This is a genomic window from Flavobacterium cupreum (genome assembly GCF_003996965.1).
GTDB classification, from domain to species: domain Bacteria; phylum Bacteroidota; class Bacteroidia; order Flavobacteriales; family Flavobacteriaceae; genus Flavobacterium; species Flavobacterium cupreum.
Genome location: NZ_QWDM01000004.1, coordinates 1 through 57,671, shown reverse-complemented (window position 1 = coordinate 57,671; position 57,671 = coordinate 1). Strand labels below are relative to the sequence as shown.

Sequence of the window (57,671 nt, the reverse complement as noted above, 5' to 3'; positions counted from 1 at the left end):
AAAATGACCGAAAGACCATTTACCCAAAAGTCAAGTTACGGTCAGGAATCGGTAAACAATACCATTTTTGGTTTTAACGGGAACTATTCAACTGAAGTGCCTTTCTTTACCCGATTAGTAAACAAACTGCCGAATATAGATACCGACGTTCCGTCTAATCTTTCGATTCGCGGTGAAGTTGCTTTTTTAAGACCAGATGCCCCAAAAGCAAGTGATTTTGAAGGAGAAGCTACTATCTATGTGGATGATTTTGAAGGTTCGCAGTCTACTATTGATATGCGTTCGGCTTATTCATGGAGTTTAGCATCGACCCCTTTTGTAAATTCCATAAACGACCTTACTTTTAATGCAAATTCAAATACGCTAGCGTACGGACATAAAAGAGCAAAACTGTCATGGTATACTATAGATCCTGTTTTCTTCTCTTCAAAACCGTCCGGTATTTCAAACGACGACCTGTCTTTAAATACAACGAGAAGGGTTTACAGTAAAGAATTGTATCCAAATACCGATATTGCGCAAGGTCAGATTCAGGTAATCAATACACTTGATTTAAGTTATTATCCATCAGAAAGAGGGCCTTACAATAATAATCCAAATTTTAGTTCAGATCCCGCAGCGTCTAATTTTGGGGGTATAATGCGATCCTTAAACTCAACCAATTTTGAGCAGGGGAACGTTGAGTATGTACAATTCTGGGTATTGGATCCTTATGTAGGCGCAGGCCAGGCACAACAGAATAATACAGGAAAAATCTACTTTAACTTAGGTGAAGTTTCCGAAGATGTCTTAAAAGACGGAAGAAAACAATACGAAAACGGATTAGGTCCGGATCAGGTAGTGGTTAATCCACAACCGCTTTGGGGAGACGTTCCGGCTTCGCAATCTTTGATTTATGCCTTCGACACCAATGCGGATAACCGTAGAAATCAGGATGTCGGTTTAGATGGTTTACCGGATACGAGGGAAGGTTCCATTTATAATAATTATGCCGGAGAAGAAGATCCCGCAGCAGACAATTATAAATATTATTTAAATGCAGAAGGAGGCGTACAGGAACGCTATAAAAGATATAATGGCGTTGAAGGTAACTCTGCCGTTAGTATCGATGATCCGAACAGAGGAGCAACCACTTTACCGGATGTAGAAGATATTAATCGTGATAACACGATGAATACAATTAATGCGTATTATGAATACAGTATTGATATGAGACCTAACATGGATATCGGCCAAAACTACATTACTGATATTCGTAATGTGAGTAATATCGAACTGCCAAACGGAAGCACTACGACCGCAAGATGGATCCAGTTTAAAATCCCGGTTTCTCAGCCTCAGAATACGATTGGGAATATTACCGATTTCAGATCGATCCGGTTCATGCGTATGTTCATGACGGGTTTTAATGAACAGATGACCGTGCGTTTCGGAGCTTTGGATCTGGTAAGAGGAGAGTGGAGAAGATATACGGGAACCCTTGATGCAAATGATACGGATCCTACTAATGACAATACGGATTTTGATGTCCTGGCAGTCAACGTTCAGGAGAATGATACCAAGTTGCCTATCAATTATGTGACTCCTCCCGGAGTACAAAGAGAACAATTGTACAATAATAATACGGTAATCAATCAGAATGAGCAGTCACTTGCCTTACGAATTTCAGGTGGCGGACTGGAATATAAAGATTCAAGAGCTGTTTTTAAAAATGTAAGTGTTGACATGCGTCAGTATAAAAAACTGAAAATGTTTTTGCATGCGGAATCATTACCAAATGATACCGAATTGCAGGATGACGAAATGGCTGCATTTATCCGTTTTGGAAATGACTTTACGCAAAACTATTATCAGATCGAAATTCCTTTAAAAGTAACCAGGCCGGAAGGCACAGGAAGGGTAAGTGCAGATAAGGTGTGGCTTGAGGAAAATGATATCGATCTGGCACTTGACTTATTAACCAAAATGAAAATTAAGGCAATGCCTCTTGATATTAATTCGGATAAAAGAGATATCAACGGTGTTTATTATCCGGATGATGACGCCACCATGGACGGAGGTGACGGAGACAGCAGGTTAAGATTAGGTATAAAAGGAAATCCTAATTTTGGTTTGGTGCGAACCCTGATGATTGGTTTAAAAAGCAGAGAAGAACGCAGGGATATCAAAGGTGAAGTTTGGTTTAATGAACTTCGTATGGCCGATTTGGAAAATAAGGGCGGAATGGCGGCAATATTGAGTGTTGATACCAATATGGCTGACTTTGCAACCGTTTCGGCAACCGGACGTAAAAGCACCATCGGTTTCGGATCACTTGAAGAGGGTGCAAACGAAAGAGACAGAGAAGACATCCAGCAATACAATATTGTGACCAATCTGAATTTAGGGAAATTACTGCCTCCAAAATGGGGAATCAACCTGCCGTTTAATTATGCGATCGGGGAAGAGGTAATTACACCGGAATACGATCCGTTTAATCAGGATATAAAATTAAAACAGCTGCTGAGAGAAACGACTGATGAAAATGAAAAAGAGAATATCAGAACCCGTGCCGTTGATTATACGAAAAGAAAAAGCATCAATTTTATCGGAGTAAGAAAAGACAGGGCTCCCGAGCAAAAACAACATGTATACGATATTGAAAATTTCACATTTTCGCAATCCTACAATCAGGTAGAGCGTCATGATTATGAAGTGGCTGATTATAACGATGAACAATCCAATACAGCAATAAACTACGCCTATACTTTTCAGCCGAAGGAAATAGTTCCTTTTAAGAAAACCAAATTCATGAAAAAAAGTGAATACTGGAAAATGTTAAGCGATTTCAATGTCAATTATTTGCCGTCTAACGTAACCTTCAATACTAATATTTTAAGACAAAGTAATCGTCAGCAATTTAGGGACGTAGATGTTGAAGGAATAGGAATTGATCCGTTGTACAGAAGAAATTTTGCGTTCAATTATCAGTATGGTTTTGGTTATAACCTGACCAAATCATTAAAGCTGAATTACACGGCGGCCTCCAATAATATTGTTAGAAACTTTCTGAACGACGATAACTCACCAAAACAAGATTTCAATATCTGGGATGATTACTGGGATATCGGAACACCAAACCAGCACGTGCAGCAATTGATACTGAATTATGAGATTCCGATCAATAAAATTCCGGTTTTAAGTTTTGTGAAAGCAAATTATTCCTATACGGCAGATTACAGCTGGCAGCGGTCTTCAACAGCTCTTTCGGAGTATGAGGCACCGGATGGTACGCTTTACGATTTAGGGAATACGATTCAGAATGCCAATTCAAATACATTGACATCAACCTTTAATATGGCTATGCTGTACAAATATTTAGGTTTAACTCCGGGAGGTAAAAAACCGGCAAAACCTAAAACAGCAGCACCGCCAAAACCGGGAGAGAAAATTGTAAATACGGCAAAACCGGCGACAGCCAGCAGTCCTTTTTATGATGGCCTGATTGGGGTTTTGAGCAGTGTTAAAAATATTCAGGTAAATTATACGATAAATAACGGAACTGTCTTACCCGGATATACGCCGGGCGTTGGTTTCTTTGGTACATCAAGACCAACCTTGGGATTTGTTTTCGGAAGTCAGGATGATGTGCGTTATGAAGCCGCTAAAAATGGATGGCTGACCAATTATCAGGAGTTCAATCAGAACTTTACGCAGGTAACCAACAAAATTCTGAAAGTAACCGCCAATGTTGATTTGTTTCCTGATTTCAAAATTGATCTTGCTATGGACAGGTCGTATTCTGAAAACAGTTCCGAACAATATTCAGTAAGGGAATCAGATAATCGCTATATGCCTTTGTCTCGTTACACTTATGGAATGTTCTCTATTTCGACGGTATTAGTCGGGACCGCATTTTCTACCAGTAACGAAACGCAATCTGCGGCATTTGATGATTTCAGAAACAATCGTCTTGTAATCGCCAATCGTTTGGCAGAAGAACGTTATGGCGCAATAATTCCGAGATATGATGCTTCAACATTGCCTGCTGAAGATATTACAGCTCCTATAACTGACCTGGCAAATCCGGCCAATAGCGGAAGAAAACAAATTATTTCAAATGATGGTTATCCGATAGGATACGGAAAAAGCAATCAGGCGGTGTTATTGCCTGCATTTTTGGCCGCTTACTCCGGTAAAGATGCTGCAGGTGCCTCAACGGATATTTTCAGAAGTTTCCCGATTCCAAACTGGACTATTAAGTATAGCGGACTAATGCGTTATAAGTATTTCAAAGATAAATTCAAACGTTTCTCCTTACAGCATAATTACAGGGCTTCGTATACGATCAATCAGTTCAGGTCCAATTTTGATTATTTTGAAAAACCGGAAGGTCAGGATGTCAATGGTAATTTCTTCAATAAGACGATCATGTCAAATGTCAATTTGGTAGAGCAGTTCAGTCCGCTTATCCGCGTAGATTTTGAATTGAAAAGTTCTTTAAGAGTGCTTACGGAAATCAAAAAAGACAGGGCACTATCGATGAGTTTTGACAATAATTTATTGACGGAAGTGAAGGGAATGGAATACATAGTAGGTTTGGGATACCGATTTAAAGATGTTATTTTTTCTTCCCGACTTGCCGATAACCCGACAGGAATTATTAAGAGTGATATCAATATCAAAGCAGATTTCTCTTTAAGGAACAACGAAACATTAGTACGCTACTTAGATTATGACAACAATCAGCTTGCTGCGGGACAAAATATCTGGGCGATAAAGCTTACGGCGGATTATGCGTTTAGTAAAAACTTAACGGCCATATTCTATTACGATCACTCGTTCTCGAAGGCCGTAATTTCAACCTCATTTCCATTAACGAATATTCGATCAGGATTTACGCTTCGATATAATTTCGGAAATTAATTTTGAGTTTCTAAAGCAGATTTCATTAGAAGATTATTACATTTGTGGCTTCAATATTCAATTATCAATTTTCAAATACAACTATTATGAGCATACCAGCAAATTTAAAGTACACAAAAGATCACGAATGGGTTAGCATCGAAGGAGACGTTGCAACCGTAGGAATTACTCACTTTGCTCAGAAAGAGTTAGGAGACATCGTGTATGTTGAAGTAGAAACTTTAGATCAGACACTTGATAAAGATGAGGTTTTTGGAACTGTTGAAGCTGTAAAAACAGTTTCTGATTTGTTCTTGCCACTAACAGGAGAAATTATTGCTTTTAATGAAAGTTTAGAAAGTGCGCCTGAAACGGTAAACTCTGATCCTTACGGAGCGGGATGGATGATCAAAATAAAAATTGCTGATGCATCAGAAATTGACTCTCTTTTGTCTGATGAAGCTTATAAAGAATTAATAGGTGCCTAAACAACTATTACTCTGCTGGGCGATCATCTGCTCGGGAGTTATTACCTATTTCTGTCTGACAGATTCGAGTAACATTCCTGCAGTAAGTTTTCCAAGCATAGACAAAATTGTACATTTCTGTTTTCATTTCGGATTTACAATTTCCTGGATTTTGTTTTTCAAAAAAGAATTAAAAGGAAAAGAAGCCGACGATTTTAAAGCGTATCTCGTTGCTTTTATATTTTCGGTTTTTTTCGGAATTACAATAGAAATTCTGCAAAGTGTTTTTACGACCACCAGAGCAGCAGATGTAACAGATATTTTAGCCAATACCATTGGAGGTACAACCGCCATTTTTACGGCAATAGCTTTTAAAAAGCGAATCGATAAAATATAAGAAAATAAAGACCCACTTCGGTGGGTTTTTTGTTGCCTGAAAATCAAGCGCAATAAACAGTATTTTTTTCTGAATTTTAAATGTATTTTTGTCCCTGGTTTCCTGTAATTTCAAAATCATGAATGTTAAGCAATATTTAGATGCCACTTACTTAAAAACTGCTTCACAAGCCGGGCTTTCTGAAGCTGAAAATCTTGTGGTGGTTAAAGATGCGATTGCAGAGGCAATTACAGAAGGTTTTAAGCTGATTATGATTCGCCCCGAATATGTTGCTCTGGCGAAAGACATAATTATGAAGGCCAATTCGACTTTGCTTATTGGTACTGTAATCGATTTTCCGGAAGGCAGATCAAATCTGGAAGCCAAAATAAAAGAAGCGAACGAAGCGATTGAAAATGGAGCCGATGACCTTGATTTTGTCTGCAATTACGAAGCTTTTAAAGATGGTGACATTGCTTTGGTAAAAGAAGAAATTCTGATTGGAACACAAATCGGACTGGCCCATAATAAAACCGTAAAATGGATTATTGAAGTGGCAGCTTTGAGTGATAAGGAAATCATTCAGCTTTCTGCTTTGATAAAAAATGTGGTCATATCAAACTTTAAAGAAGACCATTATAGTGCTGTATTTGTAAAATCATCAACCGGATTTTTTAAGACCAAAGACGATTTGCCAAATGGGGCGACGATTCCCACTATTATTATGATGTTAGAAAACGCATCGCCCCTGTCTGTAAAAGCGGCGGGCGGAGTGCGATCTTACACTGAAGCTATAGAAATGATCCGTTTAGGTGTTAAACGCATCGGAACTTCCGCAGCAAAGGCAATTGCTAACGGAGAAAATACCTCAAATCAATATTAAATGAAAACCCAAACCTCCGTGAATAAGATTTTTTTATCTTTTATTCTTACTTTATCAACCTTATTTGCTTTTTCGCAGGAAAATAATAATTCCTCAATTGCGCCTGGTTTTACCTCAGAACAATTCCCTGTTTTTCCCAATTGTGAAAATTTACAATCCAAAAAACTTGAAAATTGTTTTTATAAAGAAGTTCAGGATTTCGTCTTTCATAATTTTGAAGTTCCTCAGCATCTGAAACAATCCGGTTATACAGGAGAAGTAAAAGTTCTTTTTGAAGTGGATGCAAAAGGAGAATTCAAAGTGCTTTATGTAAATGCAATGGATGAATCGCTGGTAACGGAATCAAAACGTGTTTTTGGTAAATTTCCCAAAATAAAACCATCCACTTATAATGGGAATCCAACGTTTTCCAAATATACGATCACGATAGGTATACCCCTGAAAAGTGCGGATCAGATTGCAGAAGAAGCACTGGCAGCAGCTCAGATTTTAAAGCCGGTAGAGAAACCAATGACAGAACTGGATAGTATTGTGTACAAAAAATACAATAATCCGGAATTCGAAAGTCATTTAAATATTCCGTTTTCTCACAGTTATTATGCCCAGTTTGACGGTGCAATGAATCAGGTAGGCAGTAATAATCATACCGCTTCGAAGCCTTATACATATGAGGAAGTTTCAAAATACTACGATTTAAAAGCAGTAAATGAATCCCTCCAGAAAAAGACATCAGGCTGGCTGGGAAGGAAATTCTGGAATGAAAATCTGGTTCAGATTCAGGGCGAAGATTATTGGCTGGCGTTAAACCCTATTCTTGATTTGCAAGTGGGTAAGGCATCCGATATTGACCCTTCGACTTATGTAAATACGCGTGCATTGAATTTCAGGGGAGGTTTAGGCAAGCAGATTAATTTTACCACTACAATCTTTGAAAGCCAGGGACGCTTTGCGGGTTATTTTAATGATTATGCAGAATCCATAAAGCCATCAGGAGGAAATCCTGCCATTATTCCGGGTGTCGGAATTGGTAAACGATTTAAAACGGATGCTTACGATTTTCCTTTAGCGGAAGCTAATATTACTTACGCTCCAAGCAAGTTTTTTGATTTGCAGTTAGGATATGGGCGAAATTTTATAGGAGACGGATACCGTTCACTAATTGAAGGAGACGGAGCAAGTCCGTATCCGTATTTTAAAATCAATACGAAATTCTGGAAAATTAAATATACCAACACCTATATGTGGCTTAAAGATGTCCGCCCTGACGTAACAGTGGAGAAAACCTATGCCACAAAGTTTATGGCTAATCATTATTTGAGCTGGAATGTTTCGAATAAACTGAATTTAGGATTTTTTGAATCCGTTGTCTGGACAGATACAAACAATAGGGGTTTTGATGTCAATTTCATCAATCCGATTATTTTTTATCGTACCGTTGAATTTACTTCTTCTTCCAAAAGTGGTAATGCGCTCTTAGCAATTACTTCAAAATACAAGTGGAACAATAAGGTTAATTTATACGGCCAGCTGTTAATTGACGAGTTTTCATTCGGAGATATAAAAGCAGGCGATAACAGCTGGAGAAATAAAATCGGATATCAGATTGGCGCCAAATACTTTAATGCTTTTAAAGTGAAAGATTTATTGTTACAGGTTGAATACAATCATGTGCGTCCATACGTGTATTCGCATAGTGCAGTCATTACCAATTATGCGCATAATAATCAGAGCATGGGACATCAGTGGGGCGGAAATTTTGAAGAGCTTGTGGCGATCGGACGTTATCATAAAGGGCGTTATTATGCAGATGCAAAATTTACAGTGGGTACCAGAGGTCTTGATTTTGATACCACAGAAGACAGCTTTAATTACGGAGGTAATATTTATAAAAGTTACGATGAAAACCGTCCTTATGATAAAGGCGTAAAAGTAGGCCAGGGGAATAAAACCAGTATTTTTATTGCCGATATCCAGGGAGGTTATGTTATTAATCCAATGACTAATCTGAAATTATTCGGAAGTTTTATTTACAGGAATTTTGATCCCACACAGGAAACCGCGGCTACTTTTAAACAAAGCACTACCTGGTTTACGATAGGAGTCCGTTCTGATATTTTTAATATGTATTTTGATTACTAGGATATTTAATAAGATTTTTCGAAATGATTGTGTTAAAAATCTGCAAGTCCTTATTTTGTAAAGGTTTTATTGAAAAAAATCTAATTTTATAGGTTCTGTTTCTATAATCAATTTGTACATTTGCACCACTCAAAAAAAATATTCAAACAATTACCATATTGAGCGCTACTAAAAATACAATTTCATTAAAATCAATATTTCTGGATTTCAAGGAAATCACTAAAGCGGGTTTAGCCATTAGTGTTTTGTTTTCGTCTATTGCAGGATATTTGTTAGGCGTAAATGCAGATCATCCCTTTAGCTGGAGTGTTCTGGCAGTGCTGTCAATTGGTGGGTATTGTATGGTTGGTGCGTCAAATGCTTTCAATCAGGTAATTGAAAAAGATATAGATTCCTTAATGGATCGTACCAAAAACCGTCCGGTTCCTTCGGGGCGTATGTCTTCGGGAATGGCTTTAGTTGTAGCGAGTCTGCTTACCATAATCGGGATATCCTTACTTTATACAATTAATGCAAAATCGGCAATGTTTGCCGCGATTTCAATTTTTTTATATACAAGCATTTATACACCTTTAAAAACGGTAACTTCGTTATCAGTTTTTGTAGGGGCTTTTCCGGGTGCCATTCCTTTTATGTTAGGATGGGTTGCCGCGACGGGGGAGTTTGGCATAGAAGCAGGTACCTTATTTTTGATTCAGTTTTTCTGGCAATTCCCGCATTTTTGGGCAATCGGCTGGTTTTTATATGAAGATTATGAGAAAGCAGGTATCTTTATGCTGCCCACAGGAAAAAAAGATAAAGGAACCGCTTTGCAGGTTATGTTATATACCATTTGGCTGATAATTGCTTCCTTATTGCCGGTTTTAGGGTATACCGGACAATTATTTCTTACGCCAATTGCTGCGGTTTTAGTGTTTTTGCTGGGATTGTGGATGTTGTTTTATGCGGTGCGTCTGTATCAGCTTCGAACGGCAAAAGCGGCGAGAACACTGATGTTGGTTAGTGTGTCGTATATTTCATTATTGCAAATTGTATATATAGTAGATAAATTTTTAAGATAGTTATGGAAATGACAATGAAAATAAGCGAAGAACAGGCAACGAAAGCAAAATCGGCAAAACTGATTTTGTTATTCGCAATGGTAAGTATGACCATGATGTTTGCGGGGCTTACAAGTGCGTTTGTGGTTAGTAAGTCAAGAGCAGACTGGTTGAAGAATTTTGAGCTGCCGTCAGCATTTTATTACAGTACAGCAGTTATTATTGCGTGCAGTGTGACTTTTTACCTGGCTAAAAAAGCCATTCAGAAAGATAACAGAAGTGCCACTACAGCATTACTTTTAGGAACATTGGCTTTAGGGATTTTATTTGTAGTTTTACAATTCGTCGGGTTTGGGCAAATTGTAAAAAGCGGTTATTATTTTACAGGAGAAGGTAGTTCTATTACTACAACATTTCTTTACGTGGTAACGGTTACGCACTTATTACACCTGGCCGGAGGGTTGATTTCACTTTTAATTATAATTTATAATCATTTTAAACAAAAATACAATTCGACTCAAACTCTTGGTATAGAACTAGGTGCGATGTATTGGCACTTTTTGGATTTATTATGGGTATATTTATTTTTATTTTTATATTTCTTTAAATAAGAAAAAAACGTAAATTTGGGAACTTTTTAACGAATATCTTTTATGGAAGCGACAGTTACTACTGCAAATAACGAAGAAAAAACTTGGGGAGGCGGAGATATCCAGCCATTAGGAGCAAGTTATGGTAAAATGATGATGTGGTTTTTTATCGTATCTGATGCCCTGACATTCTCTGGATTCCTTGCTGCTTATGGTTTTTCTAGATTTAAATTTATTGAAACATGGCCTTTGGCTGATGAAGTGTTTACCCACTTCCCATTTATGCACGGTGTTTCGGCTCCGATGTATTATGTAGCCTTAATGACTTTTATTTTGATTTTCTCCTCTGTAACGATGGTTTTGGCTGTTGATGCAGGTCACCAATTGAAAAAAACGAAAGTTGCAATTTACATGTTCCTGACTATTATTGGAGGTATCATCTTCGTTGGCTCACAAGCCTGGGAATGGAAAAACTTCATTAAAGGGGAATATGGTGCAGTAGAAACAAAAGGAGGAAGCCTGTTGCAGTTTGTGGACAAAGAAGGTAAAAGAGTAGCTCTTGAAGAGTTTGCTGTAAAATTACCGGAACAAAGAGTAGCCCTTACAAGAGCAGAAGGTAAATGGTTTATGGAAGATGCAGAATCAACACCAACTTATTCGGTTGCTGAAATTCAGGCAGGTTTCAAAGCGCATCCGGATTTATTAATAAGAACCGAGCACCTTACTGCAAAAAAGAAAAAAACAGTTTTGAGCAGAGCAGAATCTGAATCTCGTCTGAACGATGCAAAATATGTAGTAGAAGGAGCAAACCTGACAAGAAACGAATACGGAAGTAAATTATTTGCTGATTTCTTTTTCTTCATTACAGGATTCCACGGATTCCACGTATTTTCAGGAATTATTATTAACATCATTATTTTCTTTAATGTGTTATTAGGTACTTACGAAAAAAGAAGAAGCTACGAAATGGTAGAGAAAGTGGGTTTATACTGGCACTTTGTTGATTTGGTTTGGGTATTTGTATTTACAGTTTTCTACTTAGTTTAATTTTAGATTTTAATTATTATGTCACACGAGCACGTATCAAATACAAAAAGAATCTGGTTTGTTTTTGCATTATTGTCTGCAGTAACTACAGTAGAAGTAATTTTGGGTATTATTAAACCTGAAAGTTTAGAATTTAATCATTTTTTAGGTTTGAATTTATTGAACTGGATATTTTATATCCTGACAATTTTCAAAGCATATTATATTGTATGGGCATTCATGCACATGGAAGGTGAAAAAAGCAGCCTTAGATGGTCTGTTGTATCACCAGTTATTTTCCTGGTATTATATTTATTGTTTATTCTGCTGACAGAAGGACATTATATTTATGGGGTTTTTAAAGATTCTACTATTAAATGGAATTTTTAACATGATATTAATTCGAAAAGAGGCTCCGTTTAACGGAGCTTTTTTTATTTTTGTACCTCAATAACTTCTGTCGAAATAATGAAAAAAAATATCGTTCTCTTTGTGCTTTTCGTTTTACCAATCGTTGCCTATTTGTTTTTTGCATCCGGAGTAAATAGTTTTACCAAACTCCCGGTCATAACTCCTAAAATTGCTGATTTTGGGAATTGGAAATCTCTAAATGGTAAAAAAGTATCGCTTGATAAAAAGATAACGGTTTTAGGTTTTTCAGGTGCTGACCTTTTGAACAATCGTGGTAATTATTTCAATTTAAATGAAAAGATTTATAAACGCTATCATGGTTTCGAAGACCTTCAGTTTGTAGTGCTTTGCCCTTTAGGGACTGAAAAAGAAGCTCAGAAACTGGTAGACGCGCTTAAACCTTTTACAGATGTGTCAGGATGGAATTTCATTTTCGCCTCACCTGATGAAATCAAAACATTTTATAAGCAGCTCAATTTAAAAGGCAAGCTCAAAGATGATCTGGGAACTTCCTATGTTTATATTATCGATAAGGAAAGAAATGTAAGGGGCAGAAAAGAGAAGAAGGACTACAAGGAAGGGTATGATACTTTTCATCCGTCTGAACTAAGCAATGAGATGCTGGATGATTTTAAAATTATTCTCTACGAATATCGTGCGGCACTTAAGAAAAATCATAATGCTACTAAACAACTTTAAATTTCAATTATAATGTTTAAAAACAAATCATATATCGGAATTTCATTTATCATTTTAATCTTCGGAATTTACGCTGTTCCAAAAATCGTGGACAGAGTAAAAAACGGAGAAATTGTAAAAGGAAACCGTCTGGACAATGTTGGTTCGAAAAATTCAAAGTCAGATTCCAAGTTGCTTACCATTGGCCCGGCGCCGAAATTTGAACTGACCAATCAGGATAACCTTAAGATCTCAAATGAAACGTACAAAGGAAAAGTGTATGTCTTGGAATTCTTCTTTACGACCTGTCCTTCTATTTGCCCGAAAATGAATTTGAGCATGCTGGAAATCGAGAAAACTTTTTTCGGAAATCCTAATTTCGGCATTGTATCCATTACAATCGACCCCGGGCACGATACTCCGCAAATTCTGAAAGACCATGCTAAGTTATTAGGCGTAAAGTCTTCCAACTGGAATTTCCTGACCGGTGATAAAGCTGTAATCATGGATTTGTCAAACAAAGGATTTAATTTATACGCCGGTGAGAATGCTAAAGTTAACGGCGGTTTTGAGCATTCCGGTTTATTTGCTTTAATCGATAAAGATGGAAATATTCGTTGTCGCAAAGATGATTTTGGAAACCCAATTTTATATTATGACGGATTGGATAAAAAAGGGGTTCGGGATATTCAGGAGGATATTAAAATATTATTAGAAGAATAAAATGGAAGATCAGTCATTAGAAAAAAAGTTCAGCAAATTTATTATCGCAGTTTCAATTGTGATTCCCCTTGTAGTTGCTATTTTGTTTGGGGTTAAGTTAAAAGATTTAGGGATACAGGTGGAGCCTCTTTCGTTCCTGCCTCCGATTTACGCTACTACAAACGGTATTACGGCTGTTGTTCTGGTTTGGGCAGTGCTCGCCATTAAAAATGGAAAACGCAAGCTTCACGAGCGCTTAATGACTTTTGCCATTGCATTGTCGGTTGCTTTTTTAGTAATGTATGTAGCGTATCACATGACTTCTGATTCTACTAAATTTGGTGGTGAAGGTGTCATTCGTTATGTGTATTTCTTTATTTTAATTACCCATATTTTGTTGTCCATCGCCATAATTCCATTGGTATTGATTTCTTATGTAAGAGCTTTGTCCGAGAGTTTTGACAGGCATAAAAAAATAGCAAAAATAACATTCCCACTTTGGTTATACGTTGCTATCACCGGTGTTGTAGTATATTTAATGATATCTCCTTATTATGTTTAAAATGGCAAACAGAATAAACAATAAAGAAAACAGAATGGCAAATAGAAGTAGATTCGTGAATTTTTTCGCAACGAAAGGCTTCTATGTTCTTTTCTCGGTTTTCTTTTCCCTGAGTGCAAATGCTCAATGTGCAATGTGCCGTGCGGCACTTGCAGGAGATTCCAATGTAAAAAAAGCCGAGGCAGTAAATAATGGTATCGTTTATTTAATGGTGATTCCTTATTTGCTGGTCGCTGTAATAGGCGTTTTGATTTACAGAATGTACCAGTCAAAAAAGAAAAAGGCAGAATAAATATTCTGCCTTTTTTTTGTTTCTTATTTTAATCCGTCAACCGATACGTTTACTGTTCCGTTTATTTTGATGAAAGCAATAATGGCCTGATTGGTGAGCTGAATTTTATCAAATTGAATATCTTCCATTTTCCCGTTTACAAATACGCCAGGCATAGGAGAGTAGTTTTTAAGATAAGCAGCCATACTTTTTTTTCCTTCTTCCAAATTAGGCTGAATAGAATAACGACAGCTTGCTTCCATTTTTCTTAGGATCAATCCCTGCGCCAGCCAGCTTGCGGTACGCATTAATTTGCTTTTGGTATCTAATACATAATCCAGTTTGTCAAAATATATTTCTTTGGTTTGTGGATTGTATTGTGGAAATCCGTTCAGGTAAATCGTTCCATTAATAGATCCCAAAACATCCAGGGCGATTACCATTTTGTCGTTTTTATGCCAGATGGCTACATTTTTTACGGTAATCTTTTTGCTTCCCGATCCAAATTCCTGGCCCGCAGAATTTTTGGTCATGATTTTAGAAGCATCTGTATAAGTGGAAATGGCGGCGATATTGGCAGAAATCTGATTTGGAATTTTTGCTACAGGTTTCAAAACAATTTTGCTCGCGCTAAATTTAGATTCAGGCTGTTTGCCCACAATGGTTTCCATATTGCATTTCATTCCCATATCCAGTACAAACTGATCGTTTTTAAGTTTGGCATTGGTAGAATAAACTTCAACCGGAACAATTCGTAACCAGCTTTCGTAGGTATCACTCATTTGAAAAGGAGTACAGATTTTTTCTAAAGCAGACAAGACATTCGGTTTAAAATCCATTGATTTCTCTATGGCGCCATCGATGCTTTTTTCAATCTTGGATTTAAAAATAGAAATAGCCGGATTTACCAAATAGGTAATCGGCATGCTTTTCCCGAAAACCATCATCGTAGGGCTCTCATTCCAGTCAAGGGATTTAAATTCCGTTTTGGTGTTTAATTTCCAGTTCGTCAACGCGACTTCACTGGATAATGTGATTACACCATTTAAATTAAACTCACGCACATCATAAAGTTCTACTCCGAGTTTTTTGGTACCGATCCTGTATTTAACAGTTGCTTTTAGAGGCAGGACCGTTTTTATCTTTTTGTCCGGACTGGCTGGGTCATTTTGAATTTTTATGGGAGCCAGTTTCCAGATTTTCATTTCAATATCATCATCTTCTATAGTGTTGTCTTCATAGATTAAACCATTTAAAATCGAATTGGTCTGGTTTTCAATATCGTGAAGTTTAACGGTAATCGGTAAGTTTATAAAGGAGGGATTGCTGTCGTAAACCAGCGGACTTGCATCGTCTGGTTCCGGTTTTAAAGTTTCTAATTTTTGAGAGGTAGAACAGCTCGTAAATACTGCAAGTACTGTAAATAAAGAGATAAGTGGAAAAAACTTCATCGTTATGATTTTTTTTAGTGATGCAAAATTAAGAAAAGAATTATATTATCTTAAAAAGTGTAACAATTGATAACGATTTGAGTCTTATTGTAATAACTAAACGGAATTATTAACGTTTTCTTATGGTAAATTACTTATAAAATGTTATTATTGTTTTTAAATTTAACCAGACGATGATCGAAATCAAAGATTTGCACAAATCCTATAAAATGGGAAGTTCACAATTACATGTGTTAAAAGGGATCAATTTTAATATCGCAGAAGGGGAACTGGTAGCGATTATGGGGTCTTCAGGATCCGGAAAATCTACACTTCTTAATATTTTGGGAATCCTTGACGAGGCCGACTCCGGTAGTTATATTTTGGATAAAACACCAATAAAAAACCTGAACGAAACAATCGCTTCAAAATACCGTAACAAGTTTTTGGGATTCGTTTTTCAGTCTTTCAATTTAATCAATTACAAAACCGCACTCGACAACGTTGCCATGCCCCTATATTATCAGGGTATAAAAAGAAAAGAACGTTACGAGATAGCAATGAAATATTTAGAAAAAGTAGGTTTGGGATCGCATTCGCATCACTTGCCCAATGAACTTTCAGGAGGTCAGAAACAACGTGTTGCTATCGCAAGGGCATTGGCTTCTAATCCAAAAGTTTTGCTGGCAGATGAGCCGACGGGTGCCTTAGATACCAAAACTTCCTATGAAGTAATGGAACTTATTCAGGGAATTAATGATGAAGGTAAAACAATCCTGATCGTTACCCACGAACCTGATATTGCCGCAATGTGCAAAAGAAATGTGGTCCTGAAAGACGGATTAATCATCGACGATAAAATGGTAGAACAAGTTAGAGCTACATCTTATGTTTAATATTGAACGCTGGCAGGAAATATTTGAAGCCATTTCTAAAAACAGGTTAAGAACTTTTCTGACCGGGATTTCTGTGGCTTCGGGAATTTTTATTTTGGTGATCTTGCTGGGAGCCGGTAAGGGGCTTCAGAACGGAATTGAAAAACAATTCGAGCGTGATGCATCAGGACTTATTCAGGTCTGGTCGGGAACCACAACCAAAGAGTACAAGGGTTTAAATCCGGGCAGGCAAATTCAGTTTCGAAATAGTGATTATTCCCAGTCCGTTCAAAAATTTGATGATAAATTAGAGTTGAGATCAGCTTCCTATGATTTTTGGGGTGCTTCCTTTACCTATGGAAAAGAATCAGGAAGTTATCAATACAAAGGAGTAGATCCCGATTATGCTGCAGTAGAGAATATTACGATCACTCAGGGAAGATTTCTGAATAGTAATGATTTGGCACACAATGAAAAAGTTGCTGCTATCGGAATGAAAATAAAGACAGATTTATTTAAAGAAAAAGATCCTTTGGGGGAAGAAATTTCGATCAATAATGTAAACTTTAAAGTAATAGGCGTTTTTACAGATCCGGGTGGAGAAAGAGAAGAAGCCAGGGCATATTTGCCTAAAACGACCGTACAGCGAGCTTATGGAGGAGGTGACAAGATTAGTAATCTCTTTTTTACGTTGAAAAAAACAGATAATTATGATGAAGCTTTAGCGCAGTCTGAAAAATTCACCAGTGATTTAAAAGCTTTATTGCAAAGTAAAAACATGGTGGCTCCTGATGACGACGGTGGAATAAATGCGTACAATTCAGTTAAAGATGTCAAACAATTTTATGATTTAAATCTCTATATCAGGTTGTTCTTTTGGTGGGTAGGTATTTGTACTATTATTGCCGGAGTCGTGGGGGTAAGTAATATCATGCTTATTATTGTCAAAGAAAGAACAAAAGAAATTGGAATCAGAAAGGCACTCGGAGCTTCACCATTCTCTATTATTTCCATGATACTTCACGAATCCATTTTCATTACCACTATTGCCGGTTTTGTCGGATTGCTGGCGAGTTTATTGTTGTTGGAAGTAGTTGGGCCAATGGTTCAGAGTGAATATTTCCAGAATCCTGAAGTAGATTTTAATGTGGCATTATCGACACTTATCTTACTTGTATTTGCAGGTGCGCTGGCAGGATTTTTCCCTGCCTACAGAGCCGCCAAAATAAGACCTATTGTAGCACTTAGAGACGAATAATTATGTTTAAGAAAGATAATTGGGATGAGATTTTACAAGCTTTAACAGCGAATGTTTTCAGGACAGCGCTAACGGCTTTCGGTGTGTTTTGGGGTATATTTATTTTGGTAATATTACTGGCAGCCGCTAATGGTTTGGAAAATGGTATCCGAAAAGGTTTTGACGGATTTGCCACCAATACTATGTTTATGTGGAGTCAGACCACATCAAAAGCCTATAAAGGATTGCCTAAAACCCGTAAATATAATTTTAGAAATAGTGATGTAGCGGCTTTAAAAGCAGCTTTGCCGGATTTATTATATGTTTCTCCACGAAATCAATTGGGAGATTTTAACGGATCCAATAACGTGGTTCGTGGTACAAAAACTTCAGCCTTTACCATATATGGTGATTACCCGGAGCTCGTTAAACAGCAGCCGATGGATATCATTAAAGGTCGTTTTGTAAATCAGCAGGATATTCTGGAAAAACGAAAGATTGCGGTGATCGGAAAAGGTGTTATTTCTGAATTGTATGGTAAAGAGGAAGAAGCGGTTGGGACCTATATAAAAATCAACGGAATTAATTTTATGGTTGTCGGGGTTTATAATTTTAAACAGCAGGGCGGAAATGCAGAGCAGGAACAAAAAAATATATTTATCCCGTTTACTACTTTTCAGCAAGCTTTTAATTACGGAGATAAAGTAGGCTGGATGGCACTTACTGCAAAAGATGACGCTTCCATAACCGAGTTAAAACCTAAGATCTTAGAGATCATTAAGGCACTTCATTCTGTTAATCCGGCAGATGACAGGGCCGTTGGAAATTTTGATTTGTATGACCAGTTCAATAAAGTTCGAAGTTTATTCTCCATTTTAAAAATCATTGCTTATTTTGTAGGAACTTTGGTGCTTATTTCCGGTGTTATCGGAATCTCTAATATTATGCTGATTGTAGTTAAAGAACGTACAAGGGAAATAGGAATCCGAAGAGCCCTGGGAGCAACTCCCGCAGCAATTCGGGGTCAGATTTTGTCAGAGTCTATTTTTCTGACCATTATTTCAGGAATGTTTGGTATTGCCGTCGCAACCGGGGTTATCGCAATTTTAAATATGATATTAGATTCGATGCCGCCCGGAAGTGATACCATGTTTGCAAATCCAACTGTAGATTTAGGAGTTGTATTTGTTGCTTTGTTAATATTAGTAGGATCTGGTTTGTTAGCGGGATTCATTCCGGCTCAGACCGCAATTAATGTAAAGCCTATTGATGCTTTACGAACAGAATAAATTATCAATCAAAAATAATCGATTAAACCAAAAACAAATGAAAAAAGGAGTAACTGTAACCATTTTAATTTTTATTGCTTTAGTTTTCTTTGGCGCCTTATATTATTTATACGCTAAAAATCAGGAGTCACCAATTGTCTTCAAAACTGAAAAAGCAGAAATTAAAACGATTGTAAAAAATACGATTGCCACAGGTAATATTCAGCCCGACGAAGAGGTTCTAATCAAGCCAAACATTTCGGGGATTATCGAGCAGGTGTATATTAAGGCAGGTGAAAAAATCAAAGCAGGCGATATGATTGCAAAAATCAGGGTTGTGGCCAATGTATCTAATGTGAGCAGTACGCAAAATCAGGTACAAACCGCAAAAATTGCTTTAGATAATCAGGAGAAAATTTATAAAAGACAAAAAACACTGTTCGATAAAGATGTTATTTCGGCAAATGATTTTGATGCTGCACAATTGGCTTATACACAGGCAAAACAAAATTATTCAGCAGCAAGACAAAGTCTTGATATCGTAAAAACAGGAACCACAACTTCATTGGGAAATTACGCCAATACGCTAATTCGCTCAACGGTAAACGGAATGGTTTTGGCAGTTCCGGTAAAAGTAGGAAACCAGGTGATTGAGAGTAATAATTTTAATGAAGGAACTACAATCGCCAGCGTTGCCGATGTGGGAAGAATGATTTTTGTTGGAAAAATTGACGAATCTGAGGTTGGTAAAATCAAGGAGAGAATGCCGATTGAAATTACGGTGGGTGCTATTGAAAACAAAAAATTTGAAGCCGTTTTAACCGATATAGCCCCAAAAGGCGTGGTAGAAAATGGTGCGATTCAGTTTGAAATAAAAGCTTCACTGGAAAACAGGGATGCTACTTTTATCAGAGCAGGTTTAAGTGCGAATGCTTCTATTATTTTAGAAAAAGCCGATAAAGTGCTGGCCATAAAAGAATCGCTTGTGCAATTTGACAAGAAAACACAAAAACCTTATGTTGAAATTGAAACGGCTCCTCAGAAATTTCAAAGAAAAGATTTAGTTTTGGGAGTAAGTGACGGAATCTACGTTCAGGTGAAAAGCGGAATCAAAAAATCAGATAAAATTAAAGTCTGGAATCAGGGTCTGATTACTGAAGGAGAGAAAAAATAATCCCGACACAAAGGAGGTTTTGCAGTTTTTAAAAAATGTTAAATTTGCGTAGTATCTTTACTGCGCTTCATTCAAAATATATGAAAATAAATAAGTATAACAGTCTTGTCTTTGCTTTGTTATCAGGGTTCTTTTTATCGGCTCAGACACAGCCAAAACAATGGACATTAGAAGAATGTGTTCGCTACGCATTAGATAATAATATCACAATAAAATTATCAGAATTAGATGTAAAAAATGCTGCTATTGATAAAAAAGGGGCTTTGGGTAATTTCCTGCCTTCTGTAAATGCAAATGCTTCGCACTCCTGGAACGTTGGTTTGAATCAGAATATTACAACAGGTTTACTTCAGAATTCAACAACTCAATATTCATCTGTGGGTGCTTCTGTTGGTGTTGATGTTTATAAAGGTTTGCAAAACCAAAACATACTTCGCAGAACTAAACTTGCTATCATAGCGTCACAATATCAATTGACGAAAATGCAGGAAGATATTTCACTGAATGTTGCAAATGCATTTTTAGAAATTCTTTTCAACAAAGAAAATTTAAAAGTTAAAAAAGAGCAACTGGCTATTGATCAGAAACGCTTGGCCCGTTCTGAAGAAATGGTAAATGCCGGAACAATTCCGCGTGGTGATTTGTATGATTTAAAAGCTACTGAAGCAACAGATCAACAAGCGATTATTGTTGCAGAGAATAGTGTATTGATTTCTAAATTAAGTTTGGCTCAGTTATTACAATTAAAAGAATTTGCTGATTTTGATGTAATCGACGATACCGATGTAAAAGATGAAAACAATATCCTGGCACAAACTCCAATTGAAATTTATAATAAGGCAAAAGAAACAAGAACAGAATTAAAATTAGCACAGACTAATCTTGAAATCGCTGAAAGGAATGTGATCATTGCAAAAGGTGCCTTTCAGCCAACTTTGAGCGCTTTTTATAATTTTAATACGAGAGCAAGTTATTCAGATATCATTACAGGTTCTGCCTTAAATAGTGACAATCCAACGCGACAGATAGGTTATGTACAAGGAACTAATCAGGCGGTTTTAGAACCAAATTATTCTCCGGTTTTAGGCGGCGCAGCACCAATTTTTGATCAGTTTAATGACAATAAAGGGCAATCTTTCGGACTGCAGCTTTCTGTTCCAATTTTTAATGGCTTTTCGGTTAGAAACAATGTTGAAAAAAGTAAGGTAAGTTTAGAAAGATCTAAAATAGATTTAGAGCAAAAAAGTTTAGATTTGCAGCGTAATGTTTATACCGCTTTTACAGATGCTAAAGGAGCTTTAAATGCTTATGAATCTTCAACGGTAACTTTAGAAGCAAGACAGCAGGCGTACAATTATGCAAAAGAAAAATACGATGTAGGTTTAATGAACTCATTTGATTTTACACAGGCACAAACATTGTTGACCAATGCGCAATCAGAGGTTATCAGAACGAAATACGATTATATTTTTAAAATTAAAATACTTGAATTCTACTTTGGAATTCCAATTATTCCAATTATCACAAAATAATTTACTATGTCAAAAAAAACAATTTATTTCTTACTGGGCGGTGCAATAATTCTTATTGCAGTTTTAGTTGGTCTTTCGAAATCAGGAGTAATAGGAAATAAGGATGAAGGAAAAGAAGTAGAAGTTTCAAAAGTAACCGCTTCGACTATTATCGAGACAGTTTCCGCAACAGGAAAAATCCAGCCGGAAATCGAAGTTAAAATCTCGCCGGAAGTTTCAGGTGAGATTATTTTGTTAAATGTAAAAGAAGGCCAGGTAGTTAAAAAAGGAGATTTATTAGTTAAAATAAATCCTGATTTATATACCTCAAGCTATAATCGTTCCGTATCCAATCTGTCTGGAACAAAGGCAGGTTTAACACAATCTGATGCCTCATATAAAGAGGCAAAAGCAAATTACGACCGAAATAAAACCTTATATGATAAAGGCGTTATTTCAAAGTCAGACTGGGATAAAGCAATTGCTTCTTTTGAAGTCGCTAAAGCAACGAAACAAAATGCCTATTTTACAGTTCAAAGTGCTGCTGCATCTGTAAATGAAGCAAAAGACAACTTAGGCAGAACTACCATTTATGCTCCTGCTGACGGAACTATTTCTGTATTGAATGTAGAGCTTGGCGAACGGGTTTTAGGAACGCAGCAAATGGCAGGAACAGAGTTGTTGAGAGTAGCAAACCTTAACAATATGGAAGTTGAAGTTGATGTAAATGAAAATGATATCGTAAAGATAAAAATCGGGGACGAGGCAAACGTTGAAGTTGACGCTTATTTAAAGAAAAAATTTAAAGGAACCGTAACCAGTATTTCTAACTCTGCAAGCAGTACCTTAACATCAGATCAGGTAACAAATTTCAAGGTTAAAATTAGAATTTTAAAAGATTCGTATCAGGATTTGTTGGAAGGCAAGCCTGCTGCGTATTCGCCTTTCAGACCCGGAATGACGGCCACTGTTGATATTATTACCAAAACAAAATCGAATGTTTTAGCAGTGCCAATCAGTTCTGTTGTTGTAAAATCAGATACCACAGCGGTAAAGGATTTTAAAGTAGAAGATCCTAATGAAGATAAAAAAGCAGCACCAAAAAGCGATAAAAAATTCGAATGTGTGTTTGTGAAATCGGGAGATAAGGCAAAAATCAGAATTATCAAAACGGGGATTCAGGATGATACCAATATAGAAGTAATGTCTGGTCTGAAACCAGGTGATATTGTAATCACAGGGCCTTACACAACGGTTTCCAAGGACTTGAATTCCGGTGATAAGGTAAAGCTTAAAAAAGCAGATACTACTAAGAAATAATTCAGGTTAATATTCAACTAAAAAAATAAATCTATTGTCTTTTATTCTCAATATCGAAACAGCCACGAAAAATTGTTCTGTGGCAATTGCCAAAAATGGCGAAACAGTTTTATGCAAAGAAATTGCTGAAGAAGGATATTCGCATGCCGAAAAATTACATGTTTTTATTGAAGAAGTTATCGCAGAATCAGGGATTTCAGTTCATGACCTGACGGCAATAGCTGTAAGTCAGGGACCAGGATCTTATACGGGTTTGCGAATTGGAGTTTCTGCAGCAAAAGGCCTGTGTTTTGCATTAAACATACCGTTGATTGCGGTTGACACCTTACTGACTCTGGCTGCTCAGGCTAAAGTTTCCGACGGAAAGATTATTCCAATGCTGGACGCCAGAAGAATGGAAGTGTACAGTGCCATTTTTAGCGCCGGATTAGAGACAGAAAGAGCCGTTCAGGCAGAAGTAATCGATGAAAATTCTTTTCAGGATATTACTGAAACCGTTTATTTTGTGGGTGACTGTGCCGAAAAATGCAAGCCAGTCCTGACTAAGGAGAATTTTATTTTTTTAGAAGATATCAAATACCCTTCAGCAGCTGCAATGGGTAAAATCAGTTATGATAAATTCAAAATAAGCGACACTGTTGATGTCGCTTATTTTGAACCTTATTATCTGAAAGATTTTATGATGACTACGCCATCTAAAAAACAGTAAAAGAATTTTATTTTTGAAGCGTATACGGCTGAATGGCAATTCCGGCTTCATCTAATGCCGTTTTGCAATTTTCAAGTGTCTGAGAAAAAACAATTCCGTAATTTTCATTTTTAGCCCAGGGACGTACGGAAAATTCAATAGAACTTGCCGTTAAGTTTTTAACGAAAACCTCAGGTTCCGGCTTTTTAAGGACTTTAGGATTTGAGTTTAAAACATTCAAAAGCACTTCCTTTGCTTTTTTTATATCGGAGTCATAAGAAACAGCAAAAGTCAGATCGGCTCTTCTTTCTCCCTGCATCGAATAATTAATAATCGTTCCATTTGACAAGGCGCCGTTCGGTACAAAAACGGTTTGATTGTTTGCGGTCAGCATTTTGGTGACGAAAATCTGAATTTCTGCTACAGTTGCGATCACACCCTGAGCCTCGATAGTGTCTCCCACTTTGAATGGTTTGAAAACGATAATTAACATTCCGCCTGCAAAATTAGAAAGGGAACCCTGGAGGGATAAACCAACGGCAAGCCCCATAGCTCCTAAGATTGCAACAAATGAAGAAGTCTCAATTCCGAGTTTTGAAATAAAAGTTACAAATAATAAAATTCGGAGTGCCCATATCAGGATGTCCGAAAGGAATTTTGTTAAAGTAGGATCTAAATTTCTTTGGATCATTACCTTCGTAATAATCCTGTTTATTAATCTGATGGCGTATATACCAACAAACAGAATGATAAAGGCAGAAACTAATTTCAAAGAATAATCAACTAATACATCAGCATATTTGGTCACGTAATTGCTAACCTGATTTGGATCAATGTTCATGTTTTTTTTGAATAAAAAAACCTTCTCAAAGAGAAGGCGTATTAATGGTGCAAATATAGCTATATTTATTTTATAAGAAAAAATGAGTTCTTATTCCTTAGGAAGAATAGTGTCAATTATTTCGCTTGTTGCGGTTATAAAAAAAGCGCCCTTACTAAAAGACGCTTCTGTTTTATATACTGCTTTTTTTATGCATTTATCGCTTCTACCTTAATGGCTTCATCGTTCAGCATGCTTTTCAGCATATTTTCGATACCGCTTTTAAGTGTAAAAGTAGAAGAAGGGCAGCCACTGCAGGCACCCTGTAAAATTACTTTTACGGTCTTGTCATTTTCGTTATAGGAATCAAAAGCAATATTTCCTCCGTCAGCTGCTACTGCAGGTTTTACATATTCTTCCAGGATATTGATAATTTGCTGGGAAGTCACGTCTAACTTGTCAAAAGCTTCATCTTTGGTGATGTCGTTTTTAGTGGCAACTTCGATTAACGTTTCGTCTAAAACGGTTCCGCCGTTTTCGATAAACTGTTTGATAAAAGTTCTGACTTCAAGTGTGATTTCCTGCCAGTCGTTGATATCATATTTTGTTACTGAAATATAATTTTCATCAATAAAAACCTCTTTCACATATGGGAATTTAAACAATTCCTTTGCCAGTGGAGAAGAAGCCGTCTGATCGATGTTTTTGTATTCTACAGCGTTTCTGGTCAGCATCCTGCTTACGACAAATTTTAACGCCGAAGGATTCGGAGTTGATTCGCCATAAACCGTAATCGGCTGTTTTTTAGCAGCGTTTTCGTCGATTTTTATAATCACACCACCTTTGTCAACAAATGACGCAATTTGCTCGGCAACCGCATCTTTTACGTCATCCCATTCTACAATACTGTATCGTTCAATAGCAATAAAATTACCCGAGATGTACACTGTTTTTACAAACGGAAGATAGAATAGCTGCTGTGCCAGTGGGGAAGCACTTGCCTCATCGATATTTTTAAATTCAAAATTTTGATTCTGAGTAATGAAATCTTCAAATTCAAACTTTAAGATCGTTGGATTTTGAGTTTCTTTTATAGTGATTTTTGTCATGAGTTGTATTTTTTGGCAAATTTAGTAAAGTTATTTTCTACTAATACCTATATTTGGTTTTTTAATAAAATAATTAAGACTCTTTTGCAATTAATCGTATTAAAATAGAAGAGTCAAAAATATATTTAAACAAAATTGCCTTTATGGAATTTAGAATCAAGGTTTTATTTATTTTTTTGGTTACCTCTTTATACTCTTATTCACAAGAAGGCATTCCAGTTTATTCAGACTATTTATCCGATAATTATTATCTAATCCACCCTTCAATGGCAGGAGCTGCCAATTGTGCGAAAATACGATTGACAGCCAGGAAACAATGGTTTGGCCAGGAAGATGCGCCCTCTCTTCAGACTTTAAGCTTTAATGGAAGGATAGGAGAGCGCTCAGGAGCCGGAATCATTGTCTTTAATGACAAAAATGGATACCACTCCCAAAAAGGACTAAAGCTTACTTACGCGCACCACATTATGTTTTCGAGAGATGAAGTCGATTTGAATCAGCTTTCTTTTGGTATCAGCGGCGGGGTAATTCAAAGTCAGTTGGACGAAACGCAATTCGGAGCAACTTTTGATCCTCTTGTTTTCGGATCGATTCAGAAAGATTCTTATTTCAATGTCGATTTTGGAGCTTCCTATAATTATTTGAATTTTTATGCTCATGCCACTGTTCAGGGCGTTATAGAAACCAGAAGGGAATTGTATACAGAATATGAAAGCAATAATCTGAGAAAGTATCTGTTGAGTGCCGGATATGTCTTTGGAAAAAGTGAAAGCATCACCTGGGAGCCATCGGTTTTATTTCAATTATTTGATGAGACCAAGCAAAAATCGATAGATGTAAATTTAAAAGCCTATAAAAACATGGATTTTGGAAGTTTATGGGCTGCATTATCCTACAGACGAAGCTTTGATGGCGCACAATATAGTGCCGGAAATGGGGTTGCTTCTCAAAAATTACAATATATTACACCAATTATAGGTGTAAATTATAAAAACTTCATGTTTGCTTACACCTATTCCCAGGTTACGGGAGATGTGAAATTTGATACCGGCGGTTATCATCAGATTACTTTAGGTGTCAACTTGTTTTGTAAAAAAGAGCGTTACGACTGTAATTGTCCGGCTATTAATTAAAAATCTTTTGTTATGTTAATTAAATCTGTAAACGGAAAATCACCGGCAATTCCTGAGGATTGCTATGTGGCCGAAAACGCAACTATTGTCGGCGACGTTACTTTTGGCGATTCCTGCAGTGTTTGGTTTAATGCTGTAATCCGTGGTGATGTACATTTTATTAAAATCGGAAATAAAGTAAATATACAGGATGGTGCCATTATTCATTGTACCTATCAAAAACATCCTACCATCATAGGGAATAATGTTTCAATAGGCCATAATGCTATTGTTCACGGCTGTACGATTCACGATAATGTTTTAATCGGAATGGGAGCTATCGTGATGGATAATTGTGTAGTAGAAAGCAATTCTATTATTGCAGCCGGAGCGGTTTTAACACAAAATACAGTGGTCACTTCAGGAAGCATTTATGCAGGTGTACCCGCAAAAAAAGTAAAAGAAATTGATCAGTCTGACTTCGCAGGAGAAATCGAACGTATTTCTAATAATTATGTGATGTATTCGGGCTGGTTTAAAGACGAATAATAAGTATTAAATTTCAAATTCCAATTTTCAAATTCCAAATTCCAAGGCTTTACGTTTATTGGGATTTGGAATTTGAAAATTGGAATTTATTTTTAAACTATAAATTGATTTTCTCAAAAAAGGCATTTTTGTAGCTTTCACTAATCGGAATTCGTTTATCACTAATCAAAACTTTATTCTTTTGTATTGATTTTACATGTTTTATATTGATGATATACGAGCGGTGAATTCTCGAAAACCCTTTGTTGGAAAGTAAATTTTCCAATTTTATTAAGCTGATTAAGGTCAGTGTAAATTTGTTATCTGTGGTATAGATTTTTACGTAATCTTTGAGGCCTTCGATAAATAAGATATCTGAAAAATTCATTTTTACATTTTCATATTCAGCTCTTACAAACATAAAATCCTGTTCTGATTCCGGAGCTGAAGTGGTTTCCGCAATAGTTTGAATTGGCGCAGCCGGATTTAAAATCTGTTGTGCCCTCACGACGGCTTTTAAAAAGCGGTGAAAAGGAATTGGCTTTACCAAATAATCCACCGCGCCAAGATTGAAGCCTTCAACAGCATAATCGGAGTAGGCAGTTGTAAAAATAATCAGAGGTTTTTTTTCTATGGTATTCAGAAATTCAATTCCGGAGAAATGCGGCATCTGTATGTCCAGAAAAATCAGATCGACATTGTTCTGATTGATAAAAGAAACAGCATCGATCGCATTGTTGAATGTATTAACCAATTCAAGCGAATCTATTTTTCTCACAAAATCTTCTAATAATTCGACCGCTAGCGGTTCATCGTCTATAATTACACATTTCATTTGCCTGAAATTAGATTCTTAAATTTGTTTTGGTGCTCAAAAGTAGTTTGAAACCCCTAAAATAAGTTTTAAAGTTTTCATAAAATGCACTTTACGCCTAAATTAGCCGTTTACGGTAATTGTTTTGCTCAGTGTATAACCGTCTGTTAAATTGCAAGTTAGAGTTGCTGTTTCATTTGCTAAGCTGTCAGAAAAGACATTGTCTCTGGTGTTGCTGTCATCTTTAGAACAGGATTCTAATAATTTGGCAGCGGTTGCTAATGAAGCAATTCCTAAAATACCATTTCGGATAAACTTTTTTCTGTCCATAACGTTCTTAGTTTATTGTGGTCTGAATACTGTCTAATTTTAAATTTAAATGTACACGATAGAATTTATTGTCCTGGCTTATGTTCAGTTCGTGTGCATTCGGATAAAGTAAGTCCAGGCGGTTTTGAATATTCACCAATCCGATTCCTGAATTTTCAGGGTCTTTCACATAATTTTCAATTGTGTTTTCGATCCAGAAATCAAGGTTGTTGTCTAATATGAAAATTTTGATTTTTACATGGGCGGCACCTTTGTAATCGGTACCGTATTTAAACGCATTTTCTACAAAAGAAATCAATAGTAAAGGTTCAATGAACTGATGCCGGGTATCGCCATGAACATTTATCACAATGTCTTCGATGTTGTTAAGCCTGAGTTTTTGCAATTCGATGTAATTCTGAATGTAGTTTATTTCTTTTTCTAAAGCCACCGTTTGATTGTCTGTTTCATACAGCATATAGCGCATTAATTCAGACAATGTCACGATGGCATCAGGGACCAAATCAGATTTCTTATGTGCCAGTGAATAAATACTATTTAATGAATTGAATAAAAAATGCGGATTGGTTTGTTTTCGCAAATAAATCAATTCAGTATTCGTCCTGTGCGTTTCGGCAATTAATTTGTTTTGCTGGTTGTTATAAAATTCAGTTAGTGTTCTGATAATAGCACTAATCGTGATAATCAAAATATAAAAAAGAGAAGGGCCAATCTTAAAAAACAAAGGCTGTTTTGCCATGACTGATCTAACCCGGTGGCCTTTCAGGTATAAATTTATGCTGTCGGGCGGAGGCATCATTCTGAGAGGCCTGGTGTGTCTGAACTCAGGCATAAAATAATTGATCCTTATAATCATAAAAAGGGTGATTAATGCCAGAACAAAAACAAAATAGAGCCAGTATTTTTTTTCTAAAAGCAACACCGGTACCAAATAAAAATAATTCAAGTAAAACAAAATAATACCTGTAAGCCATTGTACATAAAAGTCATTGTTGATGGTAAACGGACTCTCGTAAAACTGAATCAGTGAAGTCAATATGAAGAAAACCCATATGATAACATGGAACAGGATTTTGTTTGAGCTGGTATTTTTTATGGCACCTATGTTCATTTAGAATTTTATTTTTAATAAAATTAAATCATTTTTGGTTACCGTGGGCGATCTGTTGTGGCTGAGTTTGTTTTCGACCAGGTTTCCCACTTTAAGTGCATCTTCTTCTGTAGAAAAGCTTTTCGAGTCGTTGATTACCGGAATAACAGATTGTCTGATGATAATTTTATTTTTATACGCAATAGTATATCCCCATCCCGAAGTTGTTTTGAAGGCTTCCGTTTTTAATTTATTGCTTTTGGTACAGGCTGTCAGCTGTAAAACAAGAAAAATAAATAAAATATTCTTCCGGAGGTACCGGAAGAATATTTTGGTATTAGTTATCGTCATCATTTTGTTCCTCTAAAGGTTTAAATTCCCAGGCATCATCATAATAAGTGGATCCTATTCTTCCTAACATATAGAAACTTCGGTTGTTGATGGTAAAACCAACCGCATCTGTCCGTGAGGCACCTTCCATAGCCGTTCTTTCAGTCCAAAGATCAGTTGACGGATTGTATTCCCAAATGGTACTTAAGCCTTCTCCGCCAACAATATATCCCAATCCGTTTAATGCAAAACCGGATGCATTAGAGCGAACAATAGAATATTCATCATTGTAGGAGTCATCATCATCAGTGTCTTTGTCGATGTCTCTTTTTCGGGTCCATACATCCGTAGCAGGATTAAATTCCCAAAAGTCTTCCTGATATACGCCGTTGTTGATTCCCGTTGCTAAATACGCTTTATCATCAATTACAAACACAGCAGCGTTACGTCTTTTGTTACCGCTAAATCCGTTCATAAGCGTCCAGGTATTGGTCTGATCGTCATATCTGTAGAAATCTTTTAGATAATTCCCGTCGTAACCTGTTCCAAAATACGCTTTCCCGCCTGCCTGAAAACCTACAGCAGCATATCTTGCCGTACCTGCAAAATCCGTTTTCTGGGTCCAGCTGTTGCTCGAAGGATCATATTGATAAAAATCTTTTAGTTTGTTAGTTCCGTCATAGCCAAGACCAACATATCCTTTGCCGTTTAGTGTAAAACTTGAAGCAGAACTTCTTCCAATACCTGTGAAATTTGCTTTTTGTTCCCAGTAATCCCCTGCTGAATTATAAGCCCATAAATCTTTTAAATATTCATCTCCTGTATAGCCGGTAGCTACATAAGCATAGTCTCCAATAACAAAACTGGCAGCACTGGATCTTGCAGGACCATCAAAGGATGATTTTTTGATCCAGTTTCCAATTAAATCATCATCGTCATCGTCGTTACTACAGCTTATAAAAAACAGGCTGGAAAGCAGTGCCGCGAATAATATTCCTTTTTTCAGAGTATTCATAGTGTATTAAATTTATTTATTGTTTGTATTTGATCCCAATTCCTAAAATGTATCCGTTACCGGTATTAAAATCATAGACGTTATGATTGTCGTTGTCGATAAGATTGTATTTTTTATTAAAATCATATCCGGCCTTCAGGTTTATAAACCAGTTTTTGTCTACATTTCTTTCATATTCGAAAGCAGACGTAATTTGCGACATACTAACTTTGGAAGCATTTTCAGCCAGAGCAGGCGAATGATCCAGATTGTAAAAACTACCGTTAAAGCTATTGGTCAGGCTGAACGTATTTCGAATATTATTGGAATAATAGAATCCGGAATCCGGAAATCCGATCAGCAAATCACTTTTATCGTTTGCTTTATAACGTAACGACAGCGTGGGAATGAACTTAGGATATCCAAAGGCAGTTGTTCTGGCAGCTCCGATATTAATGCTTGTCTTTGAATTCAGTTGCTGCCTGATTTCAAAACTGCCCAGAATCGAAAAATCAGAAGCGTCAATATTTTGCTGAAAATTCAGAGTAGGGGTTACGGCAACATTTAACTTTGTTGTATTTGAAAACTTATGTGTGATTTCAAATTTGTTTTGCAGGCCGTTCAATTGATCCGGGCTTTCCAATGTCATAAAACTTCCTGATTCATCATTTACTTTCAAATTCGTGTACGCTACTGTATTTGTTATGGTATTGGCTGTACTAATTTCTTTGTGGAATGCCAGTACAACATTCGTTTGATTAAAATCAATTTTTGCTGTCGGTTCTGTTTTTACATTCATTGCTGCAGAAAAATTTTGCTGCGCTTTCATATTGTAAAATGAAATCAAAAAAAGCGAACCAATTAAAAGCCTTGTTTTCATTACTTAATTATTGGCTCAAAAGTAGGTGCCTAATGTTTTAAAAAAAAAGAAGATATATGTATGGCACCATTTGATAGACTAAACAGGCTTTTTTATGGCTGAATGATCTATTTGCCGGTACAAACCTGTTATAGATGTTTTTTTGCTTTTTATAGTCCAAAAAGGCCGGACTGTATATGTTATGGTGTGATGCAGAAGAGGGGCATTTATATTTGTTCAAAAATATGATTATGCACAAGTTTATATTAATGTTGTTTTTTGCTTTCACTTTATTTTCGTGCGGAACAGATACGGATGCGGGAGAGTTCGTTGTAGGCTCGGATTATCTGGCTGTAAATAATAAGGTCATTTTAATTGATACGGTTACAGTCGAAATGTCAACGATCAATTTTGATTCATTGGTTACTTCAGGGCAAAGCAGGATCCTGGTAGGCAATTATGATGATCCCATTTTCGGAAAAGTAAAATCAGATGGTTATTTTCAATTAGAATCGGATTCCTATTCACTGCCAGGTGCAGGATCTGACACAGAAGCGGTGAATTATGTTTTTGATTCAATTTCCATGATCTTAAAGTACAATAATTATTTTTACGGAGATACGACCAAAGTGCAGACCTTTGGTATTCATCGGGTACTTCAGAAAATAAAGCCCAATACAGATGACGATAATTTCTATAACAACTCGACTTTAAGTTATGCTGCAGCAAGCCTGGGTTCTATTTCGTACAAACCCAGACCTGTTGAAAAAGATTCTATTAATATAAAAATGGATCCTGTTTTCGGATCAGATATTTTTCAAAGAATAAAAAAGAGGGAAATCACCGATTTTACCAGTTTTACAGAATATTTAAAAGGATTAGTTCTTGTGCCTTCCGGTTCTGATTCTGCGAGTATTATTGGTTTTAATCCCGGTACGAGCGTGGTCAGGATGTATTATTCAAAATACCAGAGCGCCGACGAAAAATCGTTGTACATAGATTTTGTAATTACCGATACAGGAAAACAATTTAATTCCATTGCACTGGATAAATCCGGCACTATACTTCAGAACCTGCCGGTTTCAAGCAGTAAACTCTCCAGTTCATTAACCAACAGGCAGGGATTTGTACAATCAGGAACCGGAGTGGCGTGCAGAATAGATTTTCCCAACATCAAACAGCTCAAATACATTGCAGATAAGGGAGCAATTGTAGACGCCGAATTGGTCTTAAAACCGGTCAATAATTCGTTTTCAGAACAATATCCTCTGGCCGATTCAATACAGGTAAATGTAGCTGATAACCTAAATAGGATCAGCGGTACATTATTAAATCCCGCAGGCTATGCTGTATATGGCATATTGAATAAAAAGAGTGACGAGTTTAATGAAAATATGGGCTATTCATTTCGCATTGGAAATTTTCTGCAGAAGGAAATTCTAAAACAATCTGCTTCAAGATCTTCTTTGATTTTAACATTGCCCGGAATTAATAAAGCTGTAAACAGAATTGTTTTGGGGGACCAAAAACATTTGAACAATAAAATCCAGCTGAAAATTTATTACATCACTTATTAAATGAAAAATAAAATAGTTTTTTTTAGTTGCTTCATTTTAATGTCGCTGAGCTCATTCTCCCAAAGTATTTCAAGTTCGCCTTATTCCTTATATGGTTTAGGCAGTTTGTATGATTCAGATTTTGGTGCCATTCCTTCTATAGGATCTTCGGGAATAGCGCTGCCGTCGGAAAATTTTATCAATAACCTCAATCCTGCTTCTTTAGGATATATGCCTTTAAATCATTTTATGTTTGATATTGGCGGAAAAGCGATAGCCACTACTTATCAGAGTTCTTCAAGATCGGAAAAGAGGAATAATTTTCAGTTTTCGCATATTGCTTTTGCTTTTCCGGTAACCAAAAACTCGGGATTTAGTGCTGCTTTGAGGCCGTATTCCAGTGCAGCATTTAAAATTTCTAATTTAAAACTGCCTATCGAGAACAGTCAGGAATCGTATTATTTAACTGCAGCAGGTTCAGGAGGATTAAATAATTTTGATTTTTCGTACGGATACCGATTCGGGAATAAGGTTTCATTAGGTCTTTCTGCAACATGGCTGTTTGGAAATACGACAGATGAAAGGAGTTACCTGATTTCGAATTCCCTTACCACCATTCATAAAGAAACAAGCTATCATGGCGTGCGGGCCACTTTGGGAGCCCAGTATAAAATTGATTCGACTTTTACGATCGCTTCAACTTTTAAAGCACCCAGCAGGGTAAAGGCTACAAAGGTGCAGAGTGCCGAAAGTATCACTGATGAAATCGAAACTATTTTTGAATCTAATCAGGTTTCGGATGCTGATGATTATTATCTGCCCTTGGAAATTGGTATAGGAATCAGCAAACGTTTCAGGAACAATCTGAATATGACCTTTGATTATGAAAAAAGTCTTTGGAATGATACGAATCAATCGGAGCTATTCGGAACTTTTGTAAATCAGGACAGGTTTGCGTTGGGACTTATCTTTAAGGCAAAAAAAGATACGAGAAAGTACTGGGATAAAATTCAATATTCAGCAGGTGCAAATTTTGACACCGGTTATCTCGAAGTTGATGGTAAACGAGTCAACAATGTGGCCATTTCCGTCGGACTTTCACTGCCAATCGAGAATACTTTTTCGGCTTTGAATATCTCATATTCCTATGGGCAGAGAGGGAGCGTATCAGATGGCCTTATCAAAGAAAATTATCACAAATTATCGCTCAACTTATCTTTGGATGGAATTTGGTTCGTCAAGCGAAAATTTGATTAGGGATTTAAAAATCCTTTTCTATCACCTTATATTTATTTCCCAGGATATCGTTTAAAACGGAAGGGTCTGAATTAACATAAAAAACAGGCTCACTTTTTTCTCCGTCCGAAAGACCTGCTTTCTCGCGCAGTACATTTTGTGTCTGACGGGCAACGGCTTCTCCGGAATCTATAATCTGAATATGCTCAGGAAGGATTTTTTTAATCTGTGGAATGAGGTACGGATAATGACTGCAGCCCAAAACCAGGTAATCAATATTCGCATCGATCATTGGTCGCAGGTAGGTTTCCAGCAATTGCGTCATTTCCGGTGAATTAAGATTACCGTCTTCAATAAGCTGAACAAGTCCGTGACCTACCTGTTCAATTATGGTAGTGTTCTGGAACATTTCGGCTGTTTTGTTGAATAACTCACTGTTCAGTGTACCCTGTGTAGCCAAAATGCCTATAACCTGTGTTTTGGAGTTATTGGCGGCAGGTTTTATGGCAGGTTCAATTCCGATAAAAGGAATATCATATGCTTCACGAAGTTCACGAATGGCATTTGTAGTAGCGGTATTACAGGCCACCACAATTAGTTTGCAATTGCTTGCGATTAAAAAATCAACATTTTTTTTACTTAAGGCAACAATTTCCTCTTTGGTTCTCTGACCATAAGGGGCATTTTTGCTATCGGCTAAATAAATTGTTTTTTCGTTCGGAAGCAGTTCGTGAATGGCGCTCCAGATGGAAGTTCCTCCAATGCCGGAATCAAAAACGCCTATAGGATTGTTATTCGTCATACAACAAAGTTACATATTTCTACCTTTCGCTACAATCCGGATTTTAAATAAAATAGTATTAAACCAAAATAAAAAACCAGGTTAGAATCTGTTTTTAAATAGAGATACTACAGAAGTTTTGTGGAAAATAAAAAACGGCTCACACTTAAAAAGCTGAGCCGTTTTTTATAATAAAGATTTTGTGTCTCTTAGAATCCTAAGTCTTTTTTTACATCAGCAGTAATGTTTGGACCATCAGCTAATAAAAGTGTAGAACCGTCTAATACATATTGGAAACCTTTCGCTTTTCCAACTTTCTGGATAGAAGCTCTTACTTTTTCCATTAATGGTTTTACGATATCAGTTTCTTTTTGTTGTAGTTCTTTTTGCGCATTGTCTCTATAGTCAACAATTCTTTTTTGCATGTCCTGAACTTCTTTAGAACGGTCACCGTTTACAGCTTCAGTTACAGTAGCAGCTTCAGCTTCGTACTTTTTAATTTTTACCTGATATTCATCAACCATTTTTTTGTATTCAGTATCATATGTACCACTTAATTTTTGTAGTTGATTTTGAGCGTCAAGCATTGCAGGCATTTTCGACATAATCTCGCTAACATCAACATGAGCTACCTTAGCTTGTGCGTTCATTGAATTACTCGCTCCTAACATTAGAATAGCAGCAATTAGTAAAGTTTTGATTTGTTTCATCATTTTTAAAATATTAATTAATTATTGGTCGTATTTGTTTTTTGTGTTTCGGCTTCTTTTGCTTTTTTAGCCGCTTCTCTTTCTTCTAAAATCTTCTTTTTCCTTTCTTCCAATTCCTTTTTACGCTGTTCGAAAAGCTTTTGTCTTTCTTCTGCTTTGCTGCTGGTCGCTGGTGGTTCAACAGTTGTTGTTTTTGGCTCTGTTGTCTCAACCGGCTTAGCAGTAGTGCCGTCTGTTTTAGCTGGTTCAGAAACCGTGCCATTTTTTCGGGCTTCTCTTTCTGCTGCTATTGCTTTTCGTTTATCGTCGTATTCTTTTTTCTTTGCTTCCTGTTCGAGTTTTCTGTCCTGGATTAATTTTTCCCTTGCGGCTTTTCTGTCATCCAGTACTTTCTGTCTGTCTTTCAGTGCAGGATTTTCATCAATCGCATTTTCAATGTTTTCTTTTGCTTCCTGCTCTTTCAGCTGTTTTTTTGTCAGTTGTTCACGTTTATCGGTTCTGTTTAAGACACGAATAACCTGATCACTGATGTCGAATCTTTTGTTGCTGAAAAGCATTGTCAAATCAGCGGATTTATCAAAAACAAAATCATAATTTTTGGCCTCAGCAATATCCTGAACGGCTGTGAAAACCTGATCCTGAATTGGTTTTGCCAAAGCAGTTTTATGTCGGATTAAATTTCCGTCAGCTCCAAATTGCTTTTGCTGATAATCTAACATTTCTGTTTCCAGAAACTTAATTTCCGTTTCTCTTTCGTCAATCAGCTCTTTGGTCAGTAAAGCTTTTTCGGCTTTAAGATTTTCCTTAAGCGTATTGATTTCTAATTTTTTGGATTCAATTTCTTGTTTCCATTTTTGAGCTTTTAGCTCCAATTGGGCTGTTGCTTCTTTATAATCAGAGACATTTTCTAAGATATATTCCATATCTATGTAGCCAATCCTTGTCGATCTTGTCTGTGCCTGACTTGTATTAGCTACAATCAAGGCTAAAAATATAAATAAAAATTGTCTTCTCATAACATAACTTTATTTGATGATTTTTAACCAAACGTTATTTCTCTAAAATTGTTGTCCAATGATAAAGTGTGTTTCCCAACCATTTGCTTTATTGGTAACAGATCCTGGTAGAGCATCGAAACCATAACCGAAATCAATACCCAGTAATCCAAATGCCGGCATAAATACACGTAAACCAACACCAGCTGAACGATTCAGATCAAATGGATTATAATCTTTAAACGTTGGATAAGATGAACCTGCTTCTAAAAACGTCAATGCATAAATAGATGCCGATGATTTTAGCGTAATTGGATATCTTAACTCCATGGAGAATTTATTATAAATTGTTGCTCCAATTTGTTGTCCGTATCTAGAATCTGTTTTGTCTTCAATAATTGGTGTCAATGAATTGTTTGGATAACCTCTTAACTGGATAGTCTCTCTACCGTCCATTGAATAATTGGCCATACCATCACCTCCTAAATAGAAACGCTCAAATGGCACTAAACCTCTTGACTGGTCGTAGGCTCCTAAGAAACCGAACTCGGTTAATGTTCTTAAAACCAACTTGCCATACACTTTAGTATACCAGTCTGCTTTAAACTTAACTTTATAGTATTCTAACCAATTGTATTTTTTCTGATCTACTTTTGCAGGATCTGCAGCAGCTTCCTGAAACGTGTTTACTTTATTTCCGTTTGCATCAAGATAATCCCCTTTTCTGATCACTATACCATTTGCATCACCTTGAGTCGCATCTGCATCAGCGGTTCTTTTATATTCTTTCTGATCTCCCAGTTTTGAATAATCAATACCATTAAATAATGAATACGGAGGTGTAACTTTTGCAGAAATACTAAACTCCGAACCATAAGTCGGGAATATCGGGTTAACCCCTTTATTACTTCTTGAAATTCCGATCGTGTACGCTAAATTTCTTGACGCTCCGTTACCAAAGGTAAACAATCCTGTATTATAATTGTTCAGATCATAATGCTGGTAACTTATAGATTGTGATAGTACGAAGTAATCATCCGGCACAGTAAGTCTTTTTGCAAGACCAACTTGTAAAGTCAGGATGTTAAAACTTTTGCTTTTATCTACATCTCTGGTAACATAATTGTTTAAGTATTGTTTACTGTACGATATAGAAGAACTAAATTGTACCGGTTTTTTTCCTCCAAACCAGGGCTCTGAAAACGATACACTGTACGTTTGGAAGTAAGTACTTCCCTGTAAACGAAGTGAAACTTTTTGACCATCTCCCATAGGTAATGGTTTGTAGGCTTCTTTTTTGAATATATTTCGTGCCGAGAAATTGTTAAATGATAATCCTAAGGTCCCAATGAAACCTCCACCGCCATAACCTCCCTGAAGTTCAACCTGGCTGGATCCTTTTTCAATAACATTGTATTCAATGTCAACAGTTCCTGCACCGGCATCTACATTTTTGAATTTCGGATCGATCGCTTCAGGATCAAAGAATCCTAATTGTCCGATTTCACGAATGGTTCGTACCAGTTGTTCTTTACTGTATTTTTCGCCTGGCTTAGTTCGGAGCTCACGGTAAATTACGTGGTCATTTGTTTTGTCGTTTCCAACAACCGTTATTTTATTAAAATAGGCGATAGGACCTTCTGTAACTCTGATTTCAAAATCGATAGTATCATTTACTGTTTTTACTTCTACAGCATTGATGTTCGAAAATAAATAACCGTTGTTCTGATATAAATTGGTAATATCTTCCGCATCCGGTTTTGTTTTGTCGGCAATTCTTTTTTCAAGAAGGACACCGTTGTAAACTTCTCCTTTTTTAATACCTAAGTAACGGTTCAGCAACTGATCAGAGTAAACTGTATTTCCTAAAAATTTAATATTTCCGAAATAGTATTTGTTTCCTTCTTCCATTTTAATCTTAATGGCAAGCATATTTTTGTCTTTGTTATAAGTAACAGAGTCATAAATAATACGGGCATCGCGATATCCTTTTTCTTTATAGGTAGCGATTACTTTTTCTAAGTCGGTTTTGTATTTTTCAGGAATAAACTTTGAAGATTTTAAAATGCGAAGTACATTTTTCTGCTTCGTATCCTTCATGGCAGCCCTTAGTTTGTTATCCGTAAGCTGTGTATTGCCAATGAAATCGATACTGCTGATTTTTACTTTATCACCCTTGTCTACTCTTACAAGCATATTCACCTGATTTCCTGAAGTGGTATCCGGAGTAGTTGTTATAGTAACTTTGGTGTTGTAAAATCCATCTTTTTTATATTTATTTTCGATGTAATTTTTGGTAGTTGTAATTAAGTTTTCGTTTACAATTTTGCTTTTGGTCAAATTGTTATCCTTAATAAGTCCTTCTACTTTGCTCTTTTTAATACCAACAAATTTAACTTCATTTAGTTTCGGAAGTTCAATGATATCAAGGTCCAGGTAAATACTGTCGTTCTCGACTTTATTTACATAAAAAGCAATTTCATCAAACAGGCCAAGTTTGCCTAATTTTTTAATGGCACCACTGATTTCTTCTCCGGGAACAGTTATTTCCTGTCCTTTTTGAAGCCCCGAAAAAGTAACAACAGTTTGTTCATTGAAGCTTATTTTACCAACGACAGAGACTTTAGCAAGAATATATTTTTTTCCCTGATCAAAAGGAACTTTATCTTGTGCTTTTATTTGTGAAAAACTCCCCAAAACAAGTAGGGTAAGGACTATTTTTATTCTTTTTTGTAACACTAAAAAATTATTTAATTTGTTCACTGGTTTTTCCAAATCTACGTTCTCTTTTTTGATAACTAATAATAGCCTCATATAAATCCTGGTCTTTAAAGTCTGGCCACAAGACATTAGTAAAATATAATTCTGCATAGGCAATCTGCCAGAGCAAAAAGTTACTTATTCTATGTTCTCCACTTGTTCGTATTAATAAATCTACGTCGGGTAAATTTTGCGTGTAAAGATGCTCATTTATAATTGAATCGTCAATAGTGTCTATTGAAATTATATTATTTTTAACTTTATCACTGATGATTCTCACAGCATTTACCAATTCTTCTCGTGATCCGTAACTTAAAGCCAGCGTTAGCGTAAGACGTGTATTGTTTTTTGTTTTTTCAATAACATCCAAAAGTTCTTTTTGAGCCGATTTTGGTAATTTGTCAAGATTACCGATAGCATTTAGTCTGATGTTGTTTTCCTGCAAAGTAACCAGCTCTTTTTTTAAGGAATTGATTAGTATTTTCATCAGTGCTTCAACTTCGAGTTTAGGACGATTCCAGTTTTCTGTTGAAAAAGCATACAGGGTTAAATACTCAATGCCCAGTTTGGCACAGGTTGTAATCGTTTTTTTTACGGATTTTGTCCCGTTTTCATGGCCAAATGCCCTTAAAAAACCTTGTTGTTTGGCCCAACGGCCATTTCCGTCCATGATAATGGCCAGATGTTTGGGTAAATTTGTTTGATCTATAGAGTCTAGTAAGTTCATTTTATTATTCTGCGCAATAGCAAGGTTTTTGTCCAAAGGTATAAGTTAAAGTGATACCTGAAAAGACATACCAGTCATTATTATTTAAATTTCCAAAACGTCGAAGCGCTAAGCTTTCATTATCCGGATTACTTCCGTCAATATTATCCGTAAACGTATAGCGGGCACCCACTTCAGCTCCTAAAATTAAATTAGGAGTTATATTCGATTTTATACCTAATATTATAGGTATAGCAATGGAGTTCGAATTTTTATCCTTTATCGTTTTTCCCCCTAATACATATAATTCATCAAAAGTAAAGAAACTCAATCCCGAATATATATAAGGTGTAATTTTTGGATGGTAATCATGAAGATTAAAATCGAAGAAATTAAATTCTAGGCCGGCAGAAAGTTCTTTAATGTTGTTTTTGAACCTGTAACCTCTTCTGCTGCGTCCCGTCTCTTCCGAATCAAGATCGTTTCCGGTAATGCCGGATTGTGTATACGAGAAGCGATAGGAATGGCGCGGGCTTTTGTTCCACTTATACAAAATACCAAATGCCGGTTTCTCAGGAGAAACATAACTTGTATTTCCTACGTCACCAACAAAGTTACTTCCGCCAAGGAAAACACCGATCTCATGTATTTGAGCGTTCAGTGTAATGAAGGGGAAAAAACATAACAATAAATTAAAAATTTTCTTCATTTAATTAAAAATTGCGTGCAAATATAATAATTATCAATACGAATCAACGTTTGTTTAGTTAAATGTGCTTTTTTTTCAATTTACATTATGATTTTGAGACATTTAATGAAGATTCACTACAGGCAGAACGGGAAAAAGTACTATAATCGTATAGCTGCGAATCAGAAAAGAGATTAATTTCTCTTATCTTCTCCCCAAAGCAATTTATTTCTTAAGGTTTTCAGGAAAGTTTCGCCTGGAATTTCAACCATTTTTATTTTAAAATCTGTTTTTTTAATCGTGAGGATGGATTCGTTTTTTACGGAAGAAATCCTGGAATCAAGCGAAACCAGATATTGGTCTTCTCTTCCCGAAACGCGAAGTTTTACCTCGGTGTCGTCCGGGATAACAAGTGGTCTTGCGGTTAAGTTGTGAGGGGCAATTGGTGTAATGACCAGGCTTTTTACGTCGGGCGTTAATAACGGGCCTCCACAGCTTAAGGAATATCCTGTAGATCCTGTTGGTGTCGATATGATTAATCCGTCAGCCCAGTAAGAATTTAAATATTCATTGTTCAGGTACGTTTCGACAGTAATCATCGAGGTGGTGTCTTTTCTGCTGACGGTAACTTCGTTCATGGCAAAATTCATTTCTGCAATTGCATCGTTTTCCGGTTCACAGGTCAAACTCAACAATGTTCTTTCTGAGGTGGTGTAGTTTTTATCGATTACGAATTGCAAAAAGCTGTCAATGTTTTCCTTTTGTACTGTAGCCAGAAATCCTAAGCGTCCTGCGTTAATTCCGAGAATAGGAACGCCCGAATTACGAACCAGGGTGGCAGCTCTCAGGATAGTTCCGTCACCTCCAATACTAATCAACATTTCAAAGCTATCATCTAAAGAAGTACTCTGTGAAAAAGTCGTGTAGTCATTGTTGACGAGCTCCTTTTCATAAAGCATCTTCAGGAAATTTTCTTCAATGACCATCTCAACATGATTCGAATGGAAAAACGAGAAAATATCTTTTATGATAGGCTCGGTACTGTTTTGATAATATTGTCCGTAAATGGCTACTTTCATCTGATGTTTAATCAATTTTTGTTTAATTGTTTAATCGTAATTTTTTTGTCAAAACGATTAAACAATTAACCGAATCAACAAACAATGCTATATATTAAGGTATTTGTCTAAATAATCAGAACGCTCTTTCAGGCTGTTGATATAAGTATCTTCCTGGTGTTCAGAAATAATTTCGTAATTATACCTCCTGAAAGTCTGAATGATTTCGTTCATGGCCCCCAATCCGATTTTTACGGTAATCTGAACATTTTCCATATCGGCTTCGGAAATGAAACAGCCTAAAATTTTACCGTTGTTACTTTCAACAATCTGGGTGATCTGACTCATGGAATAATCTACAATTCCTTTTTGAACGATAATAATGCCGCCCTGCTCTTTTAAAAATGGGGTTTCCTTAAAAAACTTCATAATATCTTCCATCTCGTAATAGCCGATATAGGTATTGTTTTCGTCCAGAACCGGAACGGTATTGGTGTGGTTTTTAGCAAAAACTTCCAGCAGATCCAGCCAAATCATCGATTTTCGCGCAAAAAAGCGTTCTAAAGTATATTTGTAATCGATAGCTTTCTTGTCTGTATCAAAAGTTTCAACATCATCAGAAGCGATGCTTCCGATGAAAATACCGTTTTCTAAAACCGGAAAATGTGAAAAACTTACGTCGGCGAAGAAGTCCTGAACCGACGCTATCGTTTCCTGGCTGTCGATTGCTCGAAAATCGTTTGTGATATAGTTGGTAATTTCTGTCATAAATCAGTTGTAGATATTTATTGCAAAATAATCAAAAAATAGCAAAAACTACTACGTTTTACTTTGTATTTTTGTGGTAACAAATATAATGTTACTAGAATTAATTATCTATTTATATGACAAAATTAAGTGTAAATATCAATAAAATTGCAACCCTTAGAAATGCGCGTGGCGGAAATGTTCCTGATTTGTTGAAAGTAGCAACAGATATCCAGAATTTTGGAGGTCAGGGAATCACCATCCATCCACGTCCGGACGAACGTCATATTCGTTATCAGGATGCACGTGATTTAAAAGCCATAGTGCATACCGAATATAATATAGAAGGAAATCCCCAGCATAATTTTATTGATTTGGTTCTGGAATGCAAACCGACTCAGGTAACATTAGTGCCGGATGCAATTGGTGCGATTACCTCTTCTGCAGGCTGGGATACGATTAAAAACCAGTCTTATTTGAGTGAAGTAATCCAGGAATTTCAGCGTAACGGAATCAGAACCTCCATTTTTGTTGATCCGGTTTTAGAAATGATTGAAGGAGCAAAAAAAACAGGAACGGAAAGAATCGAATTGTACACAGAAGCTTTTGCGCACGAATATCATCTGGGAAACAAAAACGGAATAGAGCCTTATGTGAAAGCTGCAGAACTAGCCAACGAATTAGGTCTTGGAATTAATGCAGGTCACGATTTAAGTCTGGATAATATTCAGTTTTTCAAACAAAATATTCCGGGCCTGTTAGAGGTTTCTATTGGGCATGCCTTAATTGCAGAAGCACTTTATCTTGGTTTAGATAATGTGGTGAACATGTATTTGAATAAATTGAAGTAAGATTTGTAAAGGGTTATTTCTTAGAGATACACAAAAAAATCACATAGATTCTCAGAGAAATTTTGTGAGTCTTTGCGGAATAAATTTTTCAATAAAAAAAATATAAAATGTTATACTCAAAAATAGAAGGTGAAGGAAAACCATTTATCATCATGCACGGATTTCTTGGTATGTCTGATAACTGGAAAACACTTGCCGGACAATATGTTGAAGCCGGATTTCAGGTTCATATTTTAGATTTACGAAATCACGGACGCAGTTTTCATTCGGATGAATGGAGTTATGAAGCCATGGTTCAGGATGTATTCGAATATTGCCAGGCCAATCAGTTAACTAAGACAGATATTTTAGGACATTCGATGGGAGGGAAAGTTGCAATGCTTTTTGCTACTACACATCCTGAAATTGTAGATAAGTTAATTGTGGCAGATATTGGTCCTAAGTTTTACAAACAGCACCATCAGGATATTTTGGCAGGTCTTAATGCAGTTGATTTTTCTGTAAAACCAAGCCGTAACGATGTTGAAGAAATTGTAGCACAACACGTTCCTGATTTCGGAACCCGTCAGTTTTTACTAAAGAATTTATATTGGCAGGAACCGGGACAATTAGCGTTTCGGTTTAATCTGGCTGTTTTTAATAATAATCTCGAAGCAATTGGTGTCGCTTTGCCGGAAGGTTTGGTTTTCGATAAGCCTACGTTGTTTATTCGTGGTGGAAATTCCGGTTACGTTTTAGATGCCGATTTTGATGCGATACGTCAGCATTTTCCAAAGGTGAAGTTCGAAACCATTCCAAATGCGGGGCACTGGCTGCATGCCGAAAATCCAAAAATGTTTTTTGAATTGACTACTGCGTTTTTGAAAGAATAATTAATTTAGTTGTTTGCCACAGAGTAAAAGATTTTCAAAGGTTACTGCTTAGAAGGTTTGAGGAAAAAAAAACTTTCTGATTTTTTAATCGGTGGCAAAAAAAACAATTCAGCAGTTGATAATTTAAAATTTGTTACTTTTATTGAAACTTTAAATCAAAAAAAACTATGAAATTATTACTAAGACTTCTTGTTACTGCAGCTTTAGTTTTGTTAATCGCCAATTTATTATCAGGAGTTCACGTAGCCAGTTTTGGGACAGCTGTAATTGTTGCAGTGGTTTTGGGGCTGCTCAATATTTTTATAAAACCAATATTGGTAATTCTGACATTGCCGGTAACTGTTATTACTTTGGGCTTATTTTTATTGGTAATAAATGCAGTCATTATTATGCTTTGTACTAATATTGTCGGAGGTTTTGCGGTTGATTCATTCTGGACGGCATTAATTTTTAGTGTTATATTGTCTATACTTCAGTCTATTACTTATAAAATAGTAGGAGACGATAAATAAATCAAAATTAAAAACAGGATAAAAACTCCTTCAAATACAATAGATTAAAAACTTGGCTGGGTTGCAAAAATTTTATAATTTTGCAACCCAATTTTATTATGTAAATTAAAGAAGAAGATGGATATTAAAAGAATAGCAACAGACGCTGTGAATGAAACGATTGTAATGACAGTTGTTCACATGGATTATAAAGGTCAGGTAGCAAAAAGAATAAACGAAAAAATGCCTTTGGCTACCGTAAAAGGTTTTAGAAAAGGACAAGTTCCTAAAGATCTTGTTGAAAAACAATACGGAAAAGCAATTAAGCAGGAAGAAGTTAAAAAAGTAGTTGATTTGGCTTTAGAGCGTTTTGTTCAGTCTGAAAGATTAAATCTTTTAGGAACTCCTCTTGCAAAAGAAAACGAAAACTTTGACTGGGATGCAGAAGAACTAACTTTCGAATACGAAATTGGTTTAGTGCCAAATTTCGAAATTGATTTGGAAGCTAAAAATGATATCGTAAAATATATCGTTACGGCTGATGATAAATTAATCGACGGACAAGTAGAGCGTATCCAGAAACAATTCGGAAAACCAATTCCACAAGAAGTAGTTGCTGCAGATTCAGATTTGACAGGAACTTTCTCAAACGAAGAAAAAGGTATCAGTAATACCACTACAATTTCAGTTTCTACATTCAATAAAGCTGCTGGTGATCAATTCATCGGTAAAAAAGTTGGGGATGTAGTTAAAGTAAGCACTAAAGGTTTATTCGAAGATGACCACCAGTTAATGGATTACCTGAAAGTAGGTCATGATGACGTTCACGGTTTAGATATCGAAGTAGATTTTACTATCGAAGCAATCAATGGCGCTGAATTGGCAGAATTAAACCAGGAGTTGTTTGATAAACTTTTCGGTGAAGGAAAAGTAGCTTCTTTAGAAGATTTAAAAGCTAAAATTAAAGAAGATGCTGAAGCGCAGTTCGCACAACAGGCAGAGCAAAAATTATTATTGGACGTTCAGGACTTCCTGATCGAAAGCACTAAATTTGATTTACCTGCTGAATTCCTTAAAAAATGGTTACAGACTGTTGGCGAGAAAAAACTTTCTGCTGAAGAAGCTGAAGTGGAATATGCAAGATCTGAAAGAGGATTGCGTTTCCAGTTGATCGAAGGAAAAGCAATGGCTCAAAGCAATATCCAGATTACATTTGAAGATTTGAAAACTTTTACAACAAAAGCAATCAGACAACAAATGGCTCAATTTGGTCAAACAAACCCAACTGACGAAGAAGTACAGGGAATCGTTGCCAGAGTTTTATCGAACCAGGAAGAAGTGAAAAGACTTTCTGAGCAGGTAGTAGCTGAAAAATTGTTAGATGTGTTTAAAGAAAAAGCAAATCCAACAACCAAAGAGGTAACTTACGACGAATTTATTGCTGCGTCTTACGGAGAATAATTTCTAAAAAAATAAGTATATTTGAGCGTCAATAGAAATTTTTCTGTTGACGCTTATTTTTTTTGTTTCAGGTTTCACGTTACGGACAACCTGAAACCTGAAACAAAAACTAAGACAAATTGACATCCTTTAGAAAGAGGTACAACCTTTGATGGGGAAGATATAGATATAACGTAAAACTTAGAACACTTAAAATATGAACTACGGTAAAGAATTCAAAAAATTTGCTACAAAGCACCAGGGAGTAAACGCAATGTACTATGACAAAATCGTAGCTGCAATGAACCCGACTAATATGACTCCATATATTATCGAAGAGCGTCAGTTGAATATTTCTCAATTAGACGTGTTTTCCAGATTAATGATGGACAGAATTATCTTTTTAGGAACAGGTATCGACGATCAGATCGCAAATATCGTTCAGGCGCAATTGCTTTTCCTGGAAAGTGCAGATGCTTCAAAAGATATTCAGATTTATTTAAATTCTCCGGGAGGAAGTGTTTACGCCGGATTAGGGATTTATGACACGATGCAATACATCAAACCGGATGTAGCGACAATATGTACAGGAATGGCAGCTTCCATGGGAGCCGTTTTATTGTGTGCAGGTGCAGCAGGAAAACGTTCCGCTTTACCACATTCAAGAGTAATGATTCACCAGCCATCAGGAGGAGCTCAGGGAGTTGCAACTGACATGGAAATCAACTTACGCGAAATGCTAAAACTGAAAGATGAATTATACAACATCATCTCTCAGCATTCAGGACAATCCTTTGAAAGGGTACACAAAGACAGTGAACGCGATTACTGGATGAAAGCCGATGAAGCAAAAGAGTACGGAATGATTGATGAAGTGTTGAGAAGAAGCTAAAATTTTGTTTAAAGTTTCAGGTTTCAGGTTAGCTCCGGCAACCTGAAACCTGAAACAAATTAAACTTGAAAAAAAATAAAAAGTTAAGAGGTTGCTAAGTTTTTAATGTTTTGATGAAAAATCTTAGAAACTTAGTAACTTTGCAGCTTAGTAACTAAAAAAGAATGGCTAAAGTAGTATTAGAATGTTCGTTTTGTGGAAGGAAAAAGCCAGAAACCAATTTATTGATTGCAGGTATCAATGCACATATTTGTGATAAGTGTATTGAGCAGGCGCACGGAATTGTATTAGAAGAATTAAAATCAAGCGGAAGCTCAAAACTGGTTGGGGACTTAATCCTAAAGAAACCAAAAGAAATCAGGGCTTTCCTGGATCAATATGTTATTGGACAGGATCAGACCAAAAAAGTAATGTCAGTTGCGGTTTACAATCACTACAAACGTTTAATGCAACAGCAATTGGACGACGAAGTAGAGATTGAGAAAAGTAACATCATTATGGTGGGCCAGACCGGAACCGGAAAAACATTAGTAGCCAAAACAATCGCAAAAATGTTAGACGTTCCTTTGGCTATCGTTGATGCAACGGTACTGACCGAAGCAGGATATGTAGGAGAAGACGTTGAAAGTATTTTGACACGTTTACTTCAGGCAGCCGATTATGATGTAGCTAAAGCCGAAAGAGGAATCGTTTTTATTGATGAAATTGATAAAATTGCCCGTAAGAGCGATAATCCATCCATTACACGTGACGTTTCAGGAGAAGGAGTACAGCAGGCCTTATTGAAATTATTGGAAGGAACTGTGGTAAACGTACCGCCAAAAGGAGGACGTAAACATCCGGACCAGAAATTTGTTGAGGTAAATACCCAGAATATTTTATTTATTGCCGGTGGAGCATTTGATGGGGTAGAACGTATTATTTCGAAACGTTTAAACCGTCAGGCTGTCGGGTATTCTACTTCTAAAAATGCAGATAACATCGATAAAGATAATTTATTGCAATACATTATTCCGAAAGACATTAAAGATTTCGGACTGATTCCTGAGATTATCGGTCGTTTGCCGGTTCTTACACATATGGATCCTTTAGACAGAGAAACTTTGCGTGCAATCTTAACGCAGCCGAAAAATGCATTAATCAAACAATATCAAAAGTTGTTTTTGATGGATGAAGTTGAATTCAGCATTACGGATGAAGCTTTGGATTTTATTGTAGACAAAGCCCTGGAATACAAATTGGGAGCTCGTGGATTGCGTTCCTTATGTGAAGCCATTCTGACAGATGCCATGTACGAATTGCCAAGTTCAGACGATAAAGTACTGACAATCGATAAAGATTATGCAAAACATACTTTGAATAAGAATTTACTGAAGCGTATGGAAATTGCTTCGTAAAGTTTAATTTAAATCAAATTTCAAAAAACCTGTTCATTTATTTGAGCAGGTTTTTTTTATATCTCTATTTGCTTATTTTTTCGCTCGGGTTACATACTTTTGTAAGTACTAAAATTTTAAAGGATGAATCAGACAATTGAAGATTTCGACGGGAGTGTACTTCTATGGCAGATTATAAATGTAATTGGTTTTATAGCAATAATATATGTATTATATCTGCTGATTAAATTTTTAAGAAAGAAGACGAAATGAAATAATAATCCCGGTTCATAGCGGGGATTTATTGTACCCTGAACTTTTCCCGATATTCGATGGGTTTCATACCCACCATTTTATAGAATACTTTTCGAAAGGCTTTCGGATCATTATAACCTGTTTTTTCAATGATTTCAGAAATTGAAAGCTGCGTTTGTTCCAGGTATTTTTTAGAACTTTCAACTCTGATGTTCTGTAAATATTCTATTGGAGGAATTCCCGTAACCAGCTTAAAACGTCTGGTCATATTTCGGGTACTCGTAGGAATGTCTTTGGTGATTTCTTCTAATTTTTCGATGGTACTGTAGTGATTTTCTATTTTTTGCTGTAACATCGCTACCAGACTGTCATTGTGCAAATGATTGGGCCTGAATGTGCTGAAATAACTCTGTTTGTAACGGTTTAAATCAATCGAGAAGATTTTGGCAATCTGAACTGCAATTTCATTCCCGCAATATTTCTGCACCAAAAGAATCAATAAATGAAAAGTGGAGGTCGAGCCGCCACTGGTATAAAGGCTTCCATCTGCGGTTAAAGTTTCCTCGGATTTTAGTTTCACTAACGGAAATGCTTTTGTAAAGGCACTGCAGGCATCAACATGCGTTGTGGCCAGTTTTTCATTTAATAAACCCGAAGCCGCGAATAAAAATGCACCCGTACAAAAACTCGCCAGTTCAGCTCCGGCCTTATGTTGTTTTTGCAGCCATGGAATGAATTTTTTGTTCTTCGCAATCATCTCACTCATATTATCTGTGGTGAAAGCCGGAATCAAAATCAAATCCAGGTCCTGATTACAGTTGTCTATGGAATTCACCTTATATCCAAACAATTGTTCCTGATTTATCTGTTCTGATGATTGAAAAACCATAATTTCAAAAGGTTTTTCAGTTCCCTTGTATAATTTATTAGCCGTTTCAAAAACTTCTAAAATTGCCGCAATGCTTAATAATTTATAGTCATGCGGCACAATCAAACCTGTCTTTTTGCTCATGGTTTTTCTTTTTTGGAAAGTTAACTTCCTTACAAAAATATAAAATTTGTCTTAAATGACCCTAAAGTTGACTTTTATTGTAGCATTATGCTTTTTGTAATATTTTACATTTGTTTTAATTAATTTGTAATTTTATAGATATGAAAACAAAAATCTTCTTAAATCTTGCCGTAAAAGATTTAAACCGGTCTGTCGTATTCTTCACTCAATTGGGTTTTTCGTTCAATCAAAAATTCACAAATGAGAAAGGCACTTGTCTGGTTATTGATGAAAATATAAACGTAATGCTTCTGGTGGAGGAGTTTTACCAAACCTTTACGCATAAAGAAATTTGCAATACGGCTACCACCAGCGAAGCCCTTATTTCAATTTCACTTGAAAGTCGGGATAAGGTCGACGAAATGATAGAAAAGGCTATTAAGGCCGGCGGATTAGAATACAGGGAGAAAAATGATTATGGCTGGATGTATCAGCGAACTTTTTTTGATCCGGATGGTCATCACTGGGAAGTTTTCTTTATGGAGGAGAGTCAGATTCCGGAAATGAGTTAATGGGAAGCCATAAATTTAAAAATAGAGAAATATGATAACGGTACGAAACACAATTAACGCGTCTATTGATAAAGTATGGGATTTCTGGACTTTGCCGGAACATATTGTCAACTGGAATATACCTTGCCCGGACTGGCATAATCCATATGCGGAAAATGATTTAAAAGTAGGTGGGAAATTCAAATATACAATGGGAACAAAAGACGGAAGCGTGGTTTTTGATTTTGAAGGAGCGTATACCAAAGTAGAGAATCATGCCTTACTCGAATATAAACTTCTGGATAACAGAATAGGAATGGTTCGGTTTGAAACGGATGGCAGTACTGTGAAAATTGCAGAAACATTTGAACCGGAAAAAGAAAATTCCGAGGCCCTGCAGGAGCAATTTTTAAAAGGAGTTATTGCTAATTTTAAAGAGTATGTGGAACGTTTTTAAACGAAAAGTGTAAAATATAAATTTTAATAAACAGATAATGATAACAGTACAAAACACGATTAATGCTTCAATAGAGAAAGTCTGGGAATTCTGGACCTTGCCGGAACATATTACAAAATGGAGTTTCGCTTCACCGGACTGGCACACGCCTTATGCCGAAAATAACCTGAAAGAAGGAGGGAATTTCAAATCGACGATGGCAGCAAAAGACGGAAGTATGAGCTTTGATTTTGGAGGCGAATATACTTTAGTTAAAGTAAATGAAGCAATAGAATATGTTTTGGAAGACGGAAGAAAGGTCGAAATCAGTTTTACAGAAACTCCAAACGGAGTACAAGTAATTGAAAGCTTTGATCCCGAAACACAAAATCCTGAAGAAATGCAGCGTGGCGGCTGGCAGGCAATTCTGGATAATTTTAAAAGTTATGCCGAAAAAAATTAAGTTTTTTTGAAGTTCAAAGCGACTAAGCGACAAGGCCTGTTCCTTTTGAAAACATTTAAATTAAAAATAAAAACACTTTAGCATTTTAAAGATAAATTTCGCAGGAAAGACTTAAATGATCTTACATAACTTATAGGGTTTAGTAATTTAAAAAGAAAGAAAATGGCAAAACAAATTTGGTTAAATCTGCCCGTTAAAAATGTGGCAAAGGCGAAAGACTTTTTTTGGAAAATAGGCTTTTCATTTAATGAACAACACGACACGCCAACTTCGACTTGTATGTTGGTGGGAGAAGGAAATTTTGTAGTAATGCTTTTTGAAGACACTTTGTTTGAAAGCTTTTCTAAAAATAAAATTACAGATACGCAGTCAGGTTCAGAAGTCCTGATCTCGATTGATGCTGAAAGTGCAGCAGAAGTAGATGAATTGGCTGAAAAAGTTAAAAAAGCCGGAGGTACTGTTTTTGCACCTCCTGCCGAAAGCCAGGGATGGATGTACGGTGCCGGTTTTGCCGATTTGGACGGACATCGCTGGAATGTTTTATATATGGATTTTAGCAAATTACCCCAACAAAATTAACCATGGAAACACTAGAATTTAAAATTAGAATCAAAGCTCCGGCAGAAAAAGTCTGGAACACTTTATGGGCAGATGAAACCTATAAAAAATGGACAGGAGCTTTCTGTGAAGGTTCTTACGCCGTAAGCGACTGGAACGAAGGAGATAAAATCCATTTTATGTCACCGGGCGGAGAAGGAATGAACAGTATCATTGAAACTAAAATTCCAAATGAATATATGGCTTTTAAACATATAGGTGAAATAAAAGATTTTAAGGAATTGCCTATAGACGAGGAGACAAAAAAGTGGAGCGGGGCAATGGAAACGTATCGATTAACGCCTGATGGTGAATTCACTGATTTGGTCGCTCAGGTGGATGTAGTCGAAAAATACCTTGATTACTTTAAAGAAGCTTTTCCGAAAGGACTGGAAACAGTGAAAGAATTGGCGGAAGAGAGCGTGTAGAATAAAGAGTATAGAGTATAGAATAAAGAGTATAGAATAAAGAGTGTAGAATAAAGAGTATAGAATAAAGAGTATAGAGTATAGAATAAAGAGTATAGAAGATTGAATAGAAATAACAAAAAAAACAAAATAGTATGGCAGCAATAAATCCTTACTTGCTTTTTAACGGGAATTGTGAAGAAGCATTCTTATTTTATAAATCCGTTTTTGGAGGTGAATTTCCGTATATAGGGAAGTATAAAGATGTACCGGAAGAAGATGACAGCAACAAAATGTCTGAAGAAGACGGAAACAGAATCATGCACGTTTCCCTGCCAATTGGCAATACAATTTTAATGGCAAGTGACAGTCATCCAAAATTTGGAGATTTGCGTATTGGAGATAATTTTTCAATTTCCATTAATACAGAAAGTAAAGAAGAAGCAGACCGTATTTTTAACGGACTTTCAGCCGGGGGACAGATAGAGATGCCTATGAATGATACCTTCTGGGGCGCTTATTTCGGAATGTTTAAAGATAAATTTGGTGTAGGCTGGATGGTAAATTTTGACGAAAAACAACCCAATCAGTAACAGGAAAGTTACGTTATTATAATAGCGGAACATAATTGTTAAATTACTTTAAAAAGCACATGTTTATGTGCTTTTTCTTTTCAAAAAAACAAAGATTATTCTTTTTTATCAACAATAGATTGCCGATTTTTGTCGCTTCTTAATCAATAAAGAAAAAATGGCAATAGAAGATAAAGAGATTATTTTATTAAAAGTTTCAGGTCACGATAAACCGGGAGTTACGGCTGGTTTGACAGCAGTATTGGCAACTTACGATGCCATTATTTTAGATATAGGCCAGGCCGACATTCACGATACACTTTCTTTAGGTATTTTATTTGAAATTGAAGCAGGTTCCAGCTCCGGACCCGTTTTAAAAGACTTATTATTTAAAGCTTACGAACTGGAAATCAAAGTTAAATTTATTCCCATTTCTATTGAAGATTACGAAACGTGGGTAAAATCACAATCGAAACAACGATACATCATTAATATTTTGGGAGAGAAGTTAGCCGCTTCGCAATTGGCTGCCGTAACTAAAATATTATCCGATCAGAATTTGAATATCGATTCCATTATAAGGTTAACAGGCAGGACTTCTATCATCGAAGTGGAAGAAAATCCACGCTCTTGCATCCAATTATCCGTGACTGGTGAAATTGTAAATAAGATCATAATGACGGCCAGTTTTATGCAGATTTCAAGAACATTAGATGTTGATATTTCTTTTCAGGAAGATAATATCTACCGAAGAAACAGACGCCTTGTTTGTTTTGATATGGACTCTACACTGATCCAGGCTGAGGTAATTGACGAATTAGCCGAACTGAACGGAGTAGGCGAACAGGTAAAAGCAATTACCGAACTGGCCATGAATGGTGAAATTGATTTCAATGAAAGTTTCAAACAGCGTATGGCTTTACTGGAAGGTTTGAGTGAAGATGTTTTGCGATCTGTTGCCGAAAAATTACCCATCACAAAGGGAGCGCACCGTTTAATGAAAGCCTTAAAATATTACGGGTACAAAACGGCCATTCTTTCCGGAGGATTTACTTATTTCGGAGAATATCTGCAAAAGGAGTTAGGAATCGATTACGTTCACGCCAATCAATTAGAAATTAAAGACGGTAAGTTAACCGGGAAATACCTGGGCGATATCATTGACGGGCAGAAAAAAGCCGAACATTTACAGGCTATTGCAGACAAAGAAGGCATTCATATCAACCAGACCATAGCGGTTGGTGATGGTGCAAATGATTTGCCGATGCTCAACTTAGCCGGTTTAGGAATTGCTTTCCATGCCAAACAAAAAGTAAAAGAGAGTGCTTCCACTTCAATCTCAAGTTTAGGGCTTGATGGTGTTTTGTATTTATTAGGATATCACGACCGATATATAGATATGATGTAATAAAACGACTGTCATCCTGAGCGAAGTCGAAGGCTTGTGAAACGAAAAGAGCTTTAACTTCGCCCGAAAGGAATTTAGAATAAAAAGAAAAACCTTAGTTCAGAACCTGAATTAATTTTTTTTTTGGCATGTCCCGCCGGAAAAGGCGGGTCGGGCTATTCGTTTCAATCTTTTTGTTTTTAAAGAAAAAAAATAAATTAAGTCTAAAGTAGTTTATAAATAGTAGTTTAGGAGTTAGACTCTCATAGAAGGTAACGATTTAGTAACGATTCTCTTTACATTATTTTACTCCACTATTTCTTGTAACTAAAACACAAAAATACAATAATTAGGCGAAAAGTTTTATCTTAATATCCTGTTTTTGTTAATCATTGATTTGCATTTGTAGTTATAAATAAGTTTATAAAATAAAATCACTATTTTAATCTAAATCATTGTTGTCCAATAAAAGTAATGGAACGTTTATTTTTATAGTTACCGCTCAGGAAGATCAGCTTGAAGAATATATAGATAAAGAACTTTAGTATAAAGTATCTAATTTGAAGCAGTGCATAAAAATGTACTGCTTTTTCTTTGCCCATACCTGCCAATTGGTAAAACCTCTTATTGAAATATAAATTTCTATACAATTCTTCCAAAAACGTTATTTCCCAATACTTTGCACAATTTTATAAAACTTTCAAAAATCAGCCAAACCAATTGGCAAGACTTGGCAAACAATTTCTTTTTAGTTATTCAATTTTGTACAGGAAACATTAAATACTTGTGCAATGAACATTATAACAATTGAAGAAGAAGTTTGGAAACAACTAAACGACCGTATAAAATTCATCAGCGAATATATATTAAAATTGGAAGATTCCAGCTACGATGACCTTTGGCTCAACAACCATGAAGTCTGCCAGTATCTCCATATCAGTGAGAAAACCCTTTGGCGTATGCGTACCAACGGTGAGCTTGCTTATTCCAAAATCTATGGACAGTATTTCTACACTATTGGTGCCATAAAAAATATGCTCAATGCCAATGCCGTACAAACCAGCGATGAATATGTAGTAGAGTTGATGGCTAAAGGTAAAAGCTATATCGAAAAAGGCAGAAAGTTAAAATCAAGCAAATAATGAATCTGTAAAACCATATTATTATGAATATTGACAAAATGGAATTTATAGCATGGATGGAAAGAATTATGAGCCGTTTTGATTTACTCAACGATCATATTAATGATATAAAAAAACAGTGTTGCAGTATTGATGGTGAAGAATTACTGGACAATCAGGATTTGCTCCAAATGCTCAAAATAAGCAACCGTTCTCTACAACGTTACCGCTCCATCGGGAAGCTCCCTTATTATACCATAAGTGGAAAACTCTACTACAAATTATCTGACGTGCATCAGTTTATCAGAGAGAGTTTTACACCTCCTATGCCCAAAATGAAAGCCAACAAGTGACAAACAGTGCCACAGAATGCCAACTAATCCAAAGCGGTAAAAGCGTATTCTACTTTTAAAACTTAAAATTTAAGATTATGAGCGAAGCAATTATTGAAAAAGATCAAATGCCTGAACAATTATCGGATATACTTTTGGTCTTCGATAAAGCAAAAATGAAGATCGAGGCAGTAACAGGAATTGATGAAAACGGGAAATTGAAAACCATAGATGCCAACAATAAAAATCAGAACCAGTTTATGCGGGTAGATAAAAATGGAGACTTCTTTTCGAACTTTTTCTCCAATTTTATCAGCCAGTTAAAAAACCCTACTAATTTTTCATTTTTCAAAGTCCCTGAACCCATCGCTGTTGATACAGCAAAAGTGATGCAAAAACAAGTAGAAAATCCCACTAAAAAAGGCGAACAATTGATGAAGCAATACGAAATAAAAGCGGAACCACAACAAGATTATAAACAAGCAAATCAAAATACTATGGCAACAAAAGAAACACCTTCGGAAACAAGTGAATACCGCTTCAAACCGGAACAGATAGATTGGGAAACGATGTCCAATCTCGGATTAAGTAAAGAGAAACTGGAGAAAATGAATCTCCTCGACCCTTTACTAAAAGGGTACAAAACCAATGAATTGGTACCAATAAGCCTTAACCTCGGCACAGCCATCACTCGTATGGATGCCCGCTTATCCCTTCAGACGGGAGAAGACGGCAAGGTAGTTATGGCTATTCACGGTATCCATAAAGAGCCGAACCTTAACTTTGAATTTTTTGGACACAAGTTTACTTCTGAAGACAAGAAAAACTTACTCGAAACAGGAAATATGGGACGTATCGTTGATTTGAAAAACCCCAAAAATGGCGAAATAATCCCGTCAATTATCAGTGTGGATAGACTAACAAATGAGCTGGTTGCACTGAAAACAGATTTCATAAAAATACCTGATGAAATCAAAGGCATAAAATTAGATGATTCGCAAAAGCAAACTTTAATGGAAGGTAAACCGCTTAATTTAGAAGGAATGATTTCTAAGAAAGGAACTGAATTTGCAGCAACGGTACAGTTCAATGCAGACAAACGCTATGTAGAATTCCTTTTTGATAGAGGGAATTCCAATCAGCAAACGCAAAATAACCAGCAAAACCAATCTCAAGAAGTTCCGAAAACTTTTAGAGGCAAAGAGTTGGATAACGAACAATACCAGAAATTCAAAGATGGTCAAACTATCTATATTAGTGGCTTGACAGATAAACAAGGTAAGGCTTACCAAGGTTATATTACATTCAATAAGGAAACCAACAAAACAGATTTTTCTTTCCAAAATCCTGATAAGCTTAAAGAACAAGCGAAACCAACCGATGCTCATAAAACGCAAACCTCGATTAATTCTGATGGTAAAACCAATGAAGCAACCAAGAATATCAAAGAGCCTTTGCAACCGAAACAACAAACCCCCAAAGATGAAAAACAACAAGAGCAACAGGAAAAATCCCAAGCACCTGCTAAATCTAAAGGCAGAAAAATGTAGTAAACTATGAAAACAATAATTGCAGAAAAACCAAGCGTAGCAAGGGAAATAGCAAACTTGTTGGGAGCCACAGAAAAAATGGATGGATACCTATCAGGAAATGGCTATTGTGTTACTTGGGCATTCGGACATCTGATTGGATTAGGAATGCCTGAGGATTACGGAATTTCAGGTTTTCAAAAAGGCTCACTTCCGATACTCCCAAATGCAAATTCCGGTTATATTGATCACCCCATTCCGTTTTAAAGTGAGCACCTGATTCCAGTTCAAAATGACCACCTAATTCCGGTGCAAAGTGAGCACCTCCGTTTTGATTAAAAACTATATTTTTT

At 36.2% G+C, this 57,671-nt stretch carries 58 protein-coding genes and 1 pseudogene (1 of these 59 running past the window's edge); 41 read left to right on the top strand and 18 right to left on the bottom strand.

Annotated elements, in window-relative coordinates:
* The 13 genes from sov to D0817_RS06935 all read left to right on the top strand — a co-directional run.
* Positions 1–4,905, top strand: the 3' portion of a protein-coding gene (sov, locus tag D0817_RS06995; RefSeq protein ID WP_127337692.1) for a T9SS outer membrane translocon Sov/SprA. 2,337 nt of this gene lie to the left of the window's left edge; only the last 4,905 of its 7,242 coding nucleotides appear in the window; its start codon lies beyond the left edge, outside the window; its stop codon occupies positions 4,903–4,905.
* Between the two features lie 86 nt (positions 4,906–4,991).
* Positions 4,992–5,372, top strand: a complete 381-nt coding sequence (gene gcvH / locus D0817_RS06990; protein WP_127337691.1) for a glycine cleavage system protein GcvH — start codon at positions 4,992–4,994, stop codon at positions 5,370–5,372.
* Positions 5,365–5,748: a VanZ family protein gene (locus D0817_RS06985; RefSeq protein WP_127337690.1), complete on the top strand. Its 384-nt coding sequence runs from the start codon at positions 5,365–5,367 to the stop codon at positions 5,746–5,748. The genes gcvH and D0817_RS06985 overlap by 8 nt, the downstream gene beginning before the upstream one ends.
* 118 nt (positions 5,749–5,866) lie before the next feature.
* A complete protein-coding gene (deoC, locus tag D0817_RS06980) occupies positions 5,867–6,610 on the top strand; it encodes a deoxyribose-phosphate aldolase (protein WP_127337689.1) in 744 nt (247 codons plus the stop codon).
* A complete protein-coding gene (locus D0817_RS06975; protein WP_238160837.1) occupies positions 6,611–8,749 on the top strand; it encodes an energy transducer TonB in 2,139 nt (712 codons plus the stop codon). It abuts the gene before it with no gap.
* Between the two features lie 158 nt (positions 8,750–8,907).
* The gene (gene cyoE / locus D0817_RS06970) at positions 8,908–9,810 is read left to right on the top strand and encodes a heme o synthase (protein WP_127337688.1); all 903 of its coding nucleotides are present in this window, start codon (positions 8,908–8,910) and stop codon (positions 9,808–9,810) included.
* A 2-nt stretch (positions 9,811–9,812) separates the two neighbouring features.
* Positions 9,813–10,400 (top strand): cytochrome c oxidase subunit 3, encoded by a 588-nt coding sequence (locus tag D0817_RS06965; protein ID WP_127337687.1) that lies wholly within the window; start codon positions 9,813–9,815, stop codon positions 10,398–10,400.
* Between the two features lie 42 nt (positions 10,401–10,442).
* Complete coding sequence (locus D0817_RS06960) at positions 10,443–11,426, top strand: cytochrome c oxidase subunit 3 (RefSeq protein ID WP_127337686.1); 984 nt, start codon at positions 10,443–10,445, stop codon at positions 11,424–11,426.
* Positions 11,427–11,444: 18 nt separating this feature from the next.
* On the top strand, positions 11,445–11,795 hold the full coding sequence (locus tag D0817_RS06955; RefSeq protein ID WP_127337685.1) for a cytochrome C oxidase subunit IV family protein: 351 nt from the start codon (positions 11,445–11,447) through the stop codon (positions 11,793–11,795).
* Between the two features lie 78 nt (positions 11,796–11,873).
* A complete protein-coding gene (locus tag D0817_RS06950) occupies positions 11,874–12,515 on the top strand; it encodes a hypothetical protein (protein ID WP_127337684.1) in 642 nt (213 codons plus the stop codon).
* Between the two features lie 12 nt (positions 12,516–12,527).
* A complete protein-coding gene (locus D0817_RS06945; RefSeq protein ID WP_127337683.1) occupies positions 12,528–13,217 on the top strand; it encodes an SCO family protein in 690 nt (229 codons plus the stop codon).
* Position 13,218: 1 nt separating this feature from the next.
* Positions 13,219–13,758: a DUF420 domain-containing protein gene (locus tag D0817_RS06940; protein ID WP_127337682.1), complete on the top strand. Its 540-nt coding sequence runs from the start codon at positions 13,219–13,221 to the stop codon at positions 13,756–13,758.
* A complete protein-coding gene (locus D0817_RS06935; RefSeq protein ID WP_127337681.1) occupies positions 13,751–14,050 on the top strand; it encodes a hypothetical protein in 300 nt (99 codons plus the stop codon). The genes D0817_RS06940 and D0817_RS06935 overlap by 8 nt, the downstream gene beginning before the upstream one ends.
* A gap of 23 nt (positions 14,051–14,073) precedes the next feature.
* Here D0817_RS06935 and D0817_RS06930 read toward each other — a convergent pair whose 3' ends face one another.
* The gene (locus D0817_RS06930; RefSeq protein WP_127337680.1) at positions 14,074–15,480 is read right to left on the bottom strand and encodes a DUF4403 family protein; all 1,407 of its coding nucleotides are present in this window, start codon (positions 15,478–15,480) and stop codon (positions 14,074–14,076) included.
* 173 nt (positions 15,481–15,653) lie between these two features.
* Between D0817_RS06930 and D0817_RS06925 the strand changes: the two genes are divergently transcribed.
* The 7 genes from D0817_RS06925 (at position 15,654) to tsaB (ending at position 23,553) form a co-directional block, all read left to right on the top strand.
* A complete protein-coding gene (locus D0817_RS06925) occupies positions 15,654–16,355 on the top strand; it encodes an ABC transporter ATP-binding protein (protein WP_127337679.1) in 702 nt (233 codons plus the stop codon).
* Positions 16,348–17,592 carry an ABC transporter permease gene (locus D0817_RS06920; protein ID WP_127337678.1) on the top strand — a complete coding sequence of 415 codons (1,245 nt, stop codon included), beginning with the start codon at positions 16,348–16,350 and terminating at the stop codon, positions 17,590–17,592. Before D0817_RS06925 ends, D0817_RS06920 begins: the two co-directional genes overlap by 8 nt.
* A 2-nt stretch (positions 17,593–17,594) precedes the next feature.
* Positions 17,595–18,860: an ABC transporter permease gene (locus D0817_RS06915; RefSeq protein WP_127337677.1), complete on the top strand. Its 1,266-nt coding sequence runs from the start codon at positions 17,595–17,597 to the stop codon at positions 18,858–18,860.
* 37 nt (positions 18,861–18,897) lie between these two features.
* Positions 18,898–20,013 (top strand): efflux RND transporter periplasmic adaptor subunit, encoded by a 1,116-nt coding sequence (locus D0817_RS06910; RefSeq protein WP_127337676.1) that lies wholly within the window; start codon positions 18,898–18,900, stop codon positions 20,011–20,013.
* Positions 20,014–20,093: 80 nt separating this feature from the next.
* Entirely contained in the window at positions 20,094–21,545 is a 1,452-nt protein-coding gene (locus D0817_RS06905) for a TolC family protein (RefSeq protein ID WP_127337675.1), read from the top strand.
* A 6-nt stretch (positions 21,546–21,551) separates the two neighbouring features.
* Positions 21,552–22,844, top strand: a complete 1,293-nt coding sequence (locus D0817_RS06900; protein ID WP_127337674.1) for an efflux RND transporter periplasmic adaptor subunit — start codon at positions 21,552–21,554, stop codon at positions 22,842–22,844.
* Between the two features lie 34 nt (positions 22,845–22,878).
* Positions 22,879–23,553, top strand: coding sequence for a tRNA (adenosine(37)-N6)-threonylcarbamoyltransferase complex dimerization subunit type 1 TsaB (gene tsaB / locus D0817_RS06895; RefSeq protein WP_127337673.1), 675 nt, complete (start codon positions 22,879–22,881; stop codon positions 23,551–23,553).
* 7 nt (positions 23,554–23,560) lie between these two features.
* Here tsaB and D0817_RS06890 read toward each other — a convergent pair whose 3' ends face one another.
* Both D0817_RS06890 and D0817_RS06885 read right to left on the bottom strand, forming a co-directional pair.
* A complete protein-coding gene (locus D0817_RS06890) occupies positions 23,561–24,373 on the bottom strand; it encodes a mechanosensitive ion channel family protein (RefSeq protein WP_127337672.1) in 813 nt (270 codons plus the stop codon).
* A 188-nt stretch (positions 24,374–24,561) separates the two neighbouring features.
* Entirely contained in the window at positions 24,562–25,461 is a 900-nt protein-coding gene (locus D0817_RS06885) for a NifU family protein (RefSeq protein ID WP_127337671.1), read from the bottom strand.
* A 143-nt stretch (positions 25,462–25,604) separates the two neighbouring features.
* Here D0817_RS06885 and D0817_RS06880 point away from each other — a divergent pair, with 143 nt between their 5' ends.
* The gene (locus D0817_RS06880; protein ID WP_127337670.1) at positions 25,605–26,594 is read left to right on the top strand and encodes a PorP/SprF family type IX secretion system membrane protein; all 990 of its coding nucleotides are present in this window, start codon (positions 25,605–25,607) and stop codon (positions 26,592–26,594) included.
* A gap of 12 nt (positions 26,595–26,606) precedes the next feature.
* Positions 26,607–27,122, top strand: a complete 516-nt coding sequence (locus D0817_RS06875) for a gamma carbonic anhydrase family protein (protein WP_127337669.1) — start codon at positions 26,607–26,609, stop codon at positions 27,120–27,122.
* Between the two features lie 97 nt (positions 27,123–27,219).
* On the opposite strand, the gene D0817_RS06870 is transcribed toward D0817_RS06875, so the two are convergent.
* The 6 genes from D0817_RS06870 to D0817_RS06845 form a co-directional block, all read right to left on the bottom strand.
* Positions 27,220–27,936, bottom strand: a complete 717-nt coding sequence (locus D0817_RS06870) for a LytR/AlgR family response regulator transcription factor (protein ID WP_127337668.1) — start codon at positions 27,934–27,936, stop codon at positions 27,220–27,222.
* Positions 27,937–28,038: 102 nt separating this feature from the next.
* A complete protein-coding gene (locus tag D0817_RS26050; protein WP_193555355.1) occupies positions 28,039–28,245 on the bottom strand; it encodes a hypothetical protein in 207 nt (68 codons plus the stop codon).
* Between the two features lie 7 nt (positions 28,246–28,252).
* Positions 28,253–29,356 carry a sensor histidine kinase gene (locus tag D0817_RS06860; RefSeq protein ID WP_127337667.1) on the bottom strand — a complete coding sequence of 368 codons (1,104 nt, stop codon included), beginning with the start codon at positions 29,354–29,356 and terminating at the stop codon, positions 28,253–28,255.
* Positions 29,357–29,689 carry a DUF4907 domain-containing protein gene (locus tag D0817_RS06855; RefSeq protein WP_238160836.1) on the bottom strand — a complete coding sequence of 111 codons (333 nt, stop codon included), beginning with the start codon at positions 29,687–29,689 and terminating at the stop codon, positions 29,357–29,359. It lies immediately after the preceding gene.
* Entirely contained in the window at positions 29,673–30,680 is a 1,008-nt protein-coding gene (locus D0817_RS06850) for a Kelch repeat-containing protein (protein ID WP_127337666.1), read from the bottom strand. The genes D0817_RS06855 and D0817_RS06850 overlap by 17 nt, the downstream gene beginning before the upstream one ends.
* 16 nt (positions 30,681–30,696) lie before the next feature.
* Positions 30,697–31,539: a DUF6268 family outer membrane beta-barrel protein gene (locus D0817_RS06845; RefSeq protein WP_127337665.1), complete on the bottom strand. Its 843-nt coding sequence runs from the start codon at positions 31,537–31,539 to the stop codon at positions 30,697–30,699.
* A gap of 230 nt (positions 31,540–31,769) precedes the next feature.
* Here D0817_RS06845 and D0817_RS06840 point away from each other — a divergent pair, with 230 nt between their 5' ends.
* Positions 31,770–33,095, top strand: a complete 1,326-nt coding sequence (locus D0817_RS06840; RefSeq protein WP_238160835.1) for a DUF4270 family protein — start codon at positions 31,770–31,772, stop codon at positions 33,093–33,095.
* Positions 33,096–34,331, top strand: coding sequence for a BamG family beta-barrel-assembly machinery protein (gene bamG / locus D0817_RS06835; RefSeq protein WP_127337664.1), 1,236 nt, complete (start codon positions 33,096–33,098; stop codon positions 34,329–34,331).
* A gap of 4 nt (positions 34,332–34,335) precedes the next feature.
* Here bamG and murI read toward each other — a convergent pair whose 3' ends face one another.
* The 8 genes from murI to D0817_RS06795 form a co-directional block, all read right to left on the bottom strand.
* Entirely contained in the window at positions 34,336–35,112 is a 777-nt protein-coding gene (murI, locus tag D0817_RS06830; protein ID WP_127337663.1) for a glutamate racemase, read from the bottom strand.
* Between the two features lie 188 nt (positions 35,113–35,300).
* A complete protein-coding gene (locus D0817_RS06825) occupies positions 35,301–35,804 on the bottom strand; it encodes an OmpH/Skp family outer membrane protein (RefSeq protein WP_193555354.1) in 504 nt (167 codons plus the stop codon).
* A 14-nt stretch (positions 35,805–35,818) separates the two neighbouring features.
* Positions 35,819–36,817 carry an OmpH/Skp family outer membrane protein gene (locus D0817_RS06820; protein ID WP_127337662.1) on the bottom strand — a complete coding sequence of 333 codons (999 nt, stop codon included), beginning with the start codon at positions 36,815–36,817 and terminating at the stop codon, positions 35,819–35,821.
* Between the two features lie 42 nt (positions 36,818–36,859).
* A complete protein-coding gene (locus tag D0817_RS06815; RefSeq protein ID WP_127337661.1) occupies positions 36,860–39,610 on the bottom strand; it encodes a BamA/OMP85 family outer membrane protein in 2,751 nt (916 codons plus the stop codon).
* Positions 39,543–40,283, bottom strand: a complete 741-nt coding sequence (uppS, locus tag D0817_RS06810) for an undecaprenyl pyrophosphate synthase (protein WP_127337660.1) — start codon at positions 40,281–40,283, stop codon at positions 39,543–39,545. The genes D0817_RS06815 and uppS overlap by 68 nt, the downstream gene beginning before the upstream one ends.
* Before the next feature lie 4 nt (positions 40,284–40,287).
* On the bottom strand, positions 40,288–40,971 hold the full coding sequence (porG, locus tag D0817_RS06805; RefSeq protein WP_127337659.1) for a type IX secretion system protein PorG: 684 nt from the start codon (positions 40,969–40,971) through the stop codon (positions 40,288–40,290).
* Between the two features lie 173 nt (positions 40,972–41,144).
* Entirely contained in the window at positions 41,145–42,029 is an 885-nt protein-coding gene (locus D0817_RS06800; RefSeq protein ID WP_127337658.1) for an NAD kinase, read from the bottom strand.
* Positions 42,030–42,116: 87 nt separating this feature from the next.
* Positions 42,117–42,776, bottom strand: a complete 660-nt coding sequence (locus D0817_RS06795; protein WP_127337657.1) for a CBS domain-containing protein — start codon at positions 42,774–42,776, stop codon at positions 42,117–42,119.
* Positions 42,777–42,892: 116 nt separating this feature from the next.
* On the opposite strand from D0817_RS06795, the gene D0817_RS06790 reads away from it, so the two are divergent.
* The 6 genes from D0817_RS06790 to clpX all read left to right on the top strand — a co-directional run bounded on the left by D0817_RS06790 (position 42,893) and on the right by clpX (position 48,698).
* The gene (locus D0817_RS06790) at positions 42,893–43,606 is read left to right on the top strand and encodes a pyridoxine 5'-phosphate synthase (protein ID WP_127337656.1); all 714 of its coding nucleotides are present in this window, start codon (positions 42,893–42,895) and stop codon (positions 43,604–43,606) included.
* Positions 43,607–43,713: 107 nt separating this feature from the next.
* Positions 43,714–44,478, top strand: coding sequence for an alpha/beta fold hydrolase (locus D0817_RS06785; protein WP_127337655.1), 765 nt, complete (start codon positions 43,714–43,716; stop codon positions 44,476–44,478).
* Between the two features lie 167 nt (positions 44,479–44,645).
* On the top strand, positions 44,646–44,990 hold the full coding sequence (locus D0817_RS06780; RefSeq protein ID WP_127337654.1) for a phage holin family protein: 345 nt from the start codon (positions 44,646–44,648) through the stop codon (positions 44,988–44,990).
* A 117-nt stretch (positions 44,991–45,107) separates the two neighbouring features.
* Positions 45,108–46,430, top strand: coding sequence for a trigger factor (locus tag D0817_RS06775; RefSeq protein ID WP_127337653.1), 1,323 nt, complete (start codon positions 45,108–45,110; stop codon positions 46,428–46,430).
* A gap of 196 nt (positions 46,431–46,626) precedes the next feature.
* A complete protein-coding gene (gene clpP / locus D0817_RS06770; protein WP_035685605.1) occupies positions 46,627–47,301 on the top strand; it encodes an ATP-dependent Clp endopeptidase proteolytic subunit ClpP in 675 nt (224 codons plus the stop codon).
* A 164-nt stretch (positions 47,302–47,465) separates the two neighbouring features.
* Positions 47,466–48,698 carry an ATP-dependent Clp protease ATP-binding subunit ClpX gene (gene clpX, locus D0817_RS06765; protein ID WP_127337652.1) on the top strand — a complete coding sequence of 411 codons (1,233 nt, stop codon included), beginning with the start codon at positions 47,466–47,468 and terminating at the stop codon, positions 48,696–48,698.
* A 280-nt stretch (positions 48,699–48,978) separates the two neighbouring features.
* Here clpX and D0817_RS06760 read toward each other — a convergent pair whose 3' ends face one another.
* Positions 48,979–49,944: a GlxA family transcriptional regulator gene (locus D0817_RS06760; RefSeq protein WP_127337651.1), complete on the bottom strand. Its 966-nt coding sequence runs from the start codon at positions 49,942–49,944 to the stop codon at positions 48,979–48,981.
* 140 nt (positions 49,945–50,084) lie between these two features.
* Here D0817_RS06760 and D0817_RS06755 point away from each other — a divergent pair, with 140 nt between their 5' ends.
* From D0817_RS06755 to D0817_RS06705, 11 genes and pseudogenes are all read left to right on the top strand, one after another.
* Positions 50,085–50,495: a VOC family protein gene (locus tag D0817_RS06755; RefSeq protein WP_127337650.1), complete on the top strand. Its 411-nt coding sequence runs from the start codon at positions 50,085–50,087 to the stop codon at positions 50,493–50,495.
* Positions 50,496–50,526: 31 nt separating this feature from the next.
* Positions 50,527–50,931, top strand: coding sequence for an SRPBCC domain-containing protein (locus D0817_RS06750; protein WP_127337649.1), 405 nt, complete (start codon positions 50,527–50,529; stop codon positions 50,929–50,931).
* Between the two features lie 37 nt (positions 50,932–50,968).
* Positions 50,969–51,373: an SRPBCC family protein gene (locus D0817_RS06745; protein WP_127337648.1), complete on the top strand. Its 405-nt coding sequence runs from the start codon at positions 50,969–50,971 to the stop codon at positions 51,371–51,373.
* Between the two features lie 162 nt (positions 51,374–51,535).
* Entirely contained in the window at positions 51,536–51,952 is a 417-nt protein-coding gene (locus D0817_RS06740; protein WP_127337647.1) for a VOC family protein, read from the top strand.
* A 2-nt stretch (positions 51,953–51,954) separates the two neighbouring features.
* The gene (locus D0817_RS06735; RefSeq protein ID WP_127337646.1) at positions 51,955–52,398 is read left to right on the top strand and encodes an SRPBCC domain-containing protein; all 444 of its coding nucleotides are present in this window, start codon (positions 51,955–51,957) and stop codon (positions 52,396–52,398) included.
* 134 nt (positions 52,399–52,532) lie between these two features.
* Complete coding sequence (locus D0817_RS06730) at positions 52,533–52,970, top strand: VOC family protein (protein WP_127337645.1); 438 nt, start codon at positions 52,533–52,535, stop codon at positions 52,968–52,970.
* 157 nt (positions 52,971–53,127) lie between these two features.
* Positions 53,128–54,357 (top strand): phosphoserine phosphatase SerB, encoded by a 1,230-nt coding sequence (gene serB, locus D0817_RS06725; RefSeq protein ID WP_127337644.1) that lies wholly within the window; start codon positions 53,128–53,130, stop codon positions 54,355–54,357.
* 770 nt (positions 54,358–55,127) lie between these two features.
* On the top strand, positions 55,128–55,478 hold the full coding sequence (locus D0817_RS06720; RefSeq protein ID WP_127337643.1) for a helix-turn-helix domain-containing protein: 351 nt from the start codon (positions 55,128–55,130) through the stop codon (positions 55,476–55,478).
* 23 nt (positions 55,479–55,501) lie between these two features.
* Complete coding sequence (locus tag D0817_RS06715; protein ID WP_127337642.1) at positions 55,502–55,810, top strand: helix-turn-helix domain-containing protein; 309 nt, start codon at positions 55,502–55,504, stop codon at positions 55,808–55,810.
* 77 nt (positions 55,811–55,887) lie between these two features.
* The gene (locus D0817_RS06710; protein WP_127337641.1) at positions 55,888–57,339 is read left to right on the top strand and encodes a DUF3945 domain-containing protein; all 1,452 of its coding nucleotides are present in this window, start codon (positions 55,888–55,890) and stop codon (positions 57,337–57,339) included.
* A 6-nt stretch (positions 57,340–57,345) separates the two neighbouring features.
* A pseudogene (locus D0817_RS06705) lies at positions 57,346–57,546 on the top strand (hypothetical protein); the annotation flags it as partial.
* Positions 57,547–57,671 lie beyond the last annotated feature (125 nt).

What these genes read in the sequence shown, in the direction of transcription:
- D0817_RS06930 (WP_127337680.1), bottom strand. Translation starts at nt 15,480, where the DNA reads ATGAAGTTTTTTCCACTTATCTCTTTATTTACAGTACTTGCAGTATTT.
- D0817_RS06860 (WP_127337667.1), bottom strand. Translation starts at nt 29,356, where the DNA reads ATGAACATAGGTGCCATAAAAAATACCAGCTCAAACAAAATCCTGTTC.
- deoC (WP_127337689.1), top strand. Translation starts at nt 5,867, where the DNA reads ATGAATGTTAAGCAATATTTAGATGCCACTTACTTAAAAACTGCTTCA.
- D0817_RS06710 (WP_127337641.1), top strand. Translation starts at nt 55,888, where the DNA reads ATGAGCGAAGCAATTATTGAAAAAGATCAAATGCCTGAACAATTATCG.
- D0817_RS06755 (WP_127337650.1), top strand. Translation starts at nt 50,085, where the DNA reads ATGAAAACAAAAATCTTCTTAAATCTTGCCGTAAAAGATTTAAACCGG.
- D0817_RS06870 (WP_127337668.1), bottom strand. Translation starts at nt 27,936, where the DNA reads ATGAAATGTGTAATTATAGACGATGAACCGCTAGCGGTCGAATTATTA.
- D0817_RS06715 (WP_127337642.1), top strand. Translation starts at nt 55,502, where the DNA reads ATGAATATTGACAAAATGGAATTTATAGCATGGATGGAAAGAATTATG.
- D0817_RS06955 (WP_127337685.1), top strand. Translation starts at nt 11,445, where the DNA reads ATGTCACACGAGCACGTATCAAATACAAAAAGAATCTGGTTTGTTTTT.
- D0817_RS06730 (WP_127337645.1), top strand. Translation starts at nt 52,533, where the DNA reads ATGGCAGCAATAAATCCTTACTTGCTTTTTAACGGGAATTGTGAAGAA.
- D0817_RS06785 (WP_127337655.1), top strand. Translation starts at nt 43,714, where the DNA reads ATGTTATACTCAAAAATAGAAGGTGAAGGAAAACCATTTATCATCATG.
- D0817_RS06840 (WP_238160835.1), top strand. Translation starts at nt 31,770, where the DNA reads ATGCACAAGTTTATATTAATGTTGTTTTTTGCTTTCACTTTATTTTCG.
- D0817_RS06855 (WP_238160836.1), bottom strand. Translation starts at nt 29,689, where the DNA reads ATGATGACGATAACTAATACCAAAATATTCTTCCGGTACCTCCGGAAG.
- D0817_RS06760 (WP_127337651.1), bottom strand. Translation starts at nt 49,944, where the DNA reads ATGAGCAAAAAGACAGGTTTGATTGTGCCGCATGACTATAAATTATTA.
- D0817_RS26050 (WP_193555355.1), bottom strand. Translation starts at nt 28,245, where the DNA reads ATGGACAGAAAAAAGTTTATCCGAAATGGTATTTTAGGAATTGCTTCA.
- murI (WP_127337663.1), bottom strand. Translation starts at nt 35,112, where the DNA reads ATGACGAATAACAATCCTATAGGCGTTTTTGATTCCGGCATTGGAGGA.
- D0817_RS06950 (WP_127337684.1), top strand. Translation starts at nt 11,874, where the DNA reads ATGAAAAAAAATATCGTTCTCTTTGTGCTTTTCGTTTTACCAATCGTT.
- D0817_RS06965 (WP_127337687.1), top strand. Translation starts at nt 9,813, where the DNA reads ATGGAAATGACAATGAAAATAAGCGAAGAACAGGCAACGAAAGCAAAA.
- D0817_RS06750 (WP_127337649.1), top strand. Translation starts at nt 50,527, where the DNA reads ATGATAACGGTACGAAACACAATTAACGCGTCTATTGATAAAGTATGG.
- D0817_RS06910 (WP_127337676.1), top strand. Translation starts at nt 18,898, where the DNA reads ATGAAAAAAGGAGTAACTGTAACCATTTTAATTTTTATTGCTTTAGTT.
- serB (WP_127337644.1), top strand. Translation starts at nt 53,128, where the DNA reads ATGGCAATAGAAGATAAAGAGATTATTTTATTAAAAGTTTCAGGTCAC.
- D0817_RS06925 (WP_127337679.1), top strand. Translation starts at nt 15,654, where the DNA reads ATGATCGAAATCAAAGATTTGCACAAATCCTATAAAATGGGAAGTTCA.
- D0817_RS06745 (WP_127337648.1), top strand. Translation starts at nt 50,969, where the DNA reads ATGATAACAGTACAAAACACGATTAATGCTTCAATAGAGAAAGTCTGG.
- D0817_RS06735 (WP_127337646.1), top strand. Translation starts at nt 51,955, where the DNA reads ATGGAAACACTAGAATTTAAAATTAGAATCAAAGCTCCGGCAGAAAAA.
- D0817_RS06900 (WP_127337674.1), top strand. Translation starts at nt 21,552, where the DNA reads ATGTCAAAAAAAACAATTTATTTCTTACTGGGCGGTGCAATAATTCTT.
- bamG (WP_127337664.1), top strand. Translation starts at nt 33,096, where the DNA reads ATGAAAAATAAAATAGTTTTTTTTAGTTGCTTCATTTTAATGTCGCTG.
- D0817_RS06795 (WP_127337657.1), bottom strand. Translation starts at nt 42,776, where the DNA reads ATGACAGAAATTACCAACTATATCACAAACGATTTTCGAGCAATCGAC.
- D0817_RS06790 (WP_127337656.1), top strand. Translation starts at nt 42,893, where the DNA reads ATGACAAAATTAAGTGTAAATATCAATAAAATTGCAACCCTTAGAAAT.
- D0817_RS06960 (WP_127337686.1), top strand. Translation starts at nt 10,443, where the DNA reads ATGGAAGCGACAGTTACTACTGCAAATAACGAAGAAAAAACTTGGGGA.
- D0817_RS06875 (WP_127337669.1), top strand. Translation starts at nt 26,607, where the DNA reads ATGTTAATTAAATCTGTAAACGGAAAATCACCGGCAATTCCTGAGGAT.
- D0817_RS06815 (WP_127337661.1), bottom strand. Translation starts at nt 39,610, where the DNA reads ATGAGGCTATTATTAGTTATCAAAAAAGAGAACGTAGATTTGGAAAAA.
- D0817_RS06825 (WP_193555354.1), bottom strand. Translation starts at nt 35,804, where the DNA reads ATGATGAAACAAATCAAAACTTTACTAATTGCTGCTATTCTAATGTTA.
- D0817_RS06740 (WP_127337647.1), top strand. Translation starts at nt 51,536, where the DNA reads ATGGCAAAACAAATTTGGTTAAATCTGCCCGTTAAAAATGTGGCAAAG.
- D0817_RS06920 (WP_127337678.1), top strand. Translation starts at nt 16,348, where the DNA reads ATGTTTAATATTGAACGCTGGCAGGAAATATTTGAAGCCATTTCTAAA.
- D0817_RS06850 (WP_127337666.1), bottom strand. Translation starts at nt 30,680, where the DNA reads ATGAATACTCTGAAAAAAGGAATATTATTCGCGGCACTGCTTTCCAGC.
- D0817_RS06820 (WP_127337662.1), bottom strand. Translation starts at nt 36,817, where the DNA reads ATGAGAAGACAATTTTTATTTATATTTTTAGCCTTGATTGTAGCTAAT.
- D0817_RS06720 (WP_127337643.1), top strand. Translation starts at nt 55,128, where the DNA reads ATGAACATTATAACAATTGAAGAAGAAGTTTGGAAACAACTAAACGAC.
- clpX (WP_127337652.1), top strand. Translation starts at nt 47,466, where the DNA reads ATGGCTAAAGTAGTATTAGAATGTTCGTTTTGTGGAAGGAAAAAGCCA.
- D0817_RS06845 (WP_127337665.1), bottom strand. Translation starts at nt 31,539, where the DNA reads ATGAAAACAAGGCTTTTAATTGGTTCGCTTTTTTTGATTTCATTTTAC.
- D0817_RS06940 (WP_127337682.1), top strand. Translation starts at nt 13,219, where the DNA reads ATGGAAGATCAGTCATTAGAAAAAAAGTTCAGCAAATTTATTATCGCA.
- D0817_RS06780 (WP_127337654.1), top strand. Translation starts at nt 44,646, where the DNA reads ATGAAATTATTACTAAGACTTCTTGTTACTGCAGCTTTAGTTTTGTTA.
- D0817_RS06885 (WP_127337671.1), bottom strand. Translation starts at nt 25,461, where the DNA reads ATGACAAAAATCACTATAAAAGAAACTCAAAATCCAACGATCTTAAAG.
- clpP (WP_035685605.1), top strand. Translation starts at nt 46,627, where the DNA reads ATGAACTACGGTAAAGAATTCAAAAAATTTGCTACAAAGCACCAGGGA.
- D0817_RS06915 (WP_127337677.1), top strand. Translation starts at nt 17,595, where the DNA reads ATGTTTAAGAAAGATAATTGGGATGAGATTTTACAAGCTTTAACAGCG.
- gcvH (WP_127337691.1), top strand. Translation starts at nt 4,992, where the DNA reads ATGAGCATACCAGCAAATTTAAAGTACACAAAAGATCACGAATGGGTT.
- D0817_RS06880 (WP_127337670.1), top strand. Translation starts at nt 25,605, where the DNA reads ATGGAATTTAGAATCAAGGTTTTATTTATTTTTTTGGTTACCTCTTTA.
- porG (WP_127337659.1), bottom strand. Translation starts at nt 40,971, where the DNA reads ATGAAGAAAATTTTTAATTTATTGTTATGTTTTTTCCCCTTCATTACA.
- D0817_RS06905 (WP_127337675.1), top strand. Translation starts at nt 20,094, where the DNA reads ATGAAAATAAATAAGTATAACAGTCTTGTCTTTGCTTTGTTATCAGGG.
- D0817_RS06800 (WP_127337658.1), bottom strand. Translation starts at nt 42,029, where the DNA reads ATGAAAGTAGCCATTTACGGACAATATTATCAAAACAGTACCGAGCCT.
- uppS (WP_127337660.1), bottom strand. Translation starts at nt 40,283, where the DNA reads ATGAACTTACTAGACTCTATAGATCAAACAAATTTACCCAAACATCTG.
- D0817_RS06775 (WP_127337653.1), top strand. Translation starts at nt 45,108, where the DNA reads ATGGATATTAAAAGAATAGCAACAGACGCTGTGAATGAAACGATTGTA.
- D0817_RS06935 (WP_127337681.1), top strand. Translation starts at nt 13,751, where the DNA reads ATGTTTAAAATGGCAAACAGAATAAACAATAAAGAAAACAGAATGGCA.
- D0817_RS06945 (WP_127337683.1), top strand. Translation starts at nt 12,528, where the DNA reads ATGTTTAAAAACAAATCATATATCGGAATTTCATTTATCATTTTAATC.
- D0817_RS06975 (WP_238160837.1), top strand. Translation starts at nt 6,611, where the DNA reads ATGAAAACCCAAACCTCCGTGAATAAGATTTTTTTATCTTTTATTCTT.
- D0817_RS06890 (WP_127337672.1), bottom strand. Translation starts at nt 24,373, where the DNA reads ATGAACATTGATCCAAATCAGGTTAGCAATTACGTGACCAAATATGCT.